This window comes from Luteolibacter sp. (genome assembly GCF_039920825.1).
Lineage (GTDB): Bacteria > Verrucomicrobiota > Verrucomicrobiia > Verrucomicrobiales > Akkermansiaceae > Luteolibacter.
The window spans coordinates 1-57,671 of the sequence record NZ_JBDSCX010000059.1; the positions used below are offsets into that span (position 1 = coordinate 1).

A 57,671-nucleotide genomic window follows, 5' to 3' on the forward strand; every position below is an offset into this window, starting at 1 on the left:
AAGGTTTCGGCATCGCTGAAGGCCTCATGACCACGATCCACTCCTACACCGCGACCCAGAAGACGGTCGATGGTCCTTCCAAGAAGGATTGGAAAGGTGGCCGTTCCGCCGCGATCAACATCATCCCGTCTACCACCGGTGCTGCGAAGGCTGTCGCCCTTGTCTGCCCTGAAGTGGCTGGCAAGCTCACCGGCATGGCGTTCCGCGTGCCGACCCCGACCGTTTCGGCAGTGGACCTCACCGTGAAGACGACCAAGGAAACCTCCCTCAAGGAAATCAAGGCAGCGCTCAAGAACGCTTCCGAGACCTACCTCAAGGGCATCCTCGCCTACACCGAAGACGAAGTGGTTTCCACCGACTTCATCCACGACAAGAGCTCGTCGATCTTCGACGCCGGCTCCTCGATCGAGCTGAACTCCACGTTCTTCAAGCTTATCAGCTGGTATGACAACGAGTGGGGCTACTCCAACCGCGTCATCGACCTCCTCACGGACGTCGTGAAAAAGGGAATCTGATTTTCCGATTTCTGAAATCTATCAAAAAACGGCAGTCCGCGAGGGCTGCCGTTTTTTTTGCGCTGGTTGAACTGGGAACGCAGGTCGTTTTCGACAAACCCGGGCGTCTCCGGGTTTCATAAAAGAGAATGGCTAAACATTACGAGCGCGGCATCGTCGATGGAGTTGGTAACTGTGCCATCGCCTCCGTAATCGCATTCGGTTTGGTTTGCTATTTTGCTCAGAGGAGTCTCCGGAATGGCGGAACACATTGCCGCCTGGGCCCCCCGGCGGATTTCGCTTCCCTCCAAACGGCTCTTGAGATGTATCGACTCGACGCCGGAACCTTCCCCACAACAGGACAGGGCTTGAAGGCCTTGATTGAAAAACCCACCACCGGGTCGATTCCCGCGAAATGGTCGCAAACCATGACCAGTGAAATTCACGACCCGTGGGGAAAGGCTTACTGCTATCGCTTTCCGGGGCTGCAAAATCCCTCCACGCCAGAAGTTACGAGCGACGGACCCGATGGAGTTGAGGGCACAGCGGACGACCTGAGCAGCGAGGATTCCCTCCCTCGGCGCGGGTGGTTCGGGAGTTTTTTTTGAGACGTTCTGAGGGTTTGAAATCTGCGCTCCGCCTACTGCCTGCATGAGATGGGCAACACGCTGCCCGCTTGTCCACCGACCTCCTCACGGACGTCGTGAAAAAGGGAATCTGATTCCGGATTTCAAAAAACTATCCAAAAACGGCAGTCCGCGAGGGCTGCCGTTTTTTTTAGCATCTGGCCTGAGGTTGAATCGCGGGCGGGGTGGAGGACGTTTGATCGCCACGGGTTCCTTTTCCGCCATCCCCAAAAATGGCTGTAAAATGTTAAGGAAACTATTTCGCAGACAGTTCATAATAAGGACCAAACCCACCGTTTTATGTTCAATCGATCACTCGCGTTCCTTTGGTTCACCCTCTGGCCCCTTTGCGCAAACGCTCAGACCCTCACCGTTGCCGACAGCGTGCAAAGCTATGCCACGCTGACGAACACCACGGTCACCATGACCGGAAAATCCGAGTTGCACGTCACCGGATCGAGCAATCCGATCGCGGGCAGCATCATCAATCTCAACTCCCACGACTCGTGGTTGTGGTTCGATAATATCCGGCCGAACACGGCTGACGACTACCTCGGCCAGATCAAAGTGAACGGCGTGACGGCGGTGCATGGCACCAACGTGCGCGTCGTCCAATATGCGATGGGAACCGTCATCATCCCGTTCACCAACGCCGAGCAACCGCTGGAAACCTTCACCGGTCCCAAATTCACCGGCGACTCAAAATTGTATAGCCTCTATACCTACTATGACACCGCCGGGGAATTGGGAGTCATGTATGGCAATATCAGTTCCTTCAAACTCAAGCGGGGCTACATGGCGACCTTTGGCACTTCTGCTGACGGGACTGGAACCAGCAAGGTTTACATCGCCCAGGACAACGATGTCACGGTCGGTGCCATGCCTGGCAGCTTGGAAAATTCCATTCAGTTTGTCCGAGTTTTCCCATGGCGTTGGGTTTCGAAAAAAGGTTCCTGTGATGTGGCGGCCGACAAGCTCAACGCCGCGTGGTTCTACAATTGGAACAACGACCAGAACTCGACGTTGAACTGGGAATACGTGCCTATCAAACAGCAACGCTATTGGCCTGCTAATCCGACCGACAAAACGAATGTTACCCACTTTTCCGGCTACAATGAACCGGATAATTCGGTCGAAGATTCCTATACCAGTTTGAGCAACGGTTCCCGCGATGCAGCCATCGCCGCCTGGCCGGAATTGTTAGCAACCGGCCTGCGCGTGGGATCGCCGGCCTGCACCGATGGCGGCCGCTGGTGGCTTTACGAATTCATGGACAAGGCCGCGGCAGCGAACCTGCGGGTGGACTATGTCACCATTCACTTTTACAGCTGCGGCTACACAGCGTCTTCTCTCTACAACTGGCTCAAGGAAATCCACGATCGCACGGGAAAGCCGGTGTGGGTCACCGAGTTCAACAATGGTGCCAACTGGACCGGTTGCGGAGATCCCAGCTACACGGGCAACGCCAGCGTCATTAACAGTTTCATCGACATGATGGACAACACTCCATGGATCGAACGCTACGCCGTCTATAGCAACGTCGAGGCCGTTCGCACGATGGTTTACAACGATGGCAGCCTCACGCCCGCGGGTGCTGTTTATCGCGATCAGCAGTCTCCCATCGGTTACCTCCAGGAAGAATATCCCATGGCAGTGAAACGGGGCGTCGTGCGGTTGCCGCTCGATGGCAACACGCGGGACACCTCGGGCTACGACAACGGCGGCGTCTGTTATGGAACTCCCACCTATGCGGCGGGCCAGCACGGACAGGCGCTTCAATTCAATGGCACCAACAATCACGTCAAACTGCCTGCGGCGGTTGCTAACAGCAATTCCTTCACCTATGCCTCGTGGGTCTATTGGGAGGGTGGGGCGACCAACCAGCGCATCTTCGACTTCGGCAACGACACCACCCAGTATTTCTTTTTGTCGCCGGACGCCAGCGGCCAGATGCGCGCCGGACTCCGGAACGGCTCCGGCACTACCACCACGATTTCGACCACCTCACTCCCCACGGGAAGCTGGCAGCACGTCGCCGTCACCATTCAAGGCGGCACCGCGAAACTCTACCTGAATGGCGTCCAGCAGGTGCAGGGCACGCTCCCGGACCCGGCCTTGTCCGGCACGATGGAGAACTATCTTGGCAAAAGCCAGTGGGCCGCCGATCCGCTTTTCAACGGCAAGCTTGACGATGTCACGATCGCCGACTCCGCCATGACCGACACGCAAATCGCAGCGCTGATGGCAAACACCCTGCCGCCGTTCACGGCCCACTGGAAGGGCGATGTGGATGGAAATTGGAGTGCTAACAACGCAGGCAATACGAACTGGGCCACGCAAGCCGGTGGAGCGATCGATGCCGGTCAATCGCCTGCCGCCAATACCACGGTGAATTTTTCCACCGTTGCCAGCAACTCTTCCAACACTACACTGGGCGCCGATTTCTCGATCGAAGGTCTGACCGTGGCCAGTCCGTCGGCAGTGGGGATCGGCGGCATCGAGAATCTAACGATTGGTGCGGGTGGCATCGATGTTTTGAGCGGAGCCGGGGCCACCACCATCAACACCAGCGGTCAGGTGCTGCTCGGTGCCAATCAGACTTGGGCTAACAATTCGCCGAATAATCTGACTGTTGGCAGTGTGATCTCAGGCAGCGCCACCATCAATGTGGGAGGAGGTGGCCGGCTCGTGCTAACCGGAGCCAATACGATGACGGGAGAGCTCGTCGTTTACGGCGGCACCTCCGTCAGCGTGCCCTCGATCGGCAACGCCCTCGGAACCCCCTCGGTGATCCGCATGGGAGGCGGAGGCGACACCGGAAATCTGATTTACACCGGCACCGGAGAGACGACGGCGCGCGTCTTCACTTTCAATGGCGGGCTCGGCACTCCGGGCATGGTGATCGATCAGTCGGGGAGCGGGCTGCTGAAATTGACCGCCAACACCGCCTCGAGCGCCAGTGTCGCCAAGACGCTGACCTTGCAGGGATCCACCGGCGGCACGGGGGAAGTCTCCGGCGTTATTTCTAACGGAGGAACCACCACCGCGCTCACCAAGGCGGGCTCCGGAACATGGACACTCTCCGGGGCTAACACCTACACCGGCACCACGACGTTGAGCACGGGCACTTTGGCAATCGGCAACAACGCCGCTTTCGGAACGGGCACCCTAGATCTGCGAGGCGGAACCCTCCGGTCATCGGATGCCACCGCGCGCACGGTCGGCAATGCGATCTCCTTCAGCGTCGATACCGCTTTCAACGGCACAGGCAATTTGCTGTTCACCGGCGCGGTCAACGGAGGCAGTCTAACCAAGACCTTCACGGTCAGCAATCAAACGGAGTTCAGCGGTGTGGTCAGCGGCACCGGCGCGCGTGTTAAAGCAGGCAGCGGCACTTTGATCCTGAGTGGAGTGAACTCTTACACCGGCGCGACGACTGTCAGCGCCGGCACGCTTGCGGTCAACGGCTCGCTGGCCGCGGGCAGTGCGGTCACGGTGGCTAACAGCGCGACACTCACCGGCACCGGCAGTGTTAAGGGAACCACCACCTTTGCCAATGGCTCACGCTTGGGCTGGTCGCTGACTGCTAACAGCGGCACCGCCGGAAAACTCACCGCAGCCGCGGTCAGCGTCACCAGCGGTGCGGGCCTCAACCTCGTCTTCAACGGGCCGGGCAGCAGCGTTGATTTCACCAATGTCTTCTGGACGACGGCGCATAACTGGCAGCTTTTGACGAGCACCGGAATGACCGGCACGTTCGCTCTCGGCACGGTCAGCACCGACTCGGCAGGCCATTCCCTCGCGGGTTACGGCAGTTTTTACCTCCAGCAAAACTCGGCCGGCTTGAAAATGTTCTATTCGCCTGCCGGCTCCCTGCCGCCGTCGGCTCCCACAGGCCTCGCCGTTTCCGTGATGCCCGGCGGTTTGGCGCTTGCCTGGAATGCCGTCTTGGAAGCCGCCGGCTACAATGTCCTCCGTTCGACACAAAGTGGCGGGCCCTACGAAATCGTTGCTTCTGACGTGGTCGGCACCAGCTACAGCGACCGGTCCGTCGCAAACGGCACCACATATTTCTACGTGGTGGTCGCGGTGAGTCCCACGGGAGAAAGCCCGCCGACGGCGGAAATCGTCGCGACGCCTCACTTGCCAGCTACGATCAACAAGGCGGACAATGCGATCCCACTCAATCTAACTGGAAGTTGGGTGGGTGCCGTGGTCCCCGATGCTTTCGACACGGCACGATGGACAGGCCTCGCCGGAGCGAACTCCGTCACTCTCGGATCGGATGTGGGCTGGAATGGAATGGTCGTGGGGGCAACCGGTGGCTCCGTCAGCGTTGCCCCTGGAAATTCACTCACCCTCGGCAGCGGCGGCATCGACCTGAGCACGGCGACGCAAGATCTAACGATCTCCTCCGGCCTGACCCTCGGAGCAGGCCAGACTTGGAAGGTGGCCGCCGGCAGAGCACTAACACTTGGCGGAAGTTTCTCCCGCAGCGCAGGCTCCACGCTCCTCGTCGATAAGAGCACCAACACCGGCACGGTGACCGCCGCGCTTCCGCTCACGGACGGCATCATCGGACCATGGGCGATGGTGAAAAGCGCTGGCGCGGCAGCCAATGGCGGATCGGGAGGCTTTACTTTCGGAACCGTTAGCGGTGGCAATATCGCGCCTTATACGACGGCGACGACTTTGACCACGTCTCTCTGGACCGCTCCGGGCGCGAACACGGTCAACTATGATGTTTCCGGTGCCACCTTGAACATGGGCGTGAGCCGCGTGGCCAAGACGTTGCGCTACACCGGTGCCGCGGCGACCACCTACACGGTTGGCTCCGGCGCGACGATGACGATCAACGGCATGATGAACGCCGGTGGCGGACTCTGGACCTACAATCCCGGCGTCATCATCGGCACGGCTAACAACAACGAGCTGGTTCTCGGATCGGGCGGCGCGGGTCTCGCGCTAACTGGTGTCATTGCCAATGGACCGGCCGCCAGTTCGGTGACGATCGCCGGGCAGGGCACGGTGACACTTTCCGGAGCGAACACCTATACCGGAGGAACCCGCATCAGTTCGGGCAAACTGGTCGCGACTCCCACCGCTCTCAATAGCAGCGCCATCGTCATCCATAGCGGCGGCACGCTGACCTTCAACGGCAACAACCTGACCAGCACGAGTGCCGTTTCCGGTTCCGGCATTATCCTCAACGACACCGCCAATACCATCGTCCTAACCGGCGACCACTCCGGATTCAGCGGCAGCTTCACCCACAGTGCGGCAAGCAACAACACGCAGTTCAACTCGGCAACCTCGGGCAGCCCGGACGCTGCCTACAATCTCAGCGCGGGCGAACTGATATTCGCCCTCAACGGCAACTACACGGTGAAGATGGGCTCACTGGCCAGCACCGGCGGCAACATCCGCGGCGGCAACAGCGCCACCGGCACCACGACCCTGGAAGTGGGTAACCTGGGCACTAACACTTCGATCGCCGGCAATCTCAACAATGGTACCACCAAGGTGGTCGCTCTCACCAAGGTCGGGACCGGAACTTTCACCATCCTCGGCGCTAACAACTACTCCGGCGGCACCGCGGTGAACCGAGGCACGCTGATGGTGAACGGCACCTTGACCGGCACCGGCGCGGTGGCGGTCAACAACGGCGGCACGCTCGCGGGCACCGGAACTAACAGCGGTTCGGTCACCGTCGCCAGCGGAGGCTCGCTCCTGCCTGGCAACGGCAATGGCGGCGTGCTCACCCTCGCCGGAGCGCTGGCACTGGAAGACGGAAGCATGTTGAAGGTGGGACTGGGCACCAATTCGGGCCAGCTTGCCGTGGGCAGCGCTTTCTCGGTCAACGGCATCGTCACCGTCAACCTCGACGCCCTGGCCGGGTTCGCTCCGGGGACCTATCCGATCGTCACCGGCGCGACCGGGATCAGCGAGGCGAATTTCACGGGGGGCTCCATTCCCGCCGGTTACGGCTGCGCGTTCGTGGCGAGCGGCGGCACGCTGTCGGTCACCGTGGCCATTCCACCAGTCGCTCCGGCCAACTTGGTCGCGACCGGCGGCACCTCGTCGATCGGGCTGAATTGGACCGCCTCGCCCTCGGTCACCAGCTACAATATCAAGCGCTCGACCGAATCGGGCAACATCTACGATACCATCGCCACCGGTGTCACCGCGACCAGCTACACCGACGCCGGGCTCACCGTCGGCCACACCTATTACTACGTCGTGTCCGCGGTGAACCCCTTGGGCGAAAGCAGCGACTCCAGCGAAGCGGGCGCACGTGCTCTATCAGCCAGCGAGACATGGCGTCAACTGAAGTTCGGCACGACCGATAATGCCGGCGACGCTGCCGATGGTTCCGATCCCGACACGGATGGTCTAACTAACGTGCTGGAGTATGCCCTTGGCTCCGATCCGAACCTATCGAATGCGACGGCGGGTCCCCATGTCTCGATGGATGGTGAAAAATTGACCATCAACTTTACCCGCAACACGACCGCAACCGACGTGGTGATGAATGTATGGGGAACCGACGATCTTGCCTCGGGTCCATGGGAGGAAATTGCCCGGAGTGCGGGAGGCTCGGCCTTCACCGCCGAGCTCAACGGGAATCCTACCGGTGCCACTATCAATGAAAGTGGTGAAGGTGCGATACGTTCCGTAACGGTGGGGGATGTGTTCCAGCCAGGCGATCCCGTGCGGCCGAAGCGTTTCCTGAAACTGAAAGTCGAACATTGATCCGGGGCTCAACGTCAGCGGTTGCGGATGGCGTTTTTTTTGAAATGAAAAACGAGGGCTGAAAGATTGCCACGGGCCGGGCTTTTAGTAGTATCACGCCAATGGTGGTGACAAAAACGTTACGTGCGGCGTCCGGTTGGTTGGAACTCGGGCTTGCGGACGAGGCTCTTTACGAGCTTCAGGCGCTGCCTGTCGAAGTGCAGATGTTGCGGGGGCCGCTGGAGTTGAAACTGGCGGCACAGATGGAACGCGAGCATTGGAACGCGGCATCCGAAACGGCACGCCTGCTTTGTTTGAAGGCAGAGGATGTTCCGGAGTTTTTCCTGCGGGCCGCGTTCTGCCTTCACGAAACGGGAGACACGCTCGCTGCCTGCAACCAACTCCTGCGCGGACCGAAGACTTTGTTTGAAATGGCGATTTTCCACTACAACCTCGCCTGTTATCTGTGGACTCTGGGTGATGGACCGCGCGCGCGGAGCCATCTGAAGCAGGCGATTGAAATGGACGAGAGCTATCTCGAATCCGCTAGAGAGGACCGCGATCTCGCGGGGATGAAATTGCCGCTGGCTTGACAGTTTTGAGACCGGGTGAGAAGCAGGGCATGTGAAAACCTTGCTCATTACCGCCATGTCCGCCGCCCTCACTGTCGCCAGCGCCCTCGCCGGAAGCGAATTCCGCCACGTCGTGTTTTTCAAATTCAAACCGGACGCCACACCGGAACAAGTGAAGGAAATTGAGAAGGCCTTCGCCGAGCTGCCCAAGAAGATCCCGACCGTCATCGGCTACGAGTGGGGCACCAGCGAGAGTGTGGAGAAGCTCAACGACGGCTACACGCATTGCTTCTTCGTCAGCTTTAAGGATAAGGCCGGACTTGAAGCCTATCTGCCGCACGAAGCCCACAAGGCATTCGGCGCGAAACTAAAGCCGCTGCTGGAGAAGGCGTTCGTCTTCGATTACACGGCGAAGACGGAGTGATAAGGGGCATGGACGTCTCGTCCATGCGCGGGGACGAGACGTCCCCGCCCCCTATGCTCACTCCACGTTCTGCACCTGCTCGCGGATTTTCTCCAACTCGGTCTTCGCCTCGACGATGGTCTGGGCGATGGACGCGTCATTGGCCTTCGAGCCGATGGTGTTGAACTCGCGGAAAAGTTCCTGACAGAGGAAATCCAGGGCGCGGCCCGGTGGCTCCGCGGCTTCGAGGTATTCACGGAATTTGGCGAAATGGGAATCGAGCCGGGTGATTTCCTCGCTGACATCGCAGCGGTCGGCGAAGAGCGCGATTTCCTTCACGACGCGTTCGTCGGCGGGATCGAGTTCGAGGCCGGCATCGCGCAGCCGTTTGGCTAACAACTCGCGCTGGCGGATCGGGCGGCCGGGTGCTTCGGTGGCGATTTTTTTTGCAAAGGAATCGAGTATGCCGAGGCGGGTGAGGAAATCCGTTTTGAGATGATCTCCTTCGCTGGCACGCATCGCGGCGAGTTGGACGAGCGCATCCGTTAGGGCCGGCTCGATGGCAAGCCACGCGGCTTCGGCGTCGATCTCGCAATTGCCGGTGGAAATGATGCCGGGCTGCCGCAGGAAATCCGCGGCGGCGGGAAGAACCGGGTAGCCCACGGTATTACCTAGTTCGGTGAAGGCGGAGGAAAACGCCAGTGCCAGAGCGGGATCAATCCGGAAGTCGGCGGCGGCCCCTTGCGGGCGCTCGACGTTGATCGAAACTTGGATCCGGCCCCGCGAAACCACGGCGAGCACGGCCTTGCGGATGCGGGCGTCCAGCTCGTTCAACTCACGGGGAGCCTGCACGACGACTTCGGCCTGCTTGCGGTTGACTGAGCTGATTTCCACGCTGGCCTGCCACGCGTCCGTCGCCGCCGCTCCCCGGCCGAATCCTGTCATTGAATGCATGGACCAGTGATGGAGGATGGGGTGATCCCCGGCAAGTTTTCAGTTTTCAGCGTCGGGTTTTGAGATGAGTCTCCCGCATGGCGAAGGTTTTGGTGGGGCTCTCGGGTGGAGTGGACAGCGCGGTGGCGGCGGCGCTGCTGGTGGAGCAGGGCCACGACGTGGCGGCGGGCTACATGAAGAACTGGATCAACGACGAGGGAATTCCGGGAGATTGCCCATGGGAGCAGGACATCGAGGACGGCAGGGCGGTGGCGAAATCGCTGGGCATCGAGTTCCGGGTGATTGATCTGATCGACTCCTACAAAAACCGGATCGTCGACTATCTGGTGGAGGGATATCGCTCCGGGGTGACGCCGAACCCGGATGTCTGGTGCAACCGCGAAATGAAATTCGGCGTGTTTCTCGACTACGCGCTGTCACAGGGATTCGAACACGTGGCGACCGGGCACTACGCCCGGCGGCGGACACTGGCTGATGGATCCGCAGCGATCTTGCGCGGGGCGGATCCTAACAAGGATCAGAGTTATTTTCTCTCGCTGATGACCCAGCACCAGGCGGCGCATGCGCTTTTTCCAACCGGGGAAATGCTCAAGCCGCAAGTCCGCGAAGTCGCGCGGCGTTTCAACCTGCCGGTGGCGGAAAAGAAGGACAGCCAAGGGATTTGTTTCCTCGGTCAGGTGAAAATGAGCGATTTCCTGCGACACTACGTCGCCGACACGCCGGGGGAAATCGTTGATCCCTCGGGAAAGGTGTTGGGAGAACATCGCGGACTGCATCTTTACACGTTGGGTCAGAGAAAAGGCCACGGTGTAGCCTCGCCGCGCGATGGCATGGCCTACGTGGTGGTCGGCAAAGATCAGGATAAGAACCGGTTGATCGTCGGCTGGGATGTCCCGGAATCCGCAGGGCTCTATACCACGGAATGCACGGTGGGCACGCTCTCCGCCATTAACGAACCGTTCGACACCAAGCGTTTGATCGACGCCCAGCCGCGCTATCGGGCGAAGGCGGAGCCGGCGGTGCTGGAACCGCTGGATGGCGGGAAGGTCCGGCTGAAATTCCAACGTCCCCAGCGGGCGATTGCGCCGGGACAAATCTGCGCTCTCTACGAAGGCGGTAGATTGTTAGGCGGCGGGGTTTTCGAGAGCGTGGAGTGAGGAATCAGGTGAGGAGCTACGACACTCATGTCGTGGCGGAGAATGAAAAAGCCCATGAGAGAGCTTCGCGCTTTCCATGGGCTTTGCATTCGCCAGCACCACAAGAGTGTGGTGCCTCCTGATGATTTCAGCCGCCGGTGCGGGGCGGACGTGGCTTCTTCTTGGCATCGGGCGTGACGTCGCGCATGCCGCCGTTGGCCTTGGTTTTTTGCATCTCGGCCTGGCGCTCGGCCATGCGTTGGACGAATGACTTCTTGTCGCTGGTGGTGCGGGCCTTGAGTTCCGGTTCGGGAACTTTGCTCATCAGCCAGGTCTGGCCGATCGAGAAAATGTTCTGGGTCGTCCAGTAGAGCGCGAGGGCGGAGGCGAAGTTATAACAGAAGAAGAAGAACATGAACGGCATGAACATGATGATCTTCTGTTGCATCGGATCGCCGGTCTTCGGTGTCATGCGGATTTGCAGGAAGCTGCTGATCGCCATGACGATGGGAAGGATGTTGAACGGAATGCCGCCGAGGAAGGCCAGGTGGGTGAGGGTATCCGGCTGGGAAAGGTCATGCACCCAAAGGAACGGCTGGCCGCGCAGTTCGACGGCGTATTGGAGCATCCGATAGAAGCCGAAGAAGATCGGAATCTGGATGAACATCGGAAGGCAGCCGCCGAGCGGGTTGATGCCGTATTTCCGATAGAGGCCCATCGTCTCGGCGTTCACCTTGTTCGGATCGTCGGGATACTTCTCCTTGATCTTGGCCATCTCCGGCTGGAGCTTGGCCATCTTCTTCATGGTGTGCGTGGACTTGGCATGCAGCGGCCAGATGACGACACGGACGGTGATGGTGAGAAGAATGATGGCGAGTCCCCACGACCAGTTTTTCGCGACGTGGTTGAGGAGGAGATGATATTTATTGAGAAGAAAGTTGAGGGTGCGGGAAACGACCGAGAACCAGCCGTATTGCATCACATCGCCCCAGCCGTCACCCCAAGCTCCGTCCATTTTGCGGAGCATCGTGTTGTCCTTCGGGCCGACGAAAACGAGGTAGTTGAAGGTCTTCAGTTCGTTGGGGGCGAGCGTCGCTGCTGGGAGCTGCAGGCCGCCGTAAACCGAGGTGATGGATTTGGCGTTGGCGGTAAGACTCACTTGGGAAGGTTTCGCCCAGACGCTGCCGACGTAGGGTTCCTTAGGCCGGATCACCGTGGCGAAGAACTGGTTGGTGACGCCCGCGAATTGCACGGGCTTGTCACTGTCACTCGTTAGAATGGATTTTGCGGAGCCGAACATGCCGCCTTTGAATGCCGACCCATCCTTGAACGTGATGCCGTTGTCGGCACGCCAGAAGAACCCGGTTTGCTGGCCGACCTCGGACTGATAGAGCGGAGAGGCTTCGCCGAGAAAAAGACTCCACTGGTTGAGGTTGATCGCGCTGGAGGCGCCGTTTTCGAGCTTGAGTTCGAAATCGAGAAGATAGTCGGAGCCGGGTTTGTCCGAATCAACGAGCGAGAAGGTCTTCTTGGCGATGAGTCCGGATGGCAGCTTGGCGATGAAGACTGCTTTCTTGCCTTCCTCGGATTCTTCGGCCTTGTAAGTGTAGGCAGGTGCGTTCAGCAGGTTTTGCCCGGCATCGGCCAGTCCGCCGATGGGGCCGGCTCCGAAGTGGTTGACCTGAACGAGGTCGGTCTTGCTGCCGACTTGGAACTGCTTTTTGAATTCGGCGAATTTGATCCCGCCACCAATGTTGGTGAGGGTGAAAATCACGTCCTTGTTTTCGAGGATGACTTTTTTCTCCTCGGTTGGCGGCGGAGGCGTTTCCACCGTGAGTTCGGCAGTGGTCGTCACAGGAACATCAATCGGCGGCGCGAGGCTTTTCTGAAGTTCCTCCTGGCGCAGGCGCTCCTGTTCACGAGCGACGTTGTTTTTACCGGTATAATAGACGTTGGCGGCGAGCAGGGCACCGCAGAGGGTGAGGATCACCCAAGTTTTTCGATCGTACATGAGGCGTGGTGGAAAGTTTAAGGGTGCGGCGTTTTGCCGTGACAGCAACAGGAATGTTCGGCCGCTTTTGTAGTTCGGGGCGACGGGACGGGGTCATAACCGCAGCCCCCCCATGGATGACAGCGGAAAATCCGACAAATTCCATACCACGAGCCGAGGACGGGGCCGTGGAGCTCAACGGCTTGCAGGAAATAGTTCGAACAGGTCGGTTCGTAGCGGCAGCCCATGGCAGGGCCGGAGACCGCTTTCAGCATCGGATTGAGGATCCGCTGGTAAAAACGGATCAAGACTCGGATCAGAAAGCTGAGGAATCGCGAGATCACGATTTTTCTTCGGGACGGGGAAACAGGCCGAGCCGCCGGGCTTGTCGCACCCAGTCCGCCTCAAGCTCGGCGAAGGTCGCCTTCGAGGCACCGGGTCGGGCAATGGTGACTAAGTAACGGCGGATTTCCACGAATTCGGGAGCGTGTGACTGGACGAGCGAGCGGAATCTGCGGCGGAGCAGGGAACGGTCATGCGCCTTGCCACTGCGCTTGGTGGTGATGAAGCCGGTGCGGATCGTTGCCAGACCGGGATCAGGCAGCGTGCTTAAAATAACAAACCGGCCGGCTTTCGCCTGACCGGTGTTCTTGACCCGCGCGAAATCCTCGCGCCGGGTCATGCTGCATGTCCGCGGGAGTCGCATGGCGTGGAAGCGGTGGACTCCCGGGGCAGCGCCGAGGCGGAACCTCAGCCGCCGTGCTGCGTCGTGTGACGGCTGTATTGAATCTCAACGCCCTTGGGAACAAGGCGCTTGCGGCCTTTTTGGCGGCGGCGGCGAAGAATGTCGCGGCCGGATTTGGTGGCCATGCGGGCCCGGAAGCCGAATTGGTTTTTCCGTGTGCGCTTGGATGGCTGATAGGTGCGTTTGCTCATGGCGTGTGCCTCAAATAAAGGTTCGTAATCCGTCCGGTGTCCGGCTCGGGGCGCGAACTCTAGGCGCCGGAAGCAGGTTGTCAACCCACCAATGGGTGAAAAATACGTTTTTTCTCGACGGGGCAATCATCGCCAGCCGGCGGTGTCCGGAAAGCTCGGAATCGTCGATTTTCAGGCGAATTTGGATCATTGCAATGATTTGCAGATGCATGGCGTATTCAGGCGATGCGTCTCTCATGGCTCCTTTTTCTAGGTTTTCCGTCCTTCGCGGTCGCCTACGAATCCAATCCCGCATTCGATGCGGCGCGGGAGGTTTTGGAAATCCATTGTTTGGAATGCCATACCGAGGATCAGATGAAAGGGGATCTGTTGATGACCACTCGCGAAGGTTTGCTCCACGGAGGAGAAGGCGGCGCGGCTATCAAACCGGGCAGCCCCGACGAATCCGCTCTGATCAAACGCCTGCATTTGCCAGCCGATGACGACGACCGGATGCCTCCGAAAAAGAAGAGCGAGCCATTGGCTCCCGATGAAATCACCGCTCTCAGCGATTGGATTTCCGCAGGCGCGCCGTGGCCCGACGGAGAAATCCTGGCACCCAAGGCGAAAACGGCGCTTCCACGCTGGGATGCCCCTCCCGATCCGCAAATCGTCTCGATCGAAGCATTTCCTAAATCCGTTAACTTGGAGACTTCGGCGGATTTTCACCATGTCATCGTCATCGCGCGGTTCAAAGACGCCTCCACCCACGATATTACCAAGCAGTCGAAATTGACGCTCGCTGATGCTTCGTTCGCGCATTTGACCGGCACCTCGCTCACTCCGAAAAAGGATGGCTCCACCAGCTTGAAGATCGATTACCGCGGACTCACAACGGAGATTCCCGTGGTGGTGAAGGATGCGGAGAAGCCCCGGCCGATTTCATTTCAACTCGACGTGATGCCGGTGTTGACCGCCGCCGGGTGCAATACGGGTTCCTGCCACGGCTCGGCCCGCGGTCAGGACGGATTCCACCTTTCCCTGTATGGCTTCGATCCCAAGGGCGACCATTTCCGGCTGACCAATGAAATGGCGGGACGACGCATCAATCTCGCCGTGCCGGAGGAATCCCTGATCCTTACCAAATCGATCGGGACCGTTCCCCACACGGGTGGCAAGCTGATGAAACCGGGCAGTCCGTTCTATCAGACCTTGGTCGAATGGATCCGCAATGGTGCGAACTACGATGAAGGCGAGATTCCCCATCCCACCGGTATCGAGGTCATGCCGAAACAAATCGTTCTAACCGGAAGCGACGTGCGGATTCCTTTCACCGTCCGCGCCAGCTACTCGGACGGCACGGACCGCGATGTCACCACGCTGTCGCGGTTTTCCAGTTCCAATGACAATTCCGTCTCGATCATGGCCCGCGAAGGACTCGCCGCCTCGAAGAATCGTGGCGAGGCGTTCCTGCTCGCGAGATTCCACACCTTCACCGAAGGCTCGCAGGCCATCGTTGTCCCGGCGGATCTTGCTTACCAGCGTCCGGCGTTCGATCCGCACAACTACATCGACGGTCTTGTCGCGGAGAAATTGAACAAGCTGCGCATCATCCCGTCGGAAATGTCGGACGAGGAGTCGTTCCTGCGCCGCGTCTATCTTGACATCGTCGGGGTGCCGCCGACCATCGAGGAGCGCGCGAAATTTCTATCAGACTCCCGCCCCGAAAAACGCGACGTGCTGGTCGATGAACTGCTGGGCCGCAAGGAGTTCACCGAGATGTGGGTGATGAAATGGGCGGAACTGCTCCAGATCCGCACCTTCAACAAGGATGGCCAGCAGGTTTCCTACAAGGCGGCGCTCAACTACTATCAGTGGTTGCGCGAACGCATTGCCGGCAACGTCCCGTTCAACCAACTCGTGAAAGAGCTTCTGTCGGCGAAAGGCGGAACCTTCTCCAGCGCGGCCACCAACTTTTTCCAGAGCGAGGCCGACGTGCTCAAGCTAACGGAAAATGTCGCGCAAGTCTTCATGGGCACCCGCATCCAGTGCGCCCAGTGCCACAACCATCCGTTCGACCGCTGGACGATGGATGACTACTACAGTTTCGCGGCGTTCTTCGCACAGGTGAAACGCAAACCCGCCGAGGATCCGCGCGAACGGGTGATCTTCGATGGCGGCGGCGAAATCCAGAATCCGGTCACGAAGCAAAACATGACTCCCAAGTTCCTCGGCGGCCCACAACCGGACATCAAGGGCGAGTCGAGACGTGAGTCGGTCGCCGGATGGCTTGCTTCGCCGGAGAATCCGTGGTTCGCCAAGAATGTTGTCAACATCGTGTGGGCTCACTTCAACGGCGTCGGAATCGTCAATCCTGTCGATGATGTCCGCGTCTCGAATCCACCGTCGAATCCCGAGTTGCTCGATGCGCTTGCGGAAAAATTCGTCTCTTATAATTATGACTTCAAGAAGCTCGTCCGCGATATCTGCACCTCGCGTACCTATCAGCTTTCCACCCGGACGAATGATACGAACGTCACTGATACCCGGAACTTTTCCCACGCGATGATCCGCCGGGTTCGTGCGGAAGTGTTGCTGGACTGCATTTCCCAAGTCACCTCTACTCCTAACAAATTTAAAGGGCTGCCATCCGGAGCCCGCGCCGTGCAGATTGCGGATGGCAATACCACCAACTATTTCCTCACGACCTTCGGCCGTGCCACCCGGGCGACGGTTTGTTCGTGCGAGGTCAAGATGGAGCCGAATCTGTCGCAGGCGCTCCATCTTCTGAACGGCGACACCACCCAGGACCGCATCCGTCAGGGAAAGCTCGTCGAGACGATGCTCAATGAGAAAAAGACTCCGGAAGAGGTGATCTCAAATCTCTATCTGACCGTGCTGAGCCGTCCGCCGTCGGACATGGAAAAGGAAAAGTTACAAACCGCCCTCGCCGACCAAAAGGCCCCCGCCCAGATTAAGGAGACCCTCGAAGACATCTTCTGGGCCCTGTTGAACTCGAAGGAGTTCATCTTCAATCATTGAATTTGGAAACGGCGATCTCCGAATGGCTCCAAGCCGTGAAGAGCTGAAAAGCAGAATAGCGAACGAGGTTTAAAACAAACAACCCCGACACTCATGTGTCGGGGTTGTTTGTTTGAAGTTCTGGATCCTAGCGGGGACGCTTCAGTTGTAATGTCCTGAATGAGGATTCACGTCGGTGACCGGGGGTGGGAAAATCGGAGGAGGCAGGATTGGTGGATAGGCCGGTGGAAGGTCGAGTGGGTTCGGTGGCTCGGGAGCAACGATTGCGGCGACCTTGGCGTCTTTCGCATCCTTGGAGTCTTTTGAACTCTTGGAGCTGTAGACGTCGGCATCGCCGCTGTTGGGGTCGAGACGGGCAAGGAGCGCTTGGACCTCGGCGACGGCTTCCGGCATGGTGGCGATCGCACATTGGGAAATCATCCGCATGTTTTCCGGCGAAGCGGTGATCGCGGTTTCGACGATGGAAACTACCAGTTGGACATCGGCGTCGCTGGACTTGATCGCCGTTTTGACGACTTCACAGGAGCAACCCGCATTGGCAGCCACTTCGGATTGAACCACTTCGAGCACCTTGGCGACATCGAGTTTCACCCGTTGTTCGACGGAAAGGGCAACCTTCGAACAATCCGAGACCGCTTCCTTTTTGCCTGATTCGCGGTAGACGGCGGAAATCAAGGCGAGGCCGTTTTGCAGGCTGCCGGTCGAGACTTCATAGGGCTGTGAACCGGTGCTGACCGCCACTTTGCGAAAGGGGGAGGGGTTGCGCAGCACGCTCAGATCGATCACCGATTCGACTTTTTGCTCGTTCGAAGCGCGGGTGTCGAGATTGCGCACATCTTGCGCGGCGAAAACCGGTTTGCCATTGGGGATGATGCCCTGGGCTTTCTCAATCTCCGGAACTTCGTATTTCTCCGGAAGATCGGAACTCCCGTGGAACCGTGGCGCGTCATTGACAGCGTCGGCTTTGGCAATCTCCGGGGAGGCTGGGGTGCTTTCGAGATTCTGGGCGGAAAGCGGAGCAATCGCGCTGAGAATCAGTAGAGCAACCATGTGGGGGGACACAGGTGGTTTCATAAGTTGGGGGGAACGACGAAATTCAAGTTTACCAAATGTTGTTTGGCAATTCTTGATGATCTTGACTTGAGGTGGTTACTGTCGGGTGGATCTTTTCTTGTTTATATTGAATGACTTACGTTTGTGTTTAGATTCGGATTAGTTAAATATCAGGAGAAATTGGAAATTATGGATTTTTTACAAATTTGCGGATTGGACGCAAAGATCACTTCCTGAATCTCAAAAGTTGATTCTTTGGAGTGGTGGTTTTGAAGGATTCGATCGTGGAAATGGGAATTGATAATCGCCGCGATTGGGTTCCACTGGCTTTGGTATATTTCCTCTCGAACGAAACCCCTCTCGATCCCGATGCTGCCGACTCCACGAGAAATTTTCACCAGCTTCGAGCGTGGTGAAATTGAACGGGAGGAAATGCACGCCTTGATGGCGTTGCACGCGCGGGAGTTGATCCAGGAAATGGAGGAGGATCATCAGAATCCTGCAGCGGCCTGGGTGGAGAGTCTGTTAGCGCGACGGGCGGCCGGCAAGCTCGTCAGGAAGCACAGCGCCCGATTGTTGCGCGAGGTTCTGGTCGCGCTCTCCGACGTCCCGGATTTCGCCCCGGCGAGGCATTTGTGGAATGCCGCCCATCCCGATGTGCCGTTGCATTGTTTCCTGCGCATGCGACGGGAACCGGTTTTCCGGATCCTGAGTCTGGACTCCGATGCGGGGGAAATCCGTCTAATTGTCGAGCATGGCGAAGCCGCAAGAGGGAAGGGGACGCGACGGGAATTCCTCTTGAAACGCGATACGGCCTGGAAGCTCCGGGCCGAGGCGGTTTAAGGAGGCGTGATGACGATATAGGGCGTGATTTTGCCAAGTACGGATCGCCCGATGTCTTTGGCGCGTAGAAGGTCCTGAATATCCTTGTAAGGCCTCGCCTCGATGATGCTGAGCGCCTTTTTCTCGCCGATCTGCGGCAATGTCATCAATTCGTCCCGCGATGCGTGATTGATATCGACGGGTTTGTTCTCGACGGCCTGCTTGGTTCCCTTGGCGGTTTCCAGCTCGGAGTTTTCCTCCCGCGCCTGTTTTCGGAAATCCGGAAGTTTCTCCCAATCCGTCATCGCCCAAGCCCCGCGACCCGCCCGGGCGGCCGTGAGCTCGATATCGGCGAGGTGCTCCCGCCACTCGGTGCCGCTGGTTCCGTCTGGAAGTTGGTGGACCACCCCGAAGGCGCGGGCCAGGCCCTTGGACACGAGTTCCGCAGCCAGGTTCTTGCCGTCGGAGGTTTCCACGAAGCCGTAAATCCGTTCGAACCGGCTGTCGCCCCGGCCATCGGCGAAGCTGGTATAAACCGTGAACGGTTGGGAGAGTAGCTTGGTGGTTTCCAATTTGGCGGTTTCACCTTGGGATTTTGCGATGAGAATATCGGCAATGCCGAAATAGCGCCGCTGATCCCTCAAGCGCCGCGCGTTCGAATCGTTGCCATTCACGTGCATTTCGATGCAGTCCGCGCCATAAAGCCGGATGGTTTGCTGCTTTCCGTCGGAAAATTTCACCGGAAAACTGTCGCCGTCCGCCCATTCCGTCTCTACCAGCCTACAGCCCGCGAATTTCCTGAGTTCCTCGCCTGCCTGAGAGAAGGTAACAGATAGATAAATCGCTAACAACCAACGCGTCACGACGGATTTTTAGCATGTTCCACGCGTTTTCGCAAGCTTGGGTCCAAAGAGATAGAAGTCCCACGAAGTCCGTTGGTCCGATCAGCAGGCAGGCGGCAAGGTCCGGCGCGGCAGGAACTCCTGGGCCGCGGGATGCCGGTCTCGCTGTTTTTGCTTAAGTGCCCCCGTGGTCCACGACTTTTGCATGGCGAAAATAATGCGTGAATCCGATACATTTTACGGTTGCCCTCATCGCCGGAGTTGCTACACCTCTGGCGTCGCCGCCGCCAACTGGCAGTGATCACGTGTTGTAAAGCCTCGGTAGCTCAGTTGGTAGAGCAGTTGACTCTTAATCAATTGGTCCTTGGTTCGAATCCAAGCCGGGGTACTTCTTTCTCGCTCGAAATCAACGAGTTGTAAGATTGAGCTAACACCCTTTAAGCCGCCGGTAACAATTTGGGGTACCAAAAATGGCCGCTTTTGGATGCTGACGAGTAACAATAGGCTTATTGTGCCTTAAAATCGCCCGCTTCGCTGCAAGAAACGCACGGTGAAAGCAACCTACACGCCGCAAGCTCCGTTCACACCTTGGTATCTTGATCCACAGAGCGGCGGGCGCAATCCAGAGGTGAAGAGGCCTAGAATCCCGTATGAGGATTGAACTGCATAGGTAGCAGGGGTAGGCAGGGGTTTTCTGCACACGCGGAGAATCCTGCTTGCACCGTGCAAGCAAACGAGTAGAGTCCCTCAGCAAGTGAAACCGCTTGCCTGTCCTTATGGGAGAAGCCTCCACAGACTTTTTGACTGCCAGATCCTCATTTATCACGGGTGCTGGCTCTGCGTTTGCAATAGCGGGAAACTACTTTGATTTCAACCGCTCACAAACCCCAGATCTTGCAGATGCACGCGCCCTTCGTTCCGATTGGCGCATTATCGGCCAAGACATGGATCGTGCTATCGTTCTTGAAACAATAAGAACATTGGCCTGTGATGAGGCGCATGAGTGACCATCTGGAAGAAAAGCGTGAAGTAGAAACTCTGATTCGAGCAAGTATTCCACAAGGGTGGAATAAGCTCCAAAGAGACGAGAGAGACCGCCTTGTTAAGACAGTTCGGGGTACCCTTGTTGCTTCACAGCAGAGGACGAGCATTTATTCTGGCCCTATTCCCAGTCCCGAAATGCTGGGAGGATTCAATGACGTCATGGAAAATGGCGCAGACCGTGTAATGCGAATGGCTGAAGCGCAGTCAGCTCATAGGATAAGCATCGAGGCGAAAACTGTTGCCAGCCAGAATAGGCAGGGAGAATGCGGACAGATTTTCGCCATGATTTCCGTCTTAGCACTTATTGCCGCTGGTGTTTGGACTACTTTAGAGGGCCACGCTGGGGTAGGCGCAACGGTGTTTGGAACGACAATCGTGGGAGTTGCCACAGCTTTTATATTGGGCAAAAGCTCCATGAAAAAGGACTTGGCTAAAAAGTCCAAAGACAATTAGCCCAAGTTCCGGGTGAGTCTGCGAAATTAATATTAATTTCGGACTTTATGAATCATTGATAAAGTCCGGGTTGAAACATGCGTCAAAAAGTGGGCAGCCCCCGGATTTTTTTGGCAAAATTGAAACAAATTTCAAACTGATTCACTACCAGTCATCGGCTATTCTCTGGGTGTCGGTGGTGGGCCTGAGATCCCCATCTTAGGTTGAAGTCTCTACGTTGCCTTTCAATCTTCGCCATCCTCATCATCAAACGAGTCCTTATTCTTCCCACGATTCCGTCTCATGATGATTTCTTCTGCCACATCCTCCTCCACAATAAGATTCAACCGGACATCCTCTCCCGAGAGGTTGAAGTTGTCGTTATAGCTATCGGTTACGGTCTGAGCCTGCGCTAGAGTCTGGACTGCTTTGGTCCGAGACATGTTAACGCTTTTTTGCACGATGTTGTGAGGAGTAATTGCGAGCTCGCTCCACAGTGGGAGTGACTCTTCTTCATTCCCAACGCTGATGTACATGGGAACCTTCCTTCCTTGCGGGTCAGTAAACGAAGATTTTTTGATTGCCTGTTTGATTTTTCTTAATGCGGCAGCTTCTAGATCGACGACCGGCGTTACGTCGTAACCATGACTCAGACCCCATGCACGGACGTCTTCCGGTGTGAAAGGCTTACCGGGGTGAAATGCTTGATAGAGCTTGAGAAGCTCACTTGGATTAACTTTAGATAGATTCATTTTTTGGATTTCTGTTATAGAGTTTTTCTGGCTTTCGCTGCCGGCTGACCGAAGCCATCGGACATCGAAGACATCAGAGCCATTTTTCTGACGTCGATTTTCATCTTCGAAAATTTGGTGTATGGTATTGCCCCGATGTGGTGGAGCATGCCGACCAGAACCCCGGGGTGGACATTGGCAATCTCGGCGAACGCCAGGATACTCTCGTCGTTGATTCTTCCAGCTCTGCGTTCGATGAAAGAACGCAGGCGTGATTCGGGAATTAGCCAGTTGGAACCATCTCGTTCCGCTTCCTCTTCAATCTGCAGCAAAGATGGATCCTCGATGTCTTCCATATTTTCCGAATCGATCGAAAGGGTATGACGATGGCGGATGTGCTGAAGCTCATGCGCAAGATTGAACCAAAAGTTGTCGATCTTCCCGTAACGCAAGGTCAGAGCGATCACTGGCATTTTTTCTTTCTCCAAGTCGAGCCACATAGCCGCTCCGTTGAGCTTCGTTTTGTCGAGGTGCTCCACGATCACTAAACGGATTCCATATTTTGCCAGCATCTGAGGCACTTCAGCCACTCCCTTTGCAATTCGAACCAGTTTCCTTAGCTCCGAAAGCCCCTCTGCTACAAACCGATCGTGATCAAATTCGCGAGCAGGTGTCATTTCAGCCAATTCCCTCACGCGGTACTGCCAAGCTCGACTGCTCCGGCTGCACGGAGATAGATAGCCGAGGGTTGCCGACTGCCTCGCAAAGGCTGGCGACTCGAACGGAGGGATGATCTGATCCAGATGAGGTGATTGCCTGGCGAAAACAAGGACCTCTCTCACTTTTTCCCCAACGTCGCTGCATTTGGGTATCCACCCTCTCTTTTCCATTTCTAAAATAGGGAATTCCTCTTGGAGTCTTGCCTTGGTTCGGATGTCGTCTTTTTTCCCGACCGTTCGCGCTAAGTGCAGCAGGTGTTTCGCCTGTAACGTGAGAAGCACCTCACCGCAAAGTTTTGGACCGAATACAACTTCGAGCTCTACGGCCAACTCCGGGGAAATAGCTCTTTTTTCATTCAGAATTTCGCTGATTACGGACTGGGGCCTACCCAGCAGGTCCGCGAGCGTTTCCTGTGTGAAATTTGCTAATCGCATAGCCTCTTTCACGCATTCAACGGCTAGGTTTGTGATTTCAGGTGGCATGGGATTGGGTTCGGCCACAGAAAAGCATATCAAGCAGGGGGTAGTCAATTCAATTATCGGGTTATCCCGATAATGCGATTTTTTGGCATATTGTTTCCCAACGTTGCGTTTCAGCGGGCTGCGGCTACATGCGCTCCGGCCCTTCGTCTTCCAACTGGAAAATCCTCGGGTGAATCGGTCGAGTCTAGTTCTCGATATCTGACCCAAAAGGAAATCTGGATGCATTCGCACTTCATCATCGCCGGAGATCTCGCCACCGCATGACGGCTGGCGACCCGGCGTTACCAACGACTAAATTGCCGAGTCGACCGGTCGAGTGGAGTTCTCGACCTTCCGTGGCGAGAAGCCTATTTTGAATCAAGGGAGCACTCATTCCGGCATCAGAAATTTTGGAGAGCCGATCAGACCAATTGACCACTGGTCAACTGCTCCATGATCTGGATATCGGGTAACAAAACCGGGTAACAAATTTAGGGCGAAATTGCGCAGAAACTAAGAAAATCAAGGGCTTAGGCTCAAATTTCCGATGTTGTTTGTTAACGTTAAAATATCTATAACTTTATCATTATAAGTAATTTGGTGAAATGTTCTCTAAGTTCGATAGGTTGACTCTTAATCAATTGGTCCTTGGTTCGAATCCAAGCCGGGGTACTTTGCAGGTCACTTATGATGAGTGTGTTGCGAATCTGCGGGTTGGATCTTCTAACGAAGAGTAGCAATTTCAGGTCGTGAAATAGCGAATTTAAGACGTTTTTTGCCCAAAAGACTCCGCTAACATTGCGATGGAAAATGAAGGATCCTTGTTGGGAGAGGAGTCGAAAGAGAAAGCTTTCCAAAGATGCAGGGTTCCCGATGCGCTAAGGAGCGCAGAGAAAGTGGCAGATAACGCGGTGGCGATTGCGTGAGCCAAAGGGCGTAATATCGTAATTACCGCTGACATTGACGCCTCGATCCGTGAAAATTGGTGTCGCATTTAGCCATTTTTTAGATGTCCGTCACCTCCTATCTTTTCTGCTCACCTCTCACTGCTCACTCGGCGCTTCCCCCTTGCCCTCGAAGCCGCCGCTTGATAGAAACCGCCTAAGCCCACAGTCCGTTTAAGCTGAAATTCTTACATTTCAGCGGAAAGGGAGGTTTTCTTCGGAGACTTTCCTTCGAAGCCAAGTATTAAGAAAATTGCCATGAACAACCCCGTTGCCTGTTGGCTGACCTCGGCGATTCTCCTATGCGTCTGCGTTGCTCGCGCCGCCGACCAGCTTGTCACCAACACGAACGACTCCGGGGTTGGATCCTTGCGCCAATCTATCATAGACGCCGGATCGGGGAACACAGTTACCTTTGCCCCTGTGCTTTCCGGAGCCACCATCATCCTCGGCGGCGCTGAACTCACCATCGACAAGTCCCTCACCATCGACGCCTCCGCCCTAGCGGACCGTATCACCATTGATGCCAACGGTGCCACCACCAACCACCGCGTTCTCGGAATCTCCATCGGAAGCGATGTTTCCCTGCGTTCCCTGAATTTCACGGGAGGCAAAACGGCCTCTTTGACCGATGGTGGCGGCATCTGCAATTCTGGCGGATCGGTCACGCTCAACAACTGCTCCGTCTCCGGAAATCAAGGCAGCGGCATCGTCAATAAGGGCGGGGTGAATGTAGCCACGATCACTCTCACCGATTGCGAAGTCTCTGAAAATGTCGGCAGTGGCATCTACAATTACAGCGGTTCCGGAACGATCACGACGATCATCAATCATTCCGCGATCACCCGCAACTCCCCTGGCGGCGGCGTCCGAGTCATCGGAGGTGATAGTTACGTCCCTGTCACGCTCAACGATTCCACAGTCTCGGACAACCACTGTGATTCATTCGGCGGGGGCATTTACAACTTTAGCGCGGCCGATTTCCACGTGGCAGCCGCGCGACTCGTCCTGAATCGTTCCACGGTATCGGGGAACTCCGCGAGTTTCTCCGGGGGCGGCATCTACAATAGAGGTCTAGCAAGCAGCAGCAACGCCACCGTCACTCTCAACGATTCCACCGTATCGGAAAACTCCGCCGGTTATAGAGGCGGCGGTATCTACAACGATGCCGATAGTGGCAACGTGGCGGTCACCCTCAACCACTCTACCGTCTCGGCCAATTCCGCAGTCACCGAGGGCGGGGGCATCTATAACGTAGATTACTCCGCCTTCACCGCCACTTTAGCTCTCGGAAATTCCATCGTGGCGGGAAACAGCAGCGCCAGCGGATCCGATATCCTCAACCACCTTGGCACCGTCACGACTCAGGGAGTCAACCTCCTGTCCAATCTCGCAGGATCCGACCTCTCCACCGGACCCACTGTCCTGGCGGCTCCTCCCATCCTGGCACCGCTCGCATTCTACGGTGGCCCCACCCAAACCATGCCGCCCCTTCCTGGAAGCCCAGCCATCGATTCCGGGGTCGGAGCTGCCGAATCCTTCGATCAACGCGGCCAACCCCGTGTAATGGACGGCAACGGCGATTCCAATACGATCCCGGACATAGGCGCAGTAGAAATACAAGGCGGCGGGGACACGGTCGCCATCATCTCAAACGCTTTCACCACGGATGGCGACCATGACGGCTCCCCCTTCGGCGTCGAACGGGCTCTCGGAACCGACCCCGCACTCCCGGATTGCGCCGACTCAGCCAACCTCGCATTCGCTCTGAATATCTCAGGCCAAACCGTTATTGAATTCGGTATCGATCCCCTCGGAGCTTTCCCTGGCACCCGCTGGATTGTCTCCCGAAGCGCGACCCTGGCTCCGAGCAGTTTCCTGGAAATCTACCGTTTTGACGGCACCGCCGACACCACTATGAATGGCACGATCGGCGTCAACCGCACGCTTTCGAAAATCGTCGTGACCGACAAAAATCCGCCGCCGGGAAAAGCGTTCTACCGATTTCAAGCCGAGTTCGACCCGGAATAGCTCTGGCAACTCCATCATGCTCCTTTTCGGACTCGGAAAATGTGGACAACGATCTCCAAGCCTCGCTGAATATTTTCGTCGAAAACCTGATTGATCGACGGTCTTACCCGTAGCTCTAGAGTGCCGCCACCTTTCTGGCACGGGTTTTTTAGGGTAGTAAAATCGGGTAGCAAAAGCTTCTGGAAATTGCGCGGAAACTAAGAGAATGAATTCAAATTGCTTCGTGTTTGTCTATCAAAGAGCTGTCGGGATTCCAGTGCTTGTAGCAGCTTTCAAAGCCTTATGGAATAAGGGTTCAGTGTCTAATAGCATCATCAGAAAATGGAATCTAACATCGTTGTTCTCGATCAATTGGTCCTTGGTTCGAATCCAAGCCGGGGTAATTCGTTGAAAACACCGTAGTCAGCCTCTTCCTAACGTCGCCCCGCGGCCCGAAATCGGGGACCGCGCCCATTTCCGAAAGTTGTTCGCACAATACGGCGGCACTTTCCTCGTGCTCGGACGGATCCGTTCCAAGGTGTGTCTATCAGAGTCGCCGCGAAATTTCTCCAGTGCCTGCGCCTACGTTTCAATGGCGGAGAGTTTTCCCCCGAAGTAACCTGTTGCTCGCCTTGCCTGTCGTTATCCTGTTAGCCGACATCTTTGGGCACCTTGCTTTTCGGATGCTGTTGGGGATTCTCGCGGGCGTATTGCTTGAGTGCCTTGGCAACTCTCTCCGGGTCGAAGCGGGGGCACCTTGATTTGGTGAACTCGCCCGGCACGATCCTCTTGTCATACCAAAGCGTGAAGGTGGAAGGGGAGACACCGTAGATGGCGGCCATTTGGCTCGCCGTCCGGAGTTCGCTGGCGGTTTCGGTCTGGTCCATCCCGCAGAATAGAGACCACTATTCCGCCGTTTCAAGTAACTGCGGCCCGATTACGCCCGAACTGGGAATTTGCCTAGGAAGACCTTGGGAATCGTACTAGGACGGTTCCTTAAGATCGCCCAACGGATCGATCTTGAAAACATTCTTCTCGTGGCACTCAAGTTGAAGCGGGCGGCCGCATGACCGGAGAGGTGTTAGGGTGCTTTGGCTCCGAAGGGACGGTTATGCCGCATGCGGATCCTGTGTGGGAATGTCGGGTCACCATATTTTTGAATTCTTGCCCCGCCTCCGAAAGTGGCCGATGGTCGGTGTTACTACAACATTCGATGACACATCAGCCCGAAGAACCGCAGAATGCGTCCGATCAACAGCATCGGACCCTTGACGCGCCTGCTGCGGAAATCGTCTCTCCGGATCATGACGTGATTGCGGAAGACCCGTTGGCACCAAACGAGCGACTGGTGCCGGTGGTTGGACTTGGAGGCTCGGCGGGAAGCCTTGAGGCTCTGCAGGTGTTTTTTTCCAAGATCGAGGGCGCAACAGGCTCAGCCTACGTCGTTGTGGTTCATCTGTCGCCCGAGCATGAAAGTGCCATGGCGAAGATCCTGCAGCGTTCCACTTTCATGCCGGTCATGGAAGTCAAGGACGTCGTCCAAATCCAACCTGACCACGTCTATGTAATACCTCCCGGCAAGCATTTCTCAATGGTGGATGGTTTACTCCAAGCCACCGACATGATCCGGGCGAAGGGCAGGCATGTGACGGTGGATCTTTTTTTCAGAACCCTGGCTGATACCCACGGAGTGAAAGCCACGGCGATTGTCCTTTCCGGCGGAGACGGCGATGGTGCGATGGGTCTTAAGAGAGTCAAGGAACGCGGCGGGTTGACGATTTGCCAGGATCCCTCCGAAGCCGGGCAAACGGGAATGCCGACGTCCGCGATCGCCACCGGCATGGTGGACTGGGTTCTCCCGGTGGCGGAGATGCCGGCCCGGCTCGCAAAATACAAGGAAAGCGGATCGTTGCTCGTATTGCCCGACGAGGGGCCCGCCGATGAGGTGATACCCGAGCAAAAGGCCGGTGCGCAGGATGAGGCGGCCTTGAGGGATGTGCTTGCCTTTTTGAACGCGAGGGCGGGGCATGATTTTTCCTACTACAAACGAGCTACGATCCTGCGCAGGATTGGCAGGCGCATGCAGGTCAACGGCACGCCGACCTTGGATGACTATCTGGCGTTTTTGCGGGTTCATCCGGGGGAGACGGCCGCATTGCTTCAGGACCTGCTCATCAGCGTGACGAATTTTTTCCGCGACAAAACTGGGTTCGCGGCGGTCGAGGAAATCGTGCCCGAGTTGTTCCGCGGGAAAACATCTTCCGAGCAGGTCCGGGTGTGGGTCCCTGCCTGCGCGACGGGGGAGGAAGCCTATTCATTCGCTATCCTTCTGCACGAATACGCTGCGACCTTGAGAAATCCACCTCACATCCAAGTATTCGCCAGCGATCTCGATCAGGAAGCGATCAACATCGCGCGCGAGGGACGCTATCCGTCGACGATTGTTACCGACGTTTCGGATGACCGGTTGAAGGAGTTCTTTACGAAGGACAACGGCGGGTATCGCGTCCGCCGCGCGATCCGGGAGAGTATTTTGTTCGCCCATCATGACCTGCTTAAAGACTCTCCGTTTTCGCGGCTGGATCTTGTCTCGTGCAGAAACCTGTTGATCTATCTGAACCGGAATGCCCAAGCCAAGGCATTCGATATTTTCCACTTCGCCCTCCGTCCCTCCGGCTATCTTTTTCTTGGTTCTTCTGAATCCGCCGAGGATGCCAGCAACTTGTTCATACAAAAGGACAAGAGAAACCGCGTCTATACCCGGCGGACCACCCACCGGATCGGCCTTTCCGTTCCCACGGGGGCAGCTACATTGAGCTTCGCCTACAAAAACCGCCTCAAAGGAAACGGAACTAATTCCGATCTGCAACAGGTGGCTTCGGCTGACAAGGATCCGGCGGCGCCAGCAGTGGCACGGGAAAGCCTTTCCACTCTCCATCAGAAATTGATCGAAGCGGCGGCCCCGCCATCCGTGGTGATCACGAGGGAGTACGATGTCGTTCATATTTCCGATGAGGCCACCGAATTTCTGCAGATCAACGGTGGCGAGACTTCCGTGAATATACTGCGAATGATCCATCCGGATCTCAGGACTGAACTCCGTGCCGCGCTTTTCCGGATTTCCAAATCGGCTTCCTCCGTGACGGTTCAGTCGATTCCCATGGACATTCAAGGTTCCAGGCGATGGGTGGACATCACTGTTCATTATCAGGAACAAGTGGCGTCAGAATTATATCTGGTGAGTTTCCGGACAAGAAGCAGACCTCACGATGATGCCGAACGCGATGGGGAAGAGCCCGCGGTGATGCGTTCCAAGGATGTCGAAACCATCCGTCATCTTGAAGAAGAGGTCGACCAGATGCGGGCGGAATGGAAGGAAACCGTCGAGCAATATGAAGCTTCCGCCGAGGAATTGAAGGCTTCCAACGAGGAGCTGCAGGCCATGAACGAGGAGCTGCGTTCCGCGACCGAAGAACTGGAAACCGGCCGGGAAGAACTTCAGTCTATCAACGAGGAAATCATCACCATTAACCATGAACTCAAAAGCAAGGTGGAGGAACTGGGCCGTGCCAACAGCGATTTGCAAAACCTCATGGCGTCGACAAAAATCGCCACGGTTTTCTTGAACCGTAAGCTCCAGATCAACCGTTATACTCCGTCCAGCACGGGACTCTTCAATTTCATCCCGTCCGATGTGGGCCGCCCGCTTTCCGATCTCACCCACCGCTTGGAATACCCAGAGATCACTGCCGACGCCGAACTCGTGCTCGAACATCTTTCACCCGTGGAACGTGAAGTGCGGGATACCGACGGAAATTGGTTTTTGGCGAGGATCCTTCCCTATCGCACCACCGAGGACCAGATCGCGGGAGTTGTCATCACCTGTGTGGATATCACCGAGCGCAAGCAGGCGGAAAAGGAGCGGGAGTGGCTCTCTGCCGCAGTTGAGTCCTCCAACGACGCCATCATCAGCTTCAATATGGAGGGTGATATTGTTAGTTGGAACCGAGGCTCAAAACGGATTTTCGGTTACACGGCGGATGAAATCAAAGGGCATCCCCAAGCGCTCCTTGCTCCTCCTGAAAAGCAGGAGGAGAGCCGGCAGATGTTGGAACAACTGCGTAGGGGCCACAGCATCGATCAGTTCGATACCGTGCGGGTCTGCAAAGGCGGGCAACTCATCGATGTCTCGCTTTCCGTTTCCCTGATGAATGACGAGTCCGGCCAAACGGTCGGCGCGACGGCGATCGCACAAGACATCACCTCGCGGAAGCTCGCGGTGGAGCAACTCCGGCAGGCGAGGGATGAACTCGAGGTCCGCGTGAAAGAGCGGACATCCGAATTGGCCGAACGGGTGAATCAACTCGCACAAATGGCTTCCGAGCTAACATCCACGGAGCAGCGCGAGCGCAAGCGCTTGGCACAGGTTCTCCACGACCAACTGCAGCAACTTCTGGTTGCCGCCAAATTGCGGCTCGAAGCGAGATACCTCAAGGGCGGCGAGGACCTTCACGACGACACGGGGAGCTTGGTGGCCCTAATCGACGAGGCGCTCGCGAATTCCAGATCCCTTGCCATCGAGTTAAGTCCACCCGTACTCTGCGAAGGACTCGGAAAGGCATTGGAATGGCTCTGCGGCATCTGGATGGCGGACAAATACCAGCTCAAGGTGGAGTGCGAGATCGAATCCGGGATTGAAGCGCGGACCAGCGAATTGAGGGACCTCGTGTTTTTGGCAGTTAAGGAACTCCTTTTCAACGTGGTGAAACATGCAGGCATCCTGGAGGCAACGGTTCAATTGAGCGGCTTCCTTCCCGATCAGTTCCAAGTGATCGTCAGTGACCATGGCCTGGGCTTCGACAGCGAGGAATGCAACCATCAGGGGACCGGCTTAAGCAGTCTTCGCGAACGACTCAAACATCTGGGAGGCTCGTTTGAATTCCAAGGGACGCCGGGGCAAGGCGTCCGTGCGGTTATCCGCGCTCCAAGAGTGTAAAGGGCAACGGCATGCGATCTATCAGATGAAAAGCAGGCCAGACTCGCCATCGAAGTCTTCAGCCGCATCATCCGCGACACGGGCCGTAGCTATCCGAAGACCGGAAATTTACAGGACAGCCAAGGCGGCGATCAAGGTGCTCTTCGGAAACAAGAAGGGCGCATGGGATGGTGAAATTCTAACTCGTTCGCGCGACATCCGTACATCCAACGGCGGAGACATCAGCATCCTGACGCCGGGCGGGGGGGGCACACTTGCCAGCACCACCACCGGCAGCACGCTGGCACCTCCGGGCATCATCACAGCTTCCGGTGGAAATATTTCCATCTTCGCCAACAACGATGTGAACATCGGGATTGGCCGGATCTTCACCCCTCGCGATGGCAATGAAATCATCTGGTCGAGCAAGGGAGATATTGCCGCCGGATCCTCTTCGAAAACCGTGCAGACAGCATCGCCGACCCGCGTCCGGATTGACCCGCAGAGCGCTTCGGTGCAGACCGATCTATCAGGACTCGCCACTGGTGGCGGCATCGGCGTGCTCGACACCGTGAAGGGCGTCGAGCCGGGCAACGTCGATTTGATTGATCCGGAAGGCACCATCGATGCGGGCGACGCGGGCATCCGTGTTTCCGGAAATCTCAACATTTCCGCGCATGTGGTTTTGAACACGTCCAACATTTCGGCGGGCGGTACCAGCACTGGAACTCCTTCGACCGCCGTCAGTGGTCCGAGCATCAGCACCGTTACCAGCGCGTCCAACGCCGCGGCCGCCGTCACCAATACCGAGATGAAACCAGGCGAGCAGCAACCCGATCAAACCGCAGTCTCCGAGGACAACAGCCTGTCGATCATCACCGTCGATGTCATCGGTTACGGCGAGTCCGGTGAGGATGAAGACGAGAAGAAGAAGGAGGACGACCAGTAACAAAAAAATACCCCTGGACCGAGGCCACAACCGGATTGCCGGCGGACCTCGATCCAGGGGAAACAGTGGATCGAACCACTGAAAGGGGTGATCAGGCGGATCTTGGCCAGAGAACGCGATCCGAAGAACTGCGATCCAACAGTGATCCGTGACGTGAATGGTTTCCAATCTGTCCGCCAAAAGCCGGGTAATTGGATCCTGAAATTGAAGGATCCGTCCGCAGCGTTCCGAAGGTCGCCAGGAAGGTGGCCGCGCTCGCAGCTCCGGTAGCGGCACCGACGGCTTTTTCCGCCCTGTCGGAAATGAGAGACAGACTTTCCTCAAGCGCGTCGGCGAGATGCGAACGGTCTTCCGGAGAGTCAAAGGCGCTCGACAGGATATCGTGGGATGCCTGGGCGGTCGCCGCCAAAGCCGCCGTTAGGGACGTGCCCGTCGAGGGTTCGTTGAAGATGAAACCATGGCCGGGCCGGAGGATGGAAAGGATCGCATCGTGAACCGCTAACAGGCGGACGGATTCGATCCTTCCGGCCAGTGACCGGTTGGACGAGAGACTGCGGAGATGGCGGGTGGCAATGTGATCCCATGCGACGAACATGGAGTCCAACGAAGGGTTGTTGAGATCGAAGGCGAGAACTGTGACCAGGCGGGAGAATTGAGGTGTGGGAAGGTGCATGATGTTTGAAAGTTGAATGTCAGAGGATGCGATTGTTAGGTTCCGGGCAAAGTCCGCTCCGGGATGAACCGGAGCGGACCCTTGGCAACCAGCCAACCACAGAAATGGTGAAATGCCGGAATGGAGTCGGGTTAGGGTTGGCGACCTGGAACCCGGTGATGATTTTCTCAGCAGGGCATGTTGCCGGGCTTCGAGATCATCCAAGGTGGTCGCCCGATCCCTCGGGCAGGATTTCCATCAACAAAGAATGTCCAGCCGGGAAAGGTGACCGGAGAGTGGATTGGAGTCGGGAGCTTTCATAGGATTTGAAGTGCGAAGTGTGTTTCGGAACTCAAACTCGGCTCGTACCGTGGAATGTTGCGACGCCGGAAAAAGCCATGGCTTCCGCAGTGATGCAAGTAATAAATAGTAAGTTGTGCAATTTAATTATGATTTGGAATCCAGCCCCGGCGGTCGCACCGGACGTTTGTCAGTGGATTGCCTCGCGGTGGACAACCTCCGCCCACGACGAAATGCCGATAGTTTTCAAATAGGGCGCGGCGACCGCATCTTCGTTCGCGGTGCCGAGTGCCTGATAGAGAAACCAGATCGGCTTCCTTCCGAGAGGGGCACCGGGCTCGTCGGGAAATTTCCGCAGGCCGATTTTGAGTCCGCCTTCGCCGCGGTTGTCGATCCAGTTGTGATATTGCCATGACTCGATGGACGAAAGTGCCGCCATTTTTTTCCAAGCGAGTGCCATGCCCGCCGCCTGGTCTTCGAGTTCCTTGGGGGAGTAGTCCTTCGAATTGAAACCGTTTTCCGAGAGGTGCACCGGCCGGACTTTTCCGCGGTAGAGCAGCGCGGGTTGTTTCATGTAGGCGTCCAGCACTTCGAGGTTCTTCGGGGTGATTTTCTGTGTTTCAAAACTGAAGGTGGCCTGTTCGTTTTCCCATGTGCGTGGATTGAAGAGATCCTGTGGATAGGGATGGTAGGCCATCGCCCATGGAAAATCTCCCTCCGCACTGGTGAAATTTCCTAGCAGATCAATCAACGTCTTGGAGCCATACCAATGCTCCGAACCATGATAAGCCCAGTGGTGGGTGAGGCTGATGAAGGGGCGTGAGTTCGGATCATACTGGCGGGCGATGAGATCGGTCAGCCGCATCGAGCGCTGATAGAGATCCATGTAAACGACGGCGGGTTTGTCGCCCGCGTTGGTCCAGACCCAGCCGGCATCGACCTCGTTGTGGATGATCCAGTGGTGGACGCGGCCATATTTGCCGTCCGGTCTCGACCAGCGCTCCGCCATGAAATTGAGAATGCCGCCGTAGAGTGAAATCCCTTCGGGCGAGGTGACGTTAGGCATGGCGAATATACCCTCCTTGAGCGCATCCGGATGGCCTAACATCCTGATCACCGGGTCGGTGCTTTTGGCGGGGTTGGCGATCAGCAGGATGACGGAAACCATTGTGCCGTGGTTGGCTGCCTCGCGGAACGTCCCGTCCAGTTCCGCGAAATTTTTTTCCCGCGCATAGTAGGTCCGGCCCTGCCACTGGAACGGGATGGTGCCGGGTTCGGGCGTGAGCGAGACCAGCGAGTGGACCATCACGTTCACGGTGACTGCGGAAATGCCCAGCTCGTCAAGTTCGTTGGGAAGCTGGCCACGATTCCAGCCGCCGAGACCTTTTTTGTTTTTTGGCTTGGCGGCGGGAAGTCCCGGTGAGCGGCAATCCACCCACTCGGCATAGCGGGCGTGGGAGAGCGGTTCAAAGCCGTTGGACGTCTTGCGGACGAGTTGCCAGCGTGAGACGAGTCGGTCGTAGTCGAGACCGTCGCGCTGGCGGTGACGGGAGACATCGATTTTGAATGAGCCGTCTTTGTCAGGTTGGATCGCGACAATCGTCTGATAGATGCGGGAATCGTCGAGCACGATGTCCATCGGGATGTCGGCGAGATAGAGTTCTCCTGACTGTTTTCCTGCGGTGCCTTCGATGCGGACCTGTTCTTTGCCAACGGATACCTTTTTCACCTCGGTGGGAAATTGGCGGGCGAGATAGAAATCTAACGATTTCTCCGTCGCAGCGGCGGAGGGCTTCGAATCGACGGCGTCGAATTCACCGGGTTGCTCGGGCCGGAGACGGAGGTTGCGTAGCTGCAGCACGGTGGAGGCCGGCAGTGGTAGATCGAAGCGGAGTTCCTTCCATCCGGTAGGCAACGGCTTGCCTTGCGGCGCGATCCTTGCCGAATAGCGGGTCCAGGTTTCGCTGTGTCCGAGAGCGGGCAAATACCGCGCTGTTTTCGCTTCGAACGGTGGTCCGGGCAGTGCGGCGAACGAGGGCACGCCGCCCGCGCAGAAGTATTCCAGTTCCAGCACCTCGTCGGCGGAGGTGAGAGGCGTCGCGGGAGTTGCCCGAATCGACATGGGACCACGGATTTCAGTGGTTCCGCCGGTTTCCTGAAATGCCGGGGAGGGCCCGTCGAAACGTTCGAGTCGCAATGGCACGGGAGCGCCGCCGAGTAACGAGTGGAAGCTCAGGAAAAGGACTGCCGCGAGGATAGATAACCGGTTCATGTGTTAGGGGCGAGGGGCGTCAGTTGGTCTGACTAAACACGAGCCGGAAAGGCGTTCTATCGTTCACCCGGAATTTGCCGACAAATCCCACCAACCGGAATCGCGGTTATGATTCCAATCACGCGGGCCGCACCTATTTTTTCGAAGGAGGCGGACCGACGCTGTCACCCGGTTTGAAGGGGCAGTCGATGAGCACGTGCTGGGTCGAGCCGAACCGCTTGCGGACACGTTCGACGAGCCGTTGGGTGCCGGTCGCGCCGATCTCGCGAAAGGGGATGAGGATGGTTCCCAGATCGGGGCAGTCCTTGGGAGTCTTGATGCCGTCGAAGCCGGTGACGGAGACATGCGCGGGAACGTTGATTCCACGCTGATAGAGACCGCGGATCAGGTCGTATGCCTGGTGGTCCGCGGCGCAGACCCACGCGGTGACGCCGTCGCGGGTGCGCTCGGCGGCGTATTCGATGCTTTGCTCTTCGTTGAGCTCGCGCGACGGAAAAACGTTGATGATGTCTGCGGGCAGAACCGGCAGCCGGAGTCTAACCATTTTCTCGATGAACCCGGCGTAGCGGCGGAACGACCAACTGGCCTCGACTTCGTAGCGGCGCGTGAAAAATCCGATGCGCCGGTGCCCTTGTCCGACCAGATGCTCGATGGCGGCGGAAATGCCCTTGTAGTGATCGACGTCGACGCAATCGATTCCCGAGTGATCGAACTGTTCGACCAGCGACACCAGCGGCATCAGAAGCGCCAGTTGATCGAGGATGGAATCGGGAAACGGATAGACCAGCAGCAGGCCGTTCCAGCGGCGGCGGAGTTTCTCGATTTGCGTATAGCTGGGATCGCTCAAACTGCGGGCTTTCGGATCCACGAGATGGACTTCGACGCTCGCGCCGTTGAGTTGGGCGCACTCGGTGACGCCGGCGAGGATCTGCTCGCTGGGGTTTTGATAGTCGGTGCGGTAGTATTCCTCCTCATCCGAGCATATCAGGACGCCGAAAGTGGATTTCGCAGGCTTCTTTTTCGACCGGGTCGTCCGGTTTTCCAGGTGAGCGTAGCCGATTTCCGCCGCGACTTGGAAAACCCGGGCCCGAGTCACCGGATTGATTCCGGGATGGTTGGTGAAACAACGTGAGACGGTGGCTCTTGAGATCTGTAGTCGCTCTGCGATCAGCTGCTGGTTAATTTCGGCCATAGAAAAGCCCTTTCGGGCCGCCGCCAGCGTCGTGACCACCGGCTAAAGATCAAGCCACAAGTGCATGATTTTGCGCAGAGCATTCCGTGCCGCGAATTGCTAGCCTGACAGTATTTCAAGCTCAGGGAGCCTTGGGAGGAAGCAGGCTGCCATCCATTTCGCCACCGGCTTCGGGCAGGGTGGGCTCCTTGAAATCGACAGGGCCGCCGAAAAACCAAAAGCCTCGTTTGTGGCTGTTCTCGTAGGCGAGGGCTTTTTCCTGACCTGTGGGAAGTTTCTTGAGGTCCTTTTCGCGAACTTCGACGACTTTGACCCCTGCTGGCTGAATTTTGTCCGCGGCGAGTTCAGCGAGTTCGGAAACTTTTGAGGTCGTGGCCTCCGAGGTTTTCCTTACAAATGCCAAGGAATTCTTACCGACGTTGCTGACGGTCGCACACGAGACGAGCCCGAGTGTGGCGGCGACAAGAGGAAAAATAAATGTCCGAGACATGGGTTTCATACGGGGGGGAGAATTCAAGCCTAGCACGGGAATATTTCCTGTCCATCTTTCGTTGGGCGGCGAAATCGTCACTTCGGGACCAACACAAGGAAGTTCCGCACCGGACGATTCCAGAGAGTGCGCCGCGTGAGCGGGCCACCGGGGACTCTGGAGGAAATCCAGAGATCTGCGGATCTTCCACCGTCGAGATTGAGCGCGTGGCGGACTTTCCAGCCCGCGGGTTGGTCGGTGGCGATGGCATTTGCCAATGCGGCTAACGAGCAGGGCGAGGTACGGCCGATCCACCAGCGCGATCCGCCGTCCCAGAGGATGAAAATGCGGGCGCTGGTTTTGGTGGCCTCGAGGCCGGAAATAGGTTGGTTGTTTTCCACGAGAAGAGGTCCGGCTTGGATGAGCTCGCACATGGTGGATGCGGAAGCGCGACCGATTTTTTCGCGACGGGTGATGCCCATTTCACCGGTAGCGTTTTCAGACCAGACACCGCTGCCGAGCGAGGATGCTGTGTTCCAGGATCCCGCGGTTTTTCCGTCGGCGACGACGAGTCCGAGTGGGGATCCTTCCGGAGTGAAAAAGCCGGCATTCACGGCGGCAATTCCTTGGAGTGAGGTCGCCGCTGCTGCTGAGTCTTCGTATTTCGAACCGGGACCTGCCGCTTGGTCCACGACGACGAGGCGGTGATTTCGGGAGTCAAACGCAACGCCTTCAAACTGCATGCCTGCGATTTCGCGAGCGATCAACCGGGGTGATAAGGCAGGAGCCGAAGGTGTGGAAATTACTGGTGGAGCAGGGGAGGCGACCACAGATTTTTCCCGCTCCGGCGATGGGCGTTCACGCTTCGCCGGGAAGCAGCCCACGAGCAAAAAACAAAGCAGGGCTCCGGCCGGAAATCGCATGCGCTGAACTCGCACGCGGCGAGAAAATTGGCAAGATCCTTAGGCGCTGCGGACGCCGATGCCGAGCAACGTTTGAAATTTCGGCGCGGCGGTTTCCCGGTCGGCGACGATGGTCTCGATCTGTGTAAATCCGGCTTTTTCCAACATCGCGGCCAGATCGCTTTCGGAAAATCCCAGCCAACGGTCGGCATACAGCTCGCGGGCCTCCTCGAAATGATGCTGGAGCAGATCGAGAACGATCAAACGTCCACCGGGTTTCAAAATCCGAAATGCGGAGTCGATCGCCCGCTGCGGATGCTCGGCGTGATGGAGGGCCTGGCTTAAGACGGCGAGGTCGAGGCTGTCGTTTTCGATCGGCGGTTCCTCGATATCGCCGATGCGATATTCTAAATTGGTAAGTCCGTTTCGCGTGGCCAGATCCTGTCCGAATTCGACCATTTTCGGCGAGAGATCGACTGCAATCACCTTCTCCGCACGCTGCGCCAGAAGCTGGGCCAGCGTCCCTTCACCGGCACCGAGGTCGGCGACGACCTTGTAATTCAAAATCTTAATCAGGGCTTCGGCGAGTGCTTTCCACGAACGTCCCGGCACGTAGTCCTTGCCGAAACGGCCCGCCAATTCGTCGAAATAGGCGCGTGAAGTGTCTTTTCGTTTCCGCAGCAAATGTCGCAGTGCGGATTCATCATCAGCGACTTCCGGGACCTCCGCCGCTGCCAGCCGCGCGACCTCCATCAGATCCGGATCCGCCGTGCAGGTGTAGATATTGTTTTTTCCGCTGCGCTCGTCGCTGACCAGCCCCTCCGCCTTGAGCTGCGAAAGCTGGGTGGAAATCCGGCTCTGCCCCATACCGAGGACCTCCTGAAGCTCGGCGACGGACAACTCCTCGTTCTCCACCAACATCAGAATTCGCAGCCGCGTCGGGTCGGAAAGGAGCTTCAGAGATTTCAGCATTGACGCCATGCGTGGGATGATACATCAACGCATCACGATTTGACGATACGAAAATTAAAAAGCACATGAGCACCTACATTTTTTCCTCAGAATCCGTTGGCGAAGGCCATCCGGATAAGGTCGCCGATACCATTTCGGACGCCATTCTTGACGCCTGCCTCGCCATCGATCCGAAGAGCCGGGTTGCTTGCGAAACCTTCGTGAAAAGCAACGTGGTGGTCGTCGGTGGTGAAATCACCATCCCTAAAATCGGCAACAAGCCGATCGGCTCCGTGATCAACATCGAGAAAGTCATCCGCGACGCGGTCCGTGGCATCGGCTACACCAACAACGACGACGTCTTCCACGCCGACTCCCTTTTCATCAACAACTACCTGACCACCCAATCCCCGGACATCGCCCAAGGCGTGGACGCGAAGAAGGCCGAAGGCAAGAAGCACGCCGAGCAAGGTGCCGGCGACCAAGGCATCATGTTCGGTTACGCCTGCAACGAGACGCCCGAGCTGATGCCCGCGCCGATCATGTATGCTCACCGCCTCGGCCGTGAGCTCACGAAAATCCGCAAGGCTGGCAAGCTCGCCAAGTGGCTCCGTCCGGACGCGAAGTCGCAGGTTTCCGTCGAGTATGTCGATGGCCGCCCGACCCGCATCGTCAACGTCGTCATTTCCACTCAGCACGCGGCCGATGTTGAACACGCAGTGATCGAAAAATTCTGCATCGAGCAAGTCATCAAGAAAGTTCTGCCGAAGAACATGCTCACCAAGGATACCGAGTATCTCATCAACCCGACCGGCAAGTTCGTCGTCGGCGGTCCTCAAGGTGACTCCGGACTAACAGGCCGTAAGATCATCGTCGATACCTATGGCGGCACCGGCCGTCATGGTGGTGGTGCATTTTCCGGCAAGGACCCGTCGAAGGTTGATCGCTCCGCCGCCTACATGGGCCGCTGGGTTGCGAAAAACGTTGTCGCCGCCGGTCTCGCCACCAAGTGCGAAGTCCAGTTCGCCTACGCCATCGGTCACCCGCTTCCCGTTAGTGTCCACGTCGATACCTTTGGCACCGGCATCACTTCCGATGAGAAAATTCTCGCCGGCATCCTGAAGACTTTCTCCTTCAAGCCCGCCGATATCGTCAAGCAACTCAACCTGCTCCGCCCCATCTATTCCAAGTCCACCAACTACGGCCACTTCGGCAAGGACGACAAGGACCTCACCTGGGAATCCACTGCGAAGGCAGCGGCCCTCAAGAAGGCAGTCGGCTGATAGCCCGTTAGACTCAAGACGATAAGACACAAGACTTAAGAGAAGATGTCGTTGCATCAATTCGAGGAACTGGAGGTTTGGAAGCGGAGTTCGCGTCTGGCTGTCTCTGTGCTCGAATTGATCGACGGCATCAAACTTTATGCCTTGAGAGATCAGATGGCGCGTTGTTGCATTTCGGTTCCTTCCAACATCGCTGAAGGAGCGGAAAGGGACAGTGATCGGGAATTCCGGCGTTTTCTAGCAATCGCAAAAGGGTCCGCTGGCGAACTCCGAACCCAACTTTACTTCGGTATCCGTGCCGGCGTGTTTCCATCAGAAATCGCCACTCCCCTCATTCAAGAAGCAAAAGAAGTTTCCGCAATGATAGAAGGTCTCCGCAAACGCTTGGGAGGCGGAGGAATCATTAATTCCCTCCTGTCCCTCTTCTTCTGATCTTCGTCTTTTCTTGTGTCTTAAGTCTCCAAGTCTTCCGTCTCCATCCAATCCATTCACCAATCAACCTATTAAATTATGAGCTTCACAGACTACAAAGTAAGAGACATCGGCCTCGCCGATTTCGGCCGCAAGGAAATCGAAATCGCCGAGCACGAAATGCCCGGCCTGATGGCCACCCGTGAGAAATACGGCAAGGAAAAGCCGCTGCAAGGCGTCCGCATCATGGGCTCGCTGCACATGACCATCCAGACCGCCGTGCTCATCGAGACGCTCGTCGCTCTTGGTGCCGAAGTGCGCTGGGTTTCCTGCAACATCTTCTCCACCCAGGACCATGCCGCTGCCGCCATCGCTGCCGTGGAAGTGCCTGTCTTCGCCTGGAAGGGCGAAACGCTTGAGGAATATTGGTGGTGCACGTGGCAGGCTCTGGTCAATCCAGCAGGCCTTGGACCTGAGCTCATCGTCGATGACGGTGGCGACGCGACCCTACTCATCCACAAGGGCTTCGAGCTCGAAAACGGTTCCGACTGGGTCAACACCCCTTCCGGCAACCACGAAGAGCAAGTCATCAAGGACCTCCTCAAGGACGTCCACGCGAAACAGCCCGGCATCTTCGCGAAGATCGTGAAGGACTGGAAGGGCGTTTCCGAGGAAACCACCACCGGTGTCCATCGCCTCTATCAAATGGCCAAGGCCGGCACGCTGCTCGTTCCTGCGATCAACGTGAACGACTCCGTCACCAAGTCGAAATTCGACAACCTCTACGGTTGCCGCGAGTCGCTCGTGGACGGCATCAAGCGCGCCACCGACGTGATGATTTCCGGCAAGGTCGGAGTCGTCTGCGGCTACGGCGATGTCGGCAAAGGCTGCGCCCAAGCCCTCCGCGGCCAAGGTGCCCAAGTCGTCGTCACCGAAGTTGACCCGATCTGCGCGCTGCAAGCTGCGATGGAAGGCTTCCGCGTCCTAACACTCGAAGACACCCTCGGCTGGGGCGACATCTATGTCACCACCACCGGCAACTTCGACATTATCCGCCTCGAGCACATGGAGAAGATGAAGGACCAGGCCATCGTTTGTAACATCGGTCACTTCGACAACGAAATCCAGATCGACAAGCTCAACAACGCTCCTGGCGTGAAGCGCACTAACATCAAGCCACAGGTGGACAAATACACCTTCCCGACCGGCAACAGCATCTACATGCTCGCCGAAGGTCGCTTGGTGAACCTCGGCTGCGCCACCGGCCACCCGAGTTTCGTGATGTCCAACAGCTTCACCAACCAGACGCTCGCGCAAATCGACCTCTGGAAAAACCGCGCCACTAACAAGCCCGGCCAGGTCACCGTGCTTCCAAAGCACCTCGACGAAGAAGTCGCCCGTTTGCACCTCGCCAAAGTCGGAGCCAAGCTCACGACCCTGACGCAGGCACAAGCGGACTACATCAACGTCCCGGTCGAAGGTCCGTTCAAGGGCGAGCAATACCGCTATTGATCCGAATTCCGGATTTTGAATTCATCAACGGCCAGTCGTGTGAACGACTGGCCGTTTTTTTGAGGAAATCTCCTTGATTTGATTCTAAAAATGCTTTAATTTGTTTCACATGAAGCGAAAGCCCGTGAGCGATTGGGATCACATCCCACCGGAATCTTCAGTTCTCAGGGAACCGGAAGTGGCATATATGATCGACAAGGTTCGTGACGGGCTGCCCTTTGCCGAGTTTCACACCATGCAGGAACTGCTGAATGTGACTGAAGAGCGCATGGGAGCATGGCTGGGAATGTCCCGTGCCACGCTTCATCGCCGGAAAAAGCTCGGAACTCTGGACCGTGCAGAGTCAGACCGTTTGGTTCGCTATGCGCGCATCCTGTCTCATGCCACTGCCGCTCTCGGTGGCATCGAAGGCGCACGGTCCTGGTTGGTGGCTCCGGCCATTTCCTTCCATGGTGAGTGTCCGCTGGACTATGCGGATACCGAGATTGGTGCCCGTGAAGTGGATGCATTGCTGGGGCGCTTGGAACACGGTGTTTTTTCCTAACCATGCCGTTGTTTTACCGCATCGTTCAGGAAAGTTGGGCCGATTCCGCATTCGATGGCGAGGGAGCCCGCCTTTACGGCGGACGTTGGAATTCGCCGGGCGTCCCGGCGGTCTATCTGGCGGAATCGCGGGCGCTTGCGGCACTTGAAATCCTCGTTCATGCCCCCCGTGAGGCTCTTCGGCTGAATTGGATCGTGATCGAATTGGACGTTCCCGATTCGTTGATCGACAAAGTCCCGTCGTCGAAGCTTCCTGAAAACTGGCGGTTGCAGCCATCGTCACAACAAGCGCAGGTTTTCGGGACCCGTTGGCTGCGTGACTTCCGGAATCTCGCCTTGCTGTTGCCGAGTGTCGTGATCCCTGAGGAAAAATCGCTGTTGCTCAATCCCAAGGATCCGGCCATGCGGGATTTGAAACCCGGTAAACCCAAGCCATTCAGCTTTGATCCGCGTTTGGCGGCTTCGCCCTGAACTCATTCAACGACCGCCGCATTCCTAACAAATGAGCGCCCTGCGGATCGATCAGGAAATACCCCGACAGCGCGCGCCTTCCCAGCAGCATCGGGCACAACATCTCCGAGCGGTTGGCCAGACTGACCAGGATTTTCCAACTGAATCCTCCCGCCACCACCGCCGTCGTCTCGATGAAGATCCGCTTCTTCGCCTTGCCTGACGAGCTCTTCACCCGCGCAGTTCGCGCGACAGGGGACTCGCAGAAAACCACCTCGTTGTAGTGATTCGTCGTCGTGAAACGCACGGTCTTCTCGTCCTCTGATAGAACAACGTTCTCCGCGTGGATGCTGGAACTCCGCGCGCCGCTGTCGGTCTTCGCGTTCAGCGGGGAAACGCCGAGTTCCGGCAGCGCGATCCACTCCCGCCGGCCGATGACCAGCCGAGGCATCCCGGCGTTGTGCGTGGGCAGGCCCAGCGACGCGGCGAGCTCTCCGGAGGAGGACTCGACCGGTTCGGAAACGGCTTTGAAAATCGGTTTCACGGGTTCAATAACGATGCCGCCATGGCGCGGGCCTGTTCTCCACCGCCGCCCAACATTCTAACGAGCTCCTGGATTCTTGTCTCGCCGCTCACCGGGTAAAGCCGCGAGCGCGTCCTCCCGGCGGTGACCTCCTTCTCCACGACAAAATGGTGCGCCGACATCGCCGCCACCTGCGGAAAGTGCGTGATTGCCACCACCTGATGCCGCGTGCCCAACGCCGCCATCTTGCGGCCGACCGCCTTCGCCACTTCGCCGCCCACGTTCGCGTCGATCTCGTCGAAAACCATTAACGGCGTCGCGTCCTGGTCCGCCAGCGCCGACTTCACCGCCAGCATCACCCGGCTGATTTCGCCCGACGACGCGATCTGCCGCAGTGGCAGCAGCGGCTCGCCCGGATTCGGCCCGAACTGGAACTCCACCGCCTCCAGCCCCTGCGGCCCCGGCTCCGCCAAGGTCCTCAGCGGCGATTCGAACGACGATTGCTTGAACCCGAGATCCTTGAGCTGCGAGGAAATCTCCTTCGCCAGCTTCGGCGCCGCCTTCTTGCGCAGTGCCCCGAGTGATTTTCCCGCCGTGTCTAACGAAGCCCTGCACGCCACCAGCTCCCGCTCCAGCGTCTCCAGCTTTTCGCCCCGGTTCTCGATCGTATCCAGCCGCGCCGCCGCCGCATCCCGCCGCGCCAACACGTCCGTGAGCGATGGCCCGTATTTCCGCTTCAGCGTCTCGATCACATTCACCCGCTCCTCCAGCGTCGCCGCCTCCGCCGGGTTGATGTCGAGCTCGTCCGCGTAATCCGCTAGATTCCCCTCCAGATCCTGCAGCTCAAGACAGGCCGTTTCTAACGACGCCGTCCGCTCGCGGATCGACGGATCCAGCTTTTCCAAATCCCGCACCAGCCGTTGCACCTCCGTTAGCCGTTCTAAAATCCCGTCCTCGCCGTTCAGCGCCGCCGTCGCCGCCGCCGCGGCTTCCACCAACCGGCTCGCGTTCGACGCCCTGCGCCATCGATCCTCCAAATCCTGCTCATCCTCCGGCTTCAAGTTCGCCCCGTCGATCTCCTGGAGCTGATAGCGCAGCAAATCCAGCTCCTGCTCGCTCGCGTTTTCCGCATGGCGGATCTCCTCCAGCTCCGCCGCCTTCTCGCGCCACGCACGGTAGCACTCGCGGTAGCCGGACACCGATTTCTCCGCACCCGCATACGCGTCTAACATCGAAAGCTGCCGCTCCACCGACAGCAGCGACTGGTGGTCGTGCGGTCCGTGTAAATCTACCAGATGTTCGCCCAGCCGCTTCAGCAGCGCCAGCGTCACCGGCGAGTCATTGATGAACTGCCGGTTCGCCGTCTGCCCGATCACCCGGCGGATGATCAACTGCTCGCCATCGCACGGATCCAGCCCGCCATCTTCCAGCACCGCATTCACGTCCGCCGCGTCTTTCAGCTCGAAAACAGCCTCCACCGAGCAGGTTTCCTCACCCGTCCGGATCAAGCTTTTCTCCGCCCGTTCGCCCAGCACCAGCTTCAGCGCCCCCACGATCACCGATTTCCCGGCACCCGTCTCACCCGTCACCCCGATGAGCCCCGGGCCCAGCTCCCACACGAGTTCATCGACCAATGCCAGATTGCGGATTTTTAGTAGGGTGAGCATGCGTTTCAGTGAACGCCCCCATGATGCGAATCCCTCCCGCAGGAATCAACCGCCGAGTTCCGCCGCGTGAAATCCCCGCTACTTCTTTTCGGAAAAAAGCCGCCGAACCTCCTCGTTTTCCGCGCCCTCCACCACATCCACCGCCGCGTTGTCCTCCAGCCGATCCAGCTTCGGCTTTTCCGCCGCTTCCGGCGCGTGTCTTTCCGGGAAATACTCGCGCGCCAACCCCGTCAGCCTTTCGAAAATCCACGCGTCCTCCATCAGCTCCGGGGCTTCCCCGCCTTTCCCGTGCGCCCATGTCACCTGCACCTTCGCGAACGGCTTGCCATCCTTCAGCACCTCGATCAGCCGCTCATCCGGTCCGTTGGCAGCCACCCGGTTGATCCGATACTCCTCCCGCTTCCCGTCCTTACCCGGCAACGTCACCTTCGCGAACGGCGGCTCCTCGTCATTATACGGCACCTCGGAATACCACGCTCCCCGCTCCACCAGCTGGTCCTCCTCCCAGCCGAGAAACGTCCATTCCTGCCACGTCGCCTTGTTCCCCGAGCATTGGTAGAGCCGCACATTTTTGCCCACCTTCACCGGCTTCGCCATCGACTGGGCCAGCAGCGCCAGCCCGTGCGTCTTCTCGTCGTATTTCAGCAAATAGCTCAGCTGATGATACTTCAGCACCGCGCCGGCCAGGATCACTTCCGGCGTAGCGTCGCCCACCACATCTTCCAGGATGAACGGGCGATGAGGAGTCTCCTTCGGAAAATAAGATTCTCCCGTTCCAGCGCAGCGTTTGTCCTCCGATACCCAGTCAATCTGCGTCTTCCACAGCCCGCGCAACTCCCATTGGTTTTCATTGCCAAACTCCGCCAGCGCCAGAGTCGGCAAACCCGGTTTGTCTCCGATCTTCGGCTCGTAGAGAACGGAGAAACCGCCTGTTTTGAAAAGATCTCCGCACAGCACATACCCCCGGTCCTTCGTCGCCAGCTCCGGCACGATCCCACGATCCGGCCGGATCGGTTGCGCCACCCCGGCCGTGTTTCCCATATCCTGCCGCACCACCTCCGCCACGGAATCCTTCCCATCCAGCGCGATCACATCCGCCTGGATATCCCTGTCAACCACCGGCCAATCCCCCCGCGCCGCTCCTGCGGAAACCAGCAACGCCCCGCCTACCGCACCACCCAGCGCAAACCACCCGCATCTATCAACAATGAGTTTCATAGGCTCCCCACTACATCGCATCCCCGTCCGCCCTTCCAACAGAATTCATCTTTTCAGAAAATCTTTTTCACCTCGGGAAATTCACCCATCCCATCCCACCCGCTGGCACCCAGCAACGTCCTCCGCCCCATGAAATCCAGCCCACCACCCGCCTCGGAAAATAAGGGGCATGGACGTCCCGTCCATGCCTTCCACACCCCGCGCTTGTCACCTCGGGAAAAAATCGGCATGTATTTCTATCATGTCCCGTGATCCCTCCCACGTTTTCCTCTCCGGCTCCACCGGGGATTTTAAACAAGTCCGTCTGGACTTCGACGCGGCGCTTTCACGCGGTGGATGCCATGTTGTCCATCAGGACGAGTTCCCCCAGACCGCCAGCGACACCCTGCTCAAGCTCGCCCAGCTCATAGCCCCCTGCGGACTCACCGTTCACATGATCGGTGAAAAGCCCGGAAGCAGCCCCACTCCGGGAATTCTCGGCCAATACCTCGCCATCGCCGACCGCGAGGGAAAACTTCTGGCCCACCAACCGATATTGCGCACCGCCCTCGGCGATTTCTCCACCATCACCTACACCCAGTGGGAAGCCTACATCGCCATCCACCTCGGTATGCCGCTTCTTGTCTATGCGGATGCCAGCTACGCCTCTCCTCATCATCCGCAGCGCGCCCACCTCGACCGCCTTCAGGAAATGGGCCGCTATGCGACTTCCTTCGATGATCATTCCATCCTCTATCGAATGGTTATGGCCGACCTCATGGCGCATTTCCGTCTCAATGCCGCCACCGCAAATATCGCCAACGTCCTCCAGCCCTCCAATCTCCCCGGCGGCTACATCGGCCGCCTGTTCCTTGGCCGCGACCAGTTTCTGGAAACTCTCCATCAGTCACTCCAAGCCGGGAAACACGCCACCGCCATCACCCAGCGCTCTGCCGCCACCGGCATCTCCGGGCTTGGCGGCATTGGGAAAACCCACGCCGCCGTCGAATACGCGAACCGCCACCGCGCCGACTACACCGCGCTGCTCTTCGCCAGCGCCGACACCCCGGAAAAGCTCAACTCCTCCCTCGCCAATCTCTGTCGCGTCCTCCACCTCGACCAAAACGGCAGCCTCCCGCCGGACGAACCCGCCCGTGTCCGTGCCGCGCTAGACTGGCTCTCCACCCATTCCGGCTGGCTCCTCATCCTCGACAGCGTGGACGGCAAATCCGTCGCCCTTGCCGTGCGGGAAATCCTCGGCCAGCTCACCGCCGGCCATCTCGTCATCACCTCCCGCCTTCACGACTGGACGGATCAGTTCAAAATTTTCGATCTGGATGTACTCTCTGAAGACGCCTCCTCAGATCTCCTCCTCCAGCTCACTGAAAACAGCCGCCACTCCACTGACCATGACGATTCACTGGCCCGAGAGCTTGTCAAGCTTCTCGACGGCCTTCCGCTTGCCATCCATCAGGCAGCAGGATTCATCAACGAGCAACATTTCACCTTTGCCGCCTATCACATCCGCTATCAGGAGGAAGCCGCAGACCTCCTTAACTGGTTCTCCGATCTCCACATCGTTTACGAGCGCCCTGAAAAGCTCGCCCCGTGCCCCGTTCTCATCACTTGGAAAACCAGTTTCGACAAACTCAGCGAGCAGGATCGTTTCTGGCTCCTTGTCTTCTCCCATTTCGCTCCCGATCCCATTCCGCGTTTTCTCGTAGAGGCTCCGACATGCCTTCCCCTTGAGCAGGCAGTCCAAGTCAACCAAGCCTGGGAGGCCGTCTCGACGGCTGGGAAATACTCCCTCATCACTTTTTCCACCAGAAAACCGTTTTTTAAGATCCATCGGCTCGTCCAGCTGATCAGCCGACTTCAAACCGATCCTACGGAACGGCCTGCCTTGATTGGAAAGGCAATCTCGCTCATCCGGTTGTCATCTCCGGGGGGGGCTCGGGATGCGCGGAACTGGGACAAGTGGAATCAACTCCAGCCCCACGCCATTTCCCTCTGCGTCCACGCGGGATGTGATCATCGCGTGGAGCATCTTGGATGGTTGCTCGGGGAAATCGCATCCTTCTTTCATTCCAAAGCCCTGCATCGGGACGCCGCGATCTGCTTCCGCCGCGCTTTGGTTGTGGACCGGGCACTCTACGGCGCCGAGCATGTGAACGTTGCCGCCCGCCATTCCGACCTGGCAAGGTTCTACAAGGAAACGGGCCATTCATATCGAGCCAAACTATTCACGAAAGAGGCATCGGAAATCTATCGGGCTAATTTGCAGAAGGACGGTAAAGTCGTCGCTGCCGAATTCACCAACCTCGCGCTGTTGCTTCAGGCAGATGGCAAATTGTCAAAGGCAAGAAAGCTGCTGCAGCGCGTCGTGCAGCACCACCGCGAGAGTCTCCCCAAAAATGACCCCGAACTCGCCGTTTCCATCGGCAGACTGGGGCAATTTTATCTGGAGACGGGACAGCCTGAAAAAGCAAAGGCTCTCATCAAGGAGGCAAAGCAAATTAATATTTCGGCCTTGGGTAGCCATCATCCGGAAGTGGCCAACAACCAGGGCACGTTGGCGAGGATTTTCCAGGAATTGAAACGCTATGCCGATGCCGAGACGCCCATGCGGGACGCCTTGGCGATTGATCGCACGCACTTCAAAAGCGATCACCCCAATGTTGCCATTCGCCTCAATAATCTGGCGTTGCTGCTTGGAAAAATGAAGCGCCTCGATGAGGCGATTAAGCTTCTTCGGGAAGCTCTGGAAATCAGCAAAAAGCTGTATGGCGACAATCACCCGGATATCGCCATCAAGCTCAACAATCTGGCAGGCCTGCTTGAGGACGACGGACATTTGATTGAAGCCATGGAGATGTATAAGGAGGCACTGGCCATCGACGATAAGGCTTTTGGCCCTGACCACCAGGCTGTCGGTCGCGACCTCAACAATTTGGCTCAATTGTTAAAGGCCGCCAAACGCCTCTCCGAGGCGGAGCCGCCGATGCGGGAAGCCTTGCGGGTCTTCCGCATGAGTTTAGGCGCTGACCACCCCAGCACACTTACCGTATCGCGGAATTTGAACAAGCTCATCGAGGAAATCGCCGCTTCGCGCTAACAGTCGCCCGCCTTCCACCGCACGCGCGATCGCCGTGTCCCACCCCGTGCTTGCCTCCCGCCGGGAAATCCGTCACTCATTTCTATCATGCCGCGTGATCCCTCCCACATTTTCCTCTCCGGCTCCACGGGGGATTTTAAACAAGTCCGCCTGGACTTCGACAAGGCACTGCGGCGCGGCGGGTGCAAGACCACCCATCAGGACGACTTCCCGCAGACCGCCAGCGACACCCTGCTCAAGCTGGCCCAGCTCATCGAGCCCTGCGGACTCACTGTCCACATGATCGGTGAAAAGCCCGGAAGCATCCCCACTCCGGAAATCCGCGCCCAATACCTCGCCATCGCCGACCGCGAGGGAAAACTTCTGGCCAACCATCCGGCATTGCGCGCCGCCCTCGGAGATTTCTCCACCATCACCTACACCCAGTGGGAGGCCTACATCGCCATCCACCTCGGCATGCCGCTTTTCGTCTATGCGGATTCCACCTACGAGTCTCCCAACCATCCCCAGCGCGCCCACATCGACAGACTCAAGGAAATGGGCCGATACGCGACCCCCTTTGATGACCATTCCAGCCTCTATCGGATGGTCATGGCGGACCTCATGGCGCACTTCCGTCTCAATCCCGCTACCGAGAACATCGCCGCAGTTCTCCAGCCCTCCAATCTCCCCGGCGGCTACATCCGCCAGATCTTTCTGGGCCGCGATGACTTCCTGGACACCCTCCATCAGGCACTGCAATCCGGACACAACGCCGCCGCCATCACCCAGAAGGCCGCCGCCACCGGCATCACCGGGCTCGGAGGCATCGGGAAAACCCACGCCGCCGTCGCCTATGCGGACCGCCACCGAGGCCACTACACCGCGCTCCTCTTCGCCAATGCCGACACCCCGAAGAACCTCCATTCCTCCCTCGCCGGTCTCTGCGGCATCCTCTATCTGGAGGAAAAGGACAAGCTCCCTGCGGACGAACCATCTCGCCTGAACGCCGCCCTCCGCTGGCTCGCCAGCCACAGCGGCTGGCTCCTCATCATCGACAATGTGGACGACGAACCCGCCGCCCACGCCCTCCGGTCACTTCTCGGCCAGCTCACCACCGGCCACCTCATCATCACCTCCCGCCTTCACAACTGGTCCAGTCAGGTGAAAAACCTCGATCTCTCCGTCCTCACCCCGCAGGCCTCCGCCGAACTCCTGATAGAACTCACCACCCACCGCCTGCACGTTCCCGCCGAGGACGACGCCCAGGCCCTCATACTTGCCGATCTCCTCGATGGCCTGCCCCTCGCCATCCATCAGGCCGCCGGCTACATCAACGAAGGCACGCGCAGCTTCTCCGACTACATCGCAAGCTACCGGCAGGAAGCCGCGGATCTCCTCGGCTGGTTAGACACCCTCGCCATCCACTACCAAGGCCCCGACAAGCTCCCGGGCATCCCGGACCAACTCGCCCCGCGCCCCGTCCTCATCACTTGGAAGAAGAGCTTCGAGAAACTCAGCGAGACCGACCGCGCCTGGCTCCTCGTCTTCTCCCACTTCTCCCCGGAGCCCATCCCGCGCTTCCTCCTCCAGCCCACGGAAGAGGCTACCCCGGAGCAGAAATCCATGTTGCGCGATGCCGATGCCGCCGTCATCCGCGCCGGGAAATACAGCCTGCTCACCCTCTCCACCACCGAGCCCGTCTTCCAACTCCACCGCCTCGTCCAGCAGATCACCCGCCTCCATGCCCCGGAGGACGAGCGCTTCGGTGCCTTGGAAACGGCAATCGCCCTCATCGACTTCGCCCGTCCGGGAGATCCTCACGATGTCCGGAGCTGGCCCAAGTGGAATCCCCTCCAGCCCCACGCCGTTTCCCTCTGCGAGCACTCGCTGGACACCCGCCCTCCCAACCAGCTCACTTGGCTCCTTTCAAATTTGGATTGCCTTTATAGCTGCAAAGGGCTTCACCGCGAGGCTGAGGGATACTGTCGCCGAGCTTTGGCGATCGACTGTGCCATGTACGGGGGAGACCATCCCAATGTGGCCATTGATCTTAGTAATCTGGCAAAATTGCTCGAATCTACTAACCGAATGGCGGAGGCTGAACCTCTACTATTGGAAGCCCTTCGTATAGATCAATCGAATTACGGGGATAATCATCCGAACGTCGCCCGACATCTGAACGCTTTAGCTACATTGATGCATTCGGCCAATCGCTTGGCCGAGGCTGAACCCCTGTTTCGGACTGCGCTTTGGATCAACAGAGCAGTCTACGGGGACAATCATCCAGAAGTCGCTCGGCATCTCAATAGTCTGGCGGGATTGCTCCAATCGGCTAACCGCCTTGCGGAGGCAGAACCGCTGTTCCGAGAGGCACTGTCCATCGACCGGGCGGCCTACGGGGATGCTCATCCGGCTGTCGCCCGACATTTTAACAATTTAGCGGGATTGCTCCACGCTACCAACCGTCTTGCGGAGGCGGAACCGCTGTTTCGAGTCGCCCTCCAAATCGACCGAGCCGCTTACGGGATGGATCATCCGGATGTGGCTATTCGGTTACACAATTTGGCACGGTTGCTCCTCGATACATGTCGCTATGTGGAGGCTGAACCTCTAATGCGGGATGCTCTTCGCATCGACCAGACTATCTATGGGAGCGATCATCCAAGAGTTGCTAGCGACCTTAGTAGTTTGGCTCTGTTGTTCTATACCACAAACCGCCTCGCGGAGGCGGAGCCGCTGATGCGGGATGCGGTTCGGATCTTCCACGACAGCTTGGGGCCTGAGCATCCGCATACGGTCACAGTCTCACGGAATCTGGAAATCATCCTCGCGGAGATGGCGGCGAGGGAGTGAAATGGGGGCTAGGGAATGATCGCTAACCGGTTCTCAAAAATCATATCCGCCACTCCCATTCTTCATCCCGGCAGGGATGTTGGAAGTTAGCCCGGGGTCGAGGCCGCAGGCCGAATACCCCGGGTCACCGGATTCCCACCGATTCGCCCCCGGCAGGGGGCGCAGAGCGGTGGGAACGGGGTGGGCTTGCGGCGTTTTCCGGCACCCCTGCCGGGGTGCGGGGCATTTGGCGTTTGGAACCCGGGGTGTTCGCTCGCGCTCGACCCCGGGCTAACCTCTGGCAGCCCCTCCGGGGCAAAGCAGAAATCATGGCTGCGCCAAGGACTCGGCAATCGATCTGAGCCTGCCGCGGCTCTCGCTTCTGCCCGCACACACGCCCGCGGTGGTTTTTCTAACCGGATTGTAAATCCGCGTTCATCCGTGGTTCGGTTTTTTCGGCTGTTGGAGGGCGATGGTCTATCGGATTCCGAAGGTGGGTGGTGATGGGAAGAGAACCACGAAATACACGAAGAGGCACGAAGTGAAGAGGGGGGGAGCGGTTTTGTTTTTCGTGAATCCTTCGTGGGTTTCGTGGTTTCTCCGGATGGATCGGGCGCGGGGGGATTCGTGGCGACGGGAAAGTGGCTGATAAAGGGGGGAAGGGCGGGGGAAGAGTTTCAGCCGCAAAAAAGAGCAAGAAGGGCGCAAAAGCGGGGCTGAGGTGACGGGATGCTGGAGATTCGGAGGTGGCTATTCCTCCGGGTTCGGGGGTAATGATGGCGTGTGACCGAGCCTCTGACAGAAACTCCCAAGGCATCTGGCGGAAAAAGGAAGGCGAAGCGCTGGCTGCTGTTGGCGGTAGCGGCGTGTGTGGCAGTGTTTGTGATTTCCGGGTTGATGCCGGAAGATCCGTTGGATCTATCGAAGGAGGAAGAACCTTTCAGGTCGATGGTGCTGCCTGTGAAGTCGGTGGAGGGGTATTGTGTTCTTGAAGGAGAACCGCGTGATGACGAAGCGCTAGTCGTAGGTGCCGTGGTGACTGACTCGATGAGCCGCTGCGCAGGTAATTGAAAATTTCGGCTATAAGCGGACGAAGAATCCCGCACGGGCGAAGGCGATGATTCTGCGTTTGTTCAAGGAAACCGGAAGTCGGGGTGAGGAGAGTGCAAAGGCATTGAAATATCTTTCCTCGGGACCACCGGATAGATGGCGTAGATTTCGGTGGAAGATGGGGAAGGTTTTCAAATGAGCGGTGACGAGGCCGGTGTGAGGAAAAAGGGATTTTTTCCCGCACCACAGCGCGGATGTGGCGGGAATGCCGCTTTTGCTTAGGTTGGCGGGGACGACAGGCGCTATTTGGCTGGTCAAAGTGGGGGGATGCCACGCAGTTTTCATGGAGTGCGGAAGTGCGCATCCGACCAGCCACTATGAATCCCTATCAATCACCGGCAGATGTATTGGATGTGACGTCTATCAAGACGGACGCACCGCCAAGGACCGTGAAATGGGCGCTGATCTTTCTGACGGTTGCATTTGTGATTGGATTCGTAAAGTCGATCTTCTCACGAGTGCCAAAGATATTAGGGAATAGCGGTGAAATTCTTTCATCCTGCTTGTCGGCTGTCTTGGTCACAGGGCTGATGTTTCTGTGGCTGCGGGGCCTTTACCGCGGGAAGAAATGGGCCTATGTGCTGTTTTTTTTATTTGCCTGGATGGTGTTGGGGACTGCCTTGATGAAGGCGATCAGGTCGCTGGTTTTTCCGCCCATTTGGCAAACATGGATTTACCTGACGCAAATAGGGTTCCAAGTGGGCGCGACGATCATGCTTTTTCTTCCCGTGTCGTGGCGATGGTTTTACCGACGAAATCCATCGGGTCCGGTGATAATGGATGAGGATGGATAGAACCGGGGATCGCATCCCGTCCGTTAGGCGATATGCCGGTCCAACAAGGAGACGTCCGGACGTGTGGCGGAGAATGGAGATTCGGAGATGGCCATTGCTGTGGGTTTGGGGGAAATGATGGTGTGTGACCGAGGCTCTGACAGAAACTCCCGCAGCATCTGGCGGGAAGAGGAAGGCGAAGCGCTATTTGCTGTGGGCCTTGGCGGTTTGGCTGGCAGGATTTCTGATTTACACGTTGATGCCGGAACGTCCGTTGGATTTGTGGGAGGAGGAGCCTTTGAGGTCGATGCTGTTGCCGGTGAAGGTGGTGGAGGCGTGGGGAAGTGGATATCCTCCCGAAGTGTATGTTAGTATTGTCGATGGAAACGACCGTCGGATCGGGATGACCTTTCGTTACAACGATTTGAATCCTTGGACTGCCTATCCCGATGCGATGATGAAACTAACCACGCAAGAAGCCGAACCACGATGGAAGGCTCGCGTGCCAGGCGGCTTCTTCGGAGTCTGATCAAGGATAGACGGTCTTCTGATGAAGGGACCGTTCGCGCGTTGGAAAAGCTGAACAGCAGACCGCCGGATCAGTGGCAGAGGATCAAGTGGAAGGTGGGGAGTATTTTCAAGTGACGCGGGCGGTGAGAAAGTAACAGGGCGCTGTGCGCTTCTTTTCCGCTGCGCATGGATCGGGTGGGCCGAAGTCCCACCCTCCTTAGGGTTGGGAGACGGTGGCGCTGAGGCGGGCGGGAGTCACAAAGGGTTTGCCAAGGGCGGGGTGTGCCCCGCAGTTTTCGCAGCCGCGGATGTGATGTCCCGGCGAACCGATGATGAATCCCTACGAATCACCCACAACGCAGTCCGAGGTGCCGGATGCGATGGATAAGGTGCCCCCTGTTCCTATCCGGCGGGCGGTGGGCTGCGTTATGGTTTCGTTTGTCGCAGGAATCTTGAATTCGATCTATCTGCGGTTTCACGGAAGCGGGGGAAACTTGAACTGGGCCTTTGGGGTTGGGTTGGCTTTGATCGTGGGATTTGTCTATTTGTGGATGCGCGGGCTCTATCGGGGGAAGAAGTGGGCGTATGTGTTGTGGATGTTTAGTATCGCTTCGTCTCTGGTTTTTGTTTCCTCGATGATGCGCCGGTTTTCCGCGCTGCCAACGGAGTGGGGAAAGGTTCTTTATGTTGGGCAGGGGATCTTGCAGCTCATCGCCACGGTGATGCTCGTCCTGCCCGTGTCCTGGAGGTGGTTTTACCGCAGGCCGAAGCAGGGGCTGTGAGAACGGGCGGATCGGTGAGGGGATTGGCGGTCGATGCGGTGAAGCGGCTGTGAGAAAGTGGCGGGACGCTGGGCGCTTCATTTCCACTGCGCATGGGCCGAAGTGCCACGCTCCTTAGGGCGGTGACGGGTGGCGGAGGTGTTAGTGGAGCAGCTTGCGCCACCAGAGGGTGTAATTGTCCAACGGTCTTCTCAAGGGGGGCGCGTGATTGTAAAGCGAGATGACGGGCGCGTAGATCCTGTCGAGCCAGTCGCTCACCGCTGGATTGGACGGACTGATCATGGCGGCCGGGCCGACGCTCAGGACGTAAAGCAGTAGGCCGATCACGACGGTCGAAAGGATGGGGCCCGCGCGGCCTTTCTTTTCTTCGTCTGGGTTTTCCATGGTGGCTGGCGTAGGTGGGGCTGGATGGGAGGTTGGCAGAGTCCGGGGACCAGGCGACGGAAAAGATGAAGGGCGGCGGTTAGCGGTCTGCGGGCGGCGGACGTGTTAGGGGGATGAACCCACCCACCAGTCCATGTAGTTTGAGAGCGGATCATTCAAGGAAGGTGCGAGTTTGCATAGCCAGTTGATGGGGGCGTAGATCTTCATGTAATAGGGCAGCAAATAGGAATTTCTAGAAACCACTATGACGGCGGGGCCCACGCTCAGGACGTAGAGCAGCAGACTGATCACGACGATTGAAAGAGTGGTGCCCGCGCGGCCTTTCTTTTCTTCGTCTGGGGTTTCCATGGTGGCTGGCGTCGGTGGGCGCGGGAAGGGAGATTGGCAGAGTTGGGAAAAGAGACGATGGAAAAGATGAGGGGTGGAAGGCGGTGGCGGTTAGCGGCCTGGGGCGGAAGTTGTGGAGAATCTTCCAAGAGAACCACGAAAGGCGCGAAGAGGCATGAAGTGAAGAGGGCGGGGGAAGTGGCTTTCTTTTTCGTGAAGCCTTGGTGTGCTTCGTGGTTTCTTCCGAATTGGAGGGGCGGGTGAAGGAAACGCGCGGAATAAATTCCGCGCTCCAATTGGGGCGGGGTTGCCGGGGGCGGTGTGGTGTGTAGAATGGGGGCGTGGCGGATTTTTCCTTAACATTTCTCGGGTCGGGGACGTCGGTGGGAGTGCCGGTGATCGGGTGTGATTGCGCGGTGTGCTCTTCGGAGAACCCGCGGAATAAGCGGTTCCGGTCGTCGGTGGTGGTTAGAGCGGGGGATAAGACGCTGCTGGTGGACTCGGGGCCGGATTTGCGGATGCAGGCGCTGCGCGAGGGGCTGCGGGAGATCGATGCGGTGATTTATACGCACGCGCATCTGGATCATGTGGCGGGGTTCGACGAGCTGCGTGCGTTCTGCTGGAGGAAGCGGGAGCCGCTGCCGCTGCATGCGACGGCGGGGTGCATGGAGACGTTGAAAAACATGTATGGCTGGGCGTTTTCTCCGGAGAAGCTGATCGAGGGGTATGTGAGGCCGGATGCGCGATTGATCGACGGGCCGTTTTTCTACGGGGATCTGAAAGTGACGCCGCTGCCGGTGGAGCATGCGGCGGTGGAGACGGTGGGGTTCCGCTTTGATTTCCCGGGGGCGCGGACGCTGGCTTATATTTCGGACGTGAAGGTGATCCCGGCGCAGACGATGGAGCTCATTTCCGGAATCGATGTGCTGGTGGTGGATGCGCTGCGGACGGCGACGCACCCGACGCATTTCTCGCTGGCGGAGTCGCTGGCGGCGATCGAGGCGGCGGGGGCGAAGGAGGCGTGGCTGACGCACCTGACGCACGAGTTTGACTACGAAACGCTGGACGGGCAACTGCCGACGGGGGTCCGGGTGGCTTGGGACGGCTTGCGGATTTCCCTGTGAGATGCGCAGAGTCTTGCATGATGCGGGCATCCGGGCATCCTTCCGCGCATGAGATTTTCCGTCCTGCTACTGGCTTTGTTTGCGGGACTTCCGTGGCTGGCGGAAGCGGCGATTTCCCCTGAATCGGTGGCGATTCTGTATAATGCCTCGGTGCCGGATTCGAAGAAGCTGGCGGAGACCTATCGGCAGGCGCGGAACATCCCGAAGGACAATGTGATCGGCCTGGAAATGCCGACGGCGCAGGACATTTCGCGCGAGGACTACGAGCGGTCGATCCTTAAGCCGCTGCGCGGACAGTTCGAGGTGCGGGAATGGTGGACGCGGCGGAGCGAGGACCAGAAAGGGGCGCGGGTGACTCTGCCGGTGGCTAACAAAATCCGCGTGCTGGTGACGATGCGCGGGGTGCCGCTGCGGATCACGCCGGTGCCGAAGCCTCCGGGAGGGATGCCGGCGGGGCCCATCGACGGGCATGACGAGGCGTCGGTGGATTCCGAGTTGTCAATGTTCGGGGTGGAGGGGCTGCCTTTGGACGGGGTGCTGCAAAACAAGTATTACAAGGCG

47 protein-coding genes, 1 tRNA gene and 1 pseudogene (1 of these 49 running past the window's edge) are annotated in these 57,671 nt (G+C 57.9%); 27 read left to right on the forward strand and 22 right to left on the reverse strand.

The window, feature by feature from the left end; translation table 11 throughout:
• The 4 genes and pseudogenes from ABIQ96_RS17830 to ABIQ96_RS17845 all read left to right on the forward strand — a co-directional run.
• Positions 1-515, forward strand: a pseudogene (locus tag ABIQ96_RS17830) (type I glyceraldehyde-3-phosphate dehydrogenase); the annotation flags it as partial.
• Positions 516-1,420: 905 nt separating this feature from the next.
• Positions 1,421-7,873: a glycosyl hydrolase gene (locus ABIQ96_RS17835; protein ID WP_348215983.1), complete on the forward strand. Its 6,453-nt coding sequence runs from the start codon at positions 1,421-1,423 to the stop codon at positions 7,871-7,873.
• Between the two features lie 101 nt (positions 7,874-7,974).
• On the forward strand, positions 7,975-8,445 hold the full coding sequence (locus tag ABIQ96_RS17840; RefSeq protein WP_348215984.1) for a hypothetical protein: 471 nt from the start codon (positions 7,975-7,977) through the stop codon (positions 8,443-8,445).
• 55 nt (positions 8,446-8,500) lie between these two features.
• Positions 8,501-8,848, forward strand: a complete 348-nt coding sequence (locus tag ABIQ96_RS17845) for a Dabb family protein (RefSeq protein ID WP_348215985.1) — start codon at positions 8,501-8,503, stop codon at positions 8,846-8,848.
• 57 nt (positions 8,849-8,905) lie between these two features.
• Here the strand turns inward: ABIQ96_RS17845 and ABIQ96_RS17850 are convergent, their stop codons facing one another.
• A complete protein-coding gene (locus ABIQ96_RS17850; protein ID WP_348215986.1) occupies positions 8,906-9,781 on the reverse strand; it encodes a YicC/YloC family endoribonuclease in 876 nt (291 codons plus the stop codon).
• A 77-nt stretch (positions 9,782-9,858) separates the two neighbouring features.
• Between ABIQ96_RS17850 and mnmA the strand changes: the two genes are divergently transcribed.
• Positions 9,859-10,938: a tRNA 2-thiouridine(34) synthase MnmA gene (gene mnmA, locus ABIQ96_RS17855; protein WP_348215987.1), complete on the forward strand. Its 1,080-nt coding sequence runs from the start codon at positions 9,859-9,861 to the stop codon at positions 10,936-10,938.
• 127 nt (positions 10,939-11,065) lie between these two features.
• Here the strand turns inward: mnmA and yidC are convergent, their stop codons facing one another.
• Genes yidC through ABIQ96_RS17880 form a run of 5 tightly spaced genes read right to left on the reverse strand, consistent with a single transcriptional unit; the run spans position 11,066 to position 14,081 of the window.
• Positions 11,066-12,928 (reverse strand): membrane protein insertase YidC, encoded by a 1,863-nt coding sequence (yidC, locus tag ABIQ96_RS17860; protein WP_348215988.1) that lies wholly within the window; start codon positions 12,926-12,928, stop codon positions 11,066-11,068.
• A gap of 17 nt (positions 12,929-12,945) precedes the next feature.
• On the reverse strand, positions 12,946-13,251 hold the full coding sequence (gene yidD / locus ABIQ96_RS17865) for a membrane protein insertion efficiency factor YidD (protein WP_348215989.1): 306 nt from the start codon (positions 13,249-13,251) through the stop codon (positions 12,946-12,948).
• Positions 13,248-13,613, reverse strand: a complete 366-nt coding sequence (gene rnpA / locus ABIQ96_RS17870; protein WP_348215990.1) for a ribonuclease P protein component — start codon at positions 13,611-13,613, stop codon at positions 13,248-13,250. Before rnpA ends, yidD begins: the two co-directional genes overlap by 4 nt.
• A 44-nt stretch (positions 13,614-13,657) precedes the next feature.
• Positions 13,658-13,843 (reverse strand): 50S ribosomal protein L34, encoded by a 186-nt coding sequence (gene rpmH, locus ABIQ96_RS17875; protein WP_348215991.1) that lies wholly within the window; start codon positions 13,841-13,843, stop codon positions 13,658-13,660.
• A 10-nt stretch (positions 13,844-13,853) separates the two neighbouring features.
• Positions 13,854-14,081, reverse strand: coding sequence for a hypothetical protein (locus tag ABIQ96_RS17880; protein WP_348215992.1), 228 nt, complete (start codon positions 14,079-14,081; stop codon positions 13,854-13,856).
• Between ABIQ96_RS17880 and ABIQ96_RS17885 the strand changes: the two genes are divergently transcribed.
• Positions 14,069-16,864, forward strand: a complete 2,796-nt coding sequence (locus ABIQ96_RS17885) for a PSD1 and planctomycete cytochrome C domain-containing protein (RefSeq protein ID WP_348215993.1) — start codon at positions 14,069-14,071, stop codon at positions 16,862-16,864. The genes ABIQ96_RS17880 and ABIQ96_RS17885 overlap by 13 nt on opposite strands.
• Before the next feature lie 141 nt (positions 16,865-17,005).
• Here ABIQ96_RS17885 and ABIQ96_RS17890 read toward each other — a convergent pair whose 3' ends face one another.
• A complete protein-coding gene (locus ABIQ96_RS17890; protein WP_348215994.1) occupies positions 17,006-17,938 on the reverse strand; it encodes a hypothetical protein in 933 nt (310 codons plus the stop codon).
• 348 nt (positions 17,939-18,286) lie between these two features.
• Here ABIQ96_RS17890 and ABIQ96_RS17895 point away from each other — a divergent pair, with 348 nt between their 5' ends.
• On the forward strand, positions 18,287-18,760 hold the full coding sequence (locus ABIQ96_RS17895) for a hypothetical protein (protein ID WP_348215995.1): 474 nt from the start codon (positions 18,287-18,289) through the stop codon (positions 18,758-18,760).
• Here ABIQ96_RS17895 and ABIQ96_RS17900 read toward each other — a convergent pair.
• A complete protein-coding gene (locus ABIQ96_RS17900; RefSeq protein WP_348215996.1) occupies positions 18,757-19,602 on the reverse strand; it encodes a helix-hairpin-helix domain-containing protein in 846 nt (281 codons plus the stop codon). The two genes, ABIQ96_RS17895 and ABIQ96_RS17900, sit on opposite strands and share 4 nt — an antisense overlap.
• Positions 19,603-19,896: 294 nt before the next feature.
• Here ABIQ96_RS17900 and ABIQ96_RS17905 point away from each other — a divergent pair.
• From ABIQ96_RS17905 to ABIQ96_RS17915, 3 genes are all read left to right on the forward strand, one after another.
• Positions 19,897-19,969 (forward strand) — tRNA-Lys (locus ABIQ96_RS17905).
• 388 nt (positions 19,970-20,357) lie between these two features.
• Entirely contained in the window at positions 20,358-20,588 is a 231-nt protein-coding gene (locus ABIQ96_RS17910; RefSeq protein ID WP_348215997.1) for a hypothetical protein, read from the forward strand.
• A complete protein-coding gene (locus tag ABIQ96_RS17915) occupies positions 20,581-21,078 on the forward strand; it encodes a DUF2335 domain-containing protein (protein ID WP_348215998.1) in 498 nt (165 codons plus the stop codon). The genes ABIQ96_RS17910 and ABIQ96_RS17915 overlap by 8 nt, the downstream gene beginning before the upstream one ends.
• Before the next feature lie 224 nt (positions 21,079-21,302).
• Here ABIQ96_RS17915 and ABIQ96_RS17920 read toward each other — a convergent pair whose 3' ends face one another.
• Together ABIQ96_RS17920 and ABIQ96_RS17925 are read right to left on the reverse strand one after the other, a co-directional pair.
• Positions 21,303-21,809, reverse strand: coding sequence for a hypothetical protein (locus ABIQ96_RS17920; RefSeq protein ID WP_348215999.1), 507 nt, complete (start codon positions 21,807-21,809; stop codon positions 21,303-21,305).
• 14 nt (positions 21,810-21,823) lie between these two features.
• Positions 21,824-22,990 carry a helix-turn-helix domain-containing protein gene (locus ABIQ96_RS17925; protein WP_348216000.1) on the reverse strand — a complete coding sequence of 389 codons (1,167 nt, stop codon included), beginning with the start codon at positions 22,988-22,990 and terminating at the stop codon, positions 21,824-21,826.
• Positions 22,991-24,171: 1,181 nt separating this feature from the next.
• Between ABIQ96_RS17925 and ABIQ96_RS17930 the strand changes: the two genes are divergently transcribed.
• Complete coding sequence (locus tag ABIQ96_RS17930; RefSeq protein WP_348216001.1) at positions 24,172-25,944, forward strand: choice-of-anchor Q domain-containing protein; 1,773 nt, start codon at positions 24,172-24,174, stop codon at positions 25,942-25,944.
• Positions 25,945-26,573: 629 nt separating this feature from the next.
• On the opposite strand, the gene ABIQ96_RS17935 is transcribed toward ABIQ96_RS17930, so the two are convergent.
• Entirely contained in the window at positions 26,574-26,810 is a 237-nt protein-coding gene (locus ABIQ96_RS17935) for a hypothetical protein (RefSeq protein WP_348216002.1), read from the reverse strand.
• Between the two features lie 326 nt (positions 26,811-27,136).
• Here ABIQ96_RS17935 and ABIQ96_RS17940 point away from each other — a divergent pair, with 326 nt between their 5' ends.
• Positions 27,137-30,919 carry a chemotaxis protein CheB gene (locus ABIQ96_RS17940; RefSeq protein WP_348216003.1) on the forward strand — a complete coding sequence of 1,261 codons (3,783 nt, stop codon included), beginning with the start codon at positions 27,137-27,139 and terminating at the stop codon, positions 30,917-30,919.
• A 25-nt stretch (positions 30,920-30,944) separates the two neighbouring features.
• Positions 30,945-31,847: a filamentous hemagglutinin family protein gene (locus ABIQ96_RS17945; protein WP_348216004.1), complete on the forward strand. Its 903-nt coding sequence runs from the start codon at positions 30,945-30,947 to the stop codon at positions 31,845-31,847.
• Positions 31,848-31,938: 91 nt separating this feature from the next.
• Here the strand turns inward: ABIQ96_RS17945 and ABIQ96_RS17950 are convergent, their stop codons facing one another.
• The 6 genes from ABIQ96_RS17950 to ABIQ96_RS17975 form a co-directional block, all read right to left on the reverse strand.
• The gene (locus tag ABIQ96_RS17950) at positions 31,939-32,520 is read right to left on the reverse strand and encodes a hypothetical protein (RefSeq protein ID WP_348216005.1); all 582 of its coding nucleotides are present in this window, start codon (positions 32,518-32,520) and stop codon (positions 31,939-31,941) included.
• A gap of 469 nt (positions 32,521-32,989) precedes the next feature.
• Positions 32,990-35,071, reverse strand: coding sequence for a DUF5722 domain-containing protein (locus ABIQ96_RS17955; protein WP_348216006.1), 2,082 nt, complete (start codon positions 35,069-35,071; stop codon positions 32,990-32,992).
• A gap of 133 nt (positions 35,072-35,204) precedes the next feature.
• A complete protein-coding gene (locus tag ABIQ96_RS17960; RefSeq protein WP_348216007.1) occupies positions 35,205-36,263 on the reverse strand; it encodes a LacI family DNA-binding transcriptional regulator in 1,059 nt (352 codons plus the stop codon).
• 121 nt (positions 36,264-36,384) lie between these two features.
• On the reverse strand, positions 36,385-36,753 hold the full coding sequence (locus tag ABIQ96_RS17965) for a hypothetical protein (RefSeq protein ID WP_348216008.1): 369 nt from the start codon (positions 36,751-36,753) through the stop codon (positions 36,385-36,387).
• 77 nt (positions 36,754-36,830) lie between these two features.
• Positions 36,831-37,499 (reverse strand): phosphodiester glycosidase family protein, encoded by a 669-nt coding sequence (locus ABIQ96_RS17970; protein WP_348216009.1) that lies wholly within the window; start codon positions 37,497-37,499, stop codon positions 36,831-36,833.
• Positions 37,500-37,694: 195 nt separating this feature from the next.
• Positions 37,695-38,606, reverse strand: a complete 912-nt coding sequence (locus ABIQ96_RS17975) for a metalloregulator ArsR/SmtB family transcription factor (protein WP_348216010.1) — start codon at positions 38,604-38,606, stop codon at positions 37,695-37,697.
• A 65-nt stretch (positions 38,607-38,671) separates the two neighbouring features.
• On the opposite strand from ABIQ96_RS17975, the gene metK reads away from it, so the two are divergent.
• From metK to ABIQ96_RS18000, 5 genes are all read left to right on the forward strand, one after another.
• The gene (metK, locus tag ABIQ96_RS17980; protein WP_348216011.1) at positions 38,672-39,868 is read left to right on the forward strand and encodes a methionine adenosyltransferase; all 1,197 of its coding nucleotides are present in this window, start codon (positions 38,672-38,674) and stop codon (positions 39,866-39,868) included.
• 45 nt (positions 39,869-39,913) lie between these two features.
• Positions 39,914-40,300 carry a four helix bundle protein gene (locus ABIQ96_RS17985; RefSeq protein ID WP_348216012.1) on the forward strand — a complete coding sequence of 129 codons (387 nt, stop codon included), beginning with the start codon at positions 39,914-39,916 and terminating at the stop codon, positions 40,298-40,300.
• Positions 40,301-40,378: 78 nt separating this feature from the next.
• Complete coding sequence (gene ahcY, locus ABIQ96_RS17990) at positions 40,379-41,791, forward strand: adenosylhomocysteinase (protein ID WP_348216013.1); 1,413 nt, start codon at positions 40,379-40,381, stop codon at positions 41,789-41,791.
• A gap of 187 nt (positions 41,792-41,978) precedes the next feature.
• A complete protein-coding gene (locus ABIQ96_RS17995) occupies positions 41,979-42,335 on the forward strand; it encodes an antitoxin Xre-like helix-turn-helix domain-containing protein (RefSeq protein ID WP_348216014.1) in 357 nt (118 codons plus the stop codon).
• A gap of 2 nt (positions 42,336-42,337) precedes the next feature.
• Entirely contained in the window at positions 42,338-42,805 is a 468-nt protein-coding gene (locus ABIQ96_RS18000; protein WP_348216015.1) for an RES family NAD+ phosphorylase, read from the forward strand.
• Here ABIQ96_RS18000 and ABIQ96_RS18005 read toward each other — a convergent pair.
• The 3 genes from ABIQ96_RS18005 to ABIQ96_RS18015 form a co-directional block, all read right to left on the reverse strand.
• The gene (locus ABIQ96_RS18005; RefSeq protein WP_348216016.1) at positions 42,771-43,328 is read right to left on the reverse strand and encodes a RimK/LysX family protein; all 558 of its coding nucleotides are present in this window, start codon (positions 43,326-43,328) and stop codon (positions 42,771-42,773) included. The two genes, ABIQ96_RS18000 and ABIQ96_RS18005, sit on opposite strands and share 35 nt — an antisense overlap.
• The gene (gene recN, locus ABIQ96_RS18010) at positions 43,325-44,974 is read right to left on the reverse strand and encodes a DNA repair protein RecN (protein ID WP_348216017.1); all 1,650 of its coding nucleotides are present in this window, start codon (positions 44,972-44,974) and stop codon (positions 43,325-43,327) included. Before recN ends, ABIQ96_RS18005 begins: the two co-directional genes overlap by 4 nt.
• A gap of 78 nt (positions 44,975-45,052) precedes the next feature.
• A complete protein-coding gene (locus ABIQ96_RS18015; RefSeq protein WP_348216018.1) occupies positions 45,053-46,192 on the reverse strand; it encodes a hypothetical protein in 1,140 nt (379 codons plus the stop codon).
• A 129-nt stretch (positions 46,193-46,321) separates the two neighbouring features.
• Here ABIQ96_RS18015 and ABIQ96_RS18020 point away from each other — a divergent pair, with 129 nt between their 5' ends.
• The 7 genes from ABIQ96_RS18020 (at position 46,322) to ABIQ96_RS18050 (ending at position 55,275) form a co-directional block, all read left to right on the forward strand.
• Positions 46,322-46,444, forward strand: coding sequence for a hypothetical protein (locus ABIQ96_RS18020; protein ID WP_348216019.1), 123 nt, complete (start codon positions 46,322-46,324; stop codon positions 46,442-46,444).
• Positions 46,434-49,286: an FxSxx-COOH system tetratricopeptide repeat protein gene (fxsT, locus tag ABIQ96_RS18025; RefSeq protein WP_348216020.1), complete on the forward strand. Its 2,853-nt coding sequence runs from the start codon at positions 46,434-46,436 to the stop codon at positions 49,284-49,286. Before ABIQ96_RS18020 ends, fxsT (ABIQ96_RS18025) begins: the two co-directional genes overlap by 11 nt.
• Positions 49,287-49,373: 87 nt before the next feature.
• A complete protein-coding gene (fxsT, locus tag ABIQ96_RS18030) occupies positions 49,374-52,121 on the forward strand; it encodes an FxSxx-COOH system tetratricopeptide repeat protein (protein ID WP_348216021.1) in 2,748 nt (915 codons plus the stop codon).
• A gap of 762 nt (positions 52,122-52,883) precedes the next feature.
• Positions 52,884-53,171, forward strand: a complete 288-nt coding sequence (locus ABIQ96_RS18035; protein WP_348216022.1) for a hypothetical protein — start codon at positions 52,884-52,886, stop codon at positions 53,169-53,171.
• A 356-nt stretch (positions 53,172-53,527) separates the two neighbouring features.
• Positions 53,528-54,004 carry a hypothetical protein gene (locus ABIQ96_RS18040; protein ID WP_348216023.1) on the forward strand — a complete coding sequence of 159 codons (477 nt, stop codon included), beginning with the start codon at positions 53,528-53,530 and terminating at the stop codon, positions 54,002-54,004.
• Positions 54,005-54,128: 124 nt separating this feature from the next.
• Positions 54,129-54,512 carry a hypothetical protein gene (locus tag ABIQ96_RS18045; RefSeq protein ID WP_348216024.1) on the forward strand — a complete coding sequence of 128 codons (384 nt, stop codon included), beginning with the start codon at positions 54,129-54,131 and terminating at the stop codon, positions 54,510-54,512.
• 310 nt (positions 54,513-54,822) lie between these two features.
• Complete coding sequence (locus ABIQ96_RS18050; RefSeq protein ID WP_348216025.1) at positions 54,823-55,275, forward strand: hypothetical protein; 453 nt, start codon at positions 54,823-54,825, stop codon at positions 55,273-55,275.
• A gap of 141 nt (positions 55,276-55,416) precedes the next feature.
• Here ABIQ96_RS18050 and ABIQ96_RS18055 read toward each other — a convergent pair whose 3' ends face one another.
• Both ABIQ96_RS18055 and ABIQ96_RS18060 read right to left on the reverse strand, forming a co-directional pair.
• Complete coding sequence (locus tag ABIQ96_RS18055; RefSeq protein WP_348216026.1) at positions 55,417-55,659, reverse strand: hypothetical protein; 243 nt, start codon at positions 55,657-55,659, stop codon at positions 55,417-55,419.
• 105 nt (positions 55,660-55,764) lie between these two features.
• Positions 55,765-56,007, reverse strand: a complete 243-nt coding sequence (locus tag ABIQ96_RS18060; RefSeq protein ID WP_348216027.1) for a hypothetical protein — start codon at positions 56,005-56,007, stop codon at positions 55,765-55,767.
• Positions 56,008-56,402: 395 nt separating this feature from the next.
• Between ABIQ96_RS18060 and ABIQ96_RS18065 the strand changes: the two genes are divergently transcribed.
• Together ABIQ96_RS18065 and ABIQ96_RS18070 are read left to right on the forward strand one after the other, a co-directional pair.
• Positions 56,403-57,110: an MBL fold metallo-hydrolase gene (locus ABIQ96_RS18065; RefSeq protein ID WP_348216069.1), complete on the forward strand. Its 708-nt coding sequence runs from the start codon at positions 56,403-56,405 to the stop codon at positions 57,108-57,110.
• Between the two features lie 48 nt (positions 57,111-57,158).
• Positions 57,159-57,671, forward strand: partial view of a TIGR03790 family protein gene (locus tag ABIQ96_RS18070; protein WP_348216028.1) — the beginning only. Its footprint extends 1,065 nt past the window's final position; only the first 513 of its 1,578 coding nucleotides appear in the window; its start codon is at positions 57,159-57,161; its stop codon lies beyond the right edge, outside the window.

Excerpts from the sequence above, each read along its gene's own strand:
- ABIQ96_RS17835 (WP_348215983.1), top strand. The coding sequence starts at position 1,421 with ATGTTCAATCGATCACTCGCGTTCCTTTGGTTCACCCTCTGGCCCCTT.
- ABIQ96_RS17840 (WP_348215984.1), top strand. The coding sequence starts at position 7,975 with ATGGTGGTGACAAAAACGTTACGTGCGGCGTCCGGTTGGTTGGAACTC.
- ABIQ96_RS17845 (WP_348215985.1), top strand. The coding sequence starts at position 8,501 with ATGTCCGCCGCCCTCACTGTCGCCAGCGCCCTCGCCGGAAGCGAATTC.
- ABIQ96_RS17850 (WP_348215986.1), bottom strand. The coding sequence starts at position 9,781 with ATGCATTCAATGACAGGATTCGGCCGGGGAGCGGCGGCGACGGACGCG.
- mnmA (WP_348215987.1), top strand. The coding sequence starts at position 9,859 with ATGGCGAAGGTTTTGGTGGGGCTCTCGGGTGGAGTGGACAGCGCGGTG.
- yidC (WP_348215988.1), bottom strand. The coding sequence starts at position 12,928 with ATGTACGATCGAAAAACTTGGGTGATCCTCACCCTCTGCGGTGCCCTG.
- rnpA (WP_348215990.1), bottom strand. The coding sequence starts at position 13,613 with ATGCGACTCCCGCGGACATGCAGCATGACCCGGCGCGAGGATTTCGCG.
- rpmH (WP_348215991.1), bottom strand. The coding sequence starts at position 13,843 with ATGAGCAAACGCACCTATCAGCCATCCAAGCGCACACGGAAAAACCAA.
- ABIQ96_RS17885 (WP_348215993.1), top strand. The coding sequence starts at position 14,069 with ATGCGTCTCTCATGGCTCCTTTTTCTAGGTTTTCCGTCCTTCGCGGTC.
- ABIQ96_RS17880 (WP_348215992.1), bottom strand. The coding sequence starts at position 14,081 with ATGAGAGACGCATCGCCTGAATACGCCATGCATCTGCAAATCATTGCA.
- ABIQ96_RS17890 (WP_348215994.1), bottom strand. The coding sequence starts at position 17,938 with ATGAAACCACCTGTGTCCCCCCACATGGTTGCTCTACTGATTCTCAGC.
- ABIQ96_RS17895 (WP_348215995.1), top strand. The coding sequence starts at position 18,287 with ATGCTGCCGACTCCACGAGAAATTTTCACCAGCTTCGAGCGTGGTGAA.
- ABIQ96_RS17910 (WP_348215997.1), top strand. The coding sequence starts at position 20,358 with ATGGGAGAAGCCTCCACAGACTTTTTGACTGCCAGATCCTCATTTATC.
- ABIQ96_RS17915 (WP_348215998.1), top strand. The coding sequence starts at position 20,581 with ATGAGTGACCATCTGGAAGAAAAGCGTGAAGTAGAAACTCTGATTCGA.
- ABIQ96_RS17920 (WP_348215999.1), bottom strand. The coding sequence starts at position 21,809 with ATGAATCTATCTAAAGTTAATCCAAGTGAGCTTCTCAAGCTCTATCAA.
- ABIQ96_RS17925 (WP_348216000.1), bottom strand. The coding sequence starts at position 22,990 with ATGCCACCTGAAATCACAAACCTAGCCGTTGAATGCGTGAAAGAGGCT.
- ABIQ96_RS17930 (WP_348216001.1), top strand. The coding sequence starts at position 24,172 with ATGAACAACCCCGTTGCCTGTTGGCTGACCTCGGCGATTCTCCTATGC.
- ABIQ96_RS17935 (WP_348216002.1), bottom strand. The coding sequence starts at position 26,810 with ATGGACCAGACCGAAACCGCCAGCGAACTCCGGACGGCGAGCCAAATG.
- ABIQ96_RS17940 (WP_348216003.1), top strand. The coding sequence starts at position 27,137 with ATGACACATCAGCCCGAAGAACCGCAGAATGCGTCCGATCAACAGCAT.
- ABIQ96_RS17945 (WP_348216004.1), top strand. The coding sequence starts at position 30,945 with ATGAAAAGCAGGCCAGACTCGCCATCGAAGTCTTCAGCCGCATCATCC.
- ABIQ96_RS17950 (WP_348216005.1), bottom strand. The coding sequence starts at position 32,520 with ATGCACCTTCCCACACCTCAATTCTCCCGCCTGGTCACAGTTCTCGCC.
- ABIQ96_RS17955 (WP_348216006.1), bottom strand. The coding sequence starts at position 35,071 with ATGAACCGGTTATCTATCCTCGCGGCAGTCCTTTTCCTGAGCTTCCAC.
- ABIQ96_RS17960 (WP_348216007.1), bottom strand. The coding sequence starts at position 36,263 with ATGGCCGAAATTAACCAGCAGCTGATCGCAGAGCGACTACAGATCTCA.
- ABIQ96_RS17965 (WP_348216008.1), bottom strand. The coding sequence starts at position 36,753 with ATGTCTCGGACATTTATTTTTCCTCTTGTCGCCGCCACACTCGGGCTC.
- ABIQ96_RS17975 (WP_348216010.1), bottom strand. The coding sequence starts at position 38,606 with ATGCTGAAATCTCTGAAGCTCCTTTCCGACCCGACGCGGCTGCGAATT.
- metK (WP_348216011.1), top strand. The coding sequence starts at position 38,672 with ATGAGCACCTACATTTTTTCCTCAGAATCCGTTGGCGAAGGCCATCCG.
- ABIQ96_RS17985 (WP_348216012.1), top strand. The coding sequence starts at position 39,914 with ATGTCGTTGCATCAATTCGAGGAACTGGAGGTTTGGAAGCGGAGTTCG.
- ahcY (WP_348216013.1), top strand. The coding sequence starts at position 40,379 with ATGAGCTTCACAGACTACAAAGTAAGAGACATCGGCCTCGCCGATTTC.
- ABIQ96_RS17995 (WP_348216014.1), top strand. The coding sequence starts at position 41,979 with ATGATCGACAAGGTTCGTGACGGGCTGCCCTTTGCCGAGTTTCACACC.
- ABIQ96_RS18000 (WP_348216015.1), top strand. The coding sequence starts at position 42,338 with ATGCCGTTGTTTTACCGCATCGTTCAGGAAAGTTGGGCCGATTCCGCA.
- recN (WP_348216017.1), bottom strand. The coding sequence starts at position 44,974 with ATGCTCACCCTACTAAAAATCCGCAATCTGGCATTGGTCGATGAACTC.
- ABIQ96_RS18015 (WP_348216018.1), bottom strand. The coding sequence starts at position 46,192 with ATGAAACTCATTGTTGATAGATGCGGGTGGTTTGCGCTGGGTGGTGCG.
- ABIQ96_RS18020 (WP_348216019.1), top strand. The coding sequence starts at position 46,322 with ATGAAATCCAGCCCACCACCCGCCTCGGAAAATAAGGGGCATGGACGT.
- fxsT (WP_348216020.1), top strand. The coding sequence starts at position 46,434 with ATGTCCCGTGATCCCTCCCACGTTTTCCTCTCCGGCTCCACCGGGGAT.
- fxsT (WP_348216021.1), top strand. The coding sequence starts at position 49,374 with ATGCCGCGTGATCCCTCCCACATTTTCCTCTCCGGCTCCACGGGGGAT.
- ABIQ96_RS18040 (WP_348216023.1), top strand. The coding sequence starts at position 53,528 with ATGAATCCCTATCAATCACCGGCAGATGTATTGGATGTGACGTCTATC.
- ABIQ96_RS18050 (WP_348216025.1), top strand. The coding sequence starts at position 54,823 with ATGATGAATCCCTACGAATCACCCACAACGCAGTCCGAGGTGCCGGAT.
- ABIQ96_RS18055 (WP_348216026.1), bottom strand. The coding sequence starts at position 55,659 with ATGGAAAACCCAGACGAAGAAAAGAAAGGCCGCGCGGGCCCCATCCTT.
- ABIQ96_RS18060 (WP_348216027.1), bottom strand. The coding sequence starts at position 56,007 with ATGGAAACCCCAGACGAAGAAAAGAAAGGCCGCGCGGGCACCACTCTT.